Origin of the sequence: Bacillus infantis (assembly GCF_020171945.1) — a bacterium.
In the GTDB taxonomy this organism is placed as follows: Bacteria; Bacillota; Bacilli; order Bacillales; family Cytobacillaceae; genus Bacillus_AB; species Bacillus_AB infantis_A.
Genome location: NZ_JAIVAP010000013.1, coordinates 1 through 57,671, shown reverse-complemented (window position 1 = coordinate 57,671; position 57,671 = coordinate 1). Strand labels below are relative to the sequence as shown.

At 45.3% G+C, this 57,671-nt stretch carries 53 protein-coding genes, 1 pseudogene and 2 riboswitches (1 of these 56 running past the window's edge); of the genes and pseudogenes, 12 read left to right on the top strand and 42 right to left on the bottom strand.

The annotated features are described in order from the left end of the window. Positions 1-438, bottom strand: the start of a protein-coding gene (locus LCM00_RS16785; protein ID WP_404802173.1) for a cation:proton antiporter. Its footprint begins 1,305 nt before the window's first position; the window shows 438 of its 1,743 coding nt (coding positions 1-438); the start codon lies at positions 436-438; its stop codon lies off the left edge, out of view. A gap of 192 nt (positions 439-630) precedes the next feature. Continuing rightward, positions 631-2,061 carry a DHA2 family efflux MFS transporter permease subunit gene (locus tag LCM00_RS16780; protein ID WP_224904208.1) on the bottom strand — a complete coding sequence of 477 codons (1,431 nt, stop codon included), beginning with the start codon at positions 2,059-2,061 and terminating at the stop codon, positions 631-633. A 187-nt stretch (positions 2,062-2,248) separates the two neighbouring features. Between LCM00_RS16780 and LCM00_RS16775 the strand changes: the two genes are divergently transcribed. After that, positions 2,249-2,818 (top strand): TetR/AcrR family transcriptional regulator, encoded by a 570-nt coding sequence (locus LCM00_RS16775; RefSeq protein WP_224904206.1) that lies wholly within the window; start codon positions 2,249-2,251, stop codon positions 2,816-2,818. A 111-nt stretch (positions 2,819-2,929) separates the two neighbouring features. Here LCM00_RS16775 and LCM00_RS16770 read toward each other — a convergent pair whose 3' ends face one another. Next, complete coding sequence (locus LCM00_RS16770; protein ID WP_224904204.1) at positions 2,930-3,934, bottom strand: DUF3231 family protein; 1,005 nt, start codon at positions 3,932-3,934, stop codon at positions 2,930-2,932. Between the two features lie 113 nt (positions 3,935-4,047). Next, the gene (locus LCM00_RS16765; RefSeq protein WP_224904202.1) at positions 4,048-4,872 is read right to left on the bottom strand and encodes an STAS domain-containing protein; all 825 of its coding nucleotides are present in this window, start codon (positions 4,870-4,872) and stop codon (positions 4,048-4,050) included. Positions 4,873-5,084: 212 nt separating this feature from the next. Here LCM00_RS16765 and LCM00_RS16760 point away from each other — a divergent pair, with 212 nt between their 5' ends. Next, the gene (locus LCM00_RS16760; protein ID WP_224904200.1) at positions 5,085-5,456 is read left to right on the top strand and encodes a VOC family protein; all 372 of its coding nucleotides are present in this window, start codon (positions 5,085-5,087) and stop codon (positions 5,454-5,456) included. Positions 5,457-5,917: 461 nt separating this feature from the next. Here LCM00_RS16760 and LCM00_RS16755 read toward each other — a convergent pair whose 3' ends face one another. The 7 genes from LCM00_RS16755 to LCM00_RS16725 form a co-directional block, all read right to left on the bottom strand. Beyond that, on the bottom strand, positions 5,918-6,862 hold the full coding sequence (locus LCM00_RS16755) for a DMT family transporter (protein WP_224904197.1): 945 nt from the start codon (positions 6,860-6,862) through the stop codon (positions 5,918-5,920). An 83-nt stretch (positions 6,863-6,945) separates the two neighbouring features. Further along, positions 6,946-7,380: a GNAT family N-acetyltransferase gene (locus LCM00_RS16750; RefSeq protein WP_224904195.1), complete on the bottom strand. Its 435-nt coding sequence runs from the start codon at positions 7,378-7,380 to the stop codon at positions 6,946-6,948. A gap of 15 nt (positions 7,381-7,395) precedes the next feature. After that, positions 7,396-7,878, bottom strand: a complete 483-nt coding sequence (locus LCM00_RS16745) for a GNAT family N-acetyltransferase (protein ID WP_224904193.1) — start codon at positions 7,876-7,878, stop codon at positions 7,396-7,398. 129 nt (positions 7,879-8,007) lie between these two features. After that, entirely contained in the window at positions 8,008-8,367 is a 360-nt protein-coding gene (locus LCM00_RS16740) for a rhodanese-like domain-containing protein (RefSeq protein WP_224904191.1), read from the bottom strand. A 45-nt stretch (positions 8,368-8,412) separates the two neighbouring features. Then, positions 8,413-8,784, bottom strand: coding sequence for a sulfurtransferase (locus tag LCM00_RS16735; RefSeq protein WP_224904189.1), 372 nt, complete (start codon positions 8,782-8,784; stop codon positions 8,413-8,415). A gap of 171 nt (positions 8,785-8,955) precedes the next feature. Then, positions 8,956-10,089, bottom strand: a complete 1,134-nt coding sequence (locus tag LCM00_RS16730; RefSeq protein ID WP_224904186.1) for an MBL fold metallo-hydrolase — start codon at positions 10,087-10,089, stop codon at positions 8,956-8,958. 47 nt (positions 10,090-10,136) lie between these two features. Beyond that, positions 10,137-10,523: a DUF302 domain-containing protein gene (locus tag LCM00_RS16725; RefSeq protein ID WP_224904184.1), complete on the bottom strand. Its 387-nt coding sequence runs from the start codon at positions 10,521-10,523 to the stop codon at positions 10,137-10,139. A gap of 155 nt (positions 10,524-10,678) precedes the next feature. Here LCM00_RS16725 and LCM00_RS16720 point away from each other — a divergent pair, with 155 nt between their 5' ends. Next, entirely contained in the window at positions 10,679-10,846 is a 168-nt protein-coding gene (locus tag LCM00_RS16720) for a cytochrome c biogenesis protein CcdA (RefSeq protein WP_224904182.1), read from the top strand. Between the two features lie 123 nt (positions 10,847-10,969). On the opposite strand, the gene LCM00_RS16715 is transcribed toward LCM00_RS16720, so the two are convergent. From LCM00_RS16715 to LCM00_RS16705, 3 genes are all read right to left on the bottom strand, one after another. Continuing rightward, on the bottom strand, positions 10,970-11,707 hold the full coding sequence (locus tag LCM00_RS16715) for an amino acid ABC transporter ATP-binding protein (RefSeq protein ID WP_224904180.1): 738 nt from the start codon (positions 11,705-11,707) through the stop codon (positions 10,970-10,972). 17 nt (positions 11,708-11,724) lie between these two features. Then, positions 11,725-12,456 (bottom strand): amino acid ABC transporter permease, encoded by a 732-nt coding sequence (locus LCM00_RS16710; RefSeq protein WP_224904178.1) that lies wholly within the window; start codon positions 12,454-12,456, stop codon positions 11,725-11,727. Between the two features lie 62 nt (positions 12,457-12,518). After that, on the bottom strand, positions 12,519-13,358 hold the full coding sequence (locus LCM00_RS16705; RefSeq protein ID WP_224904176.1) for a transporter substrate-binding domain-containing protein: 840 nt from the start codon (positions 13,356-13,358) through the stop codon (positions 12,519-12,521). A gap of 102 nt (positions 13,359-13,460) precedes the next feature. Continuing rightward, positions 13,461-13,644: riboswitch (Lysine riboswitch) on the bottom strand. Between the two features lie 79 nt (positions 13,645-13,723). Between LCM00_RS16705 and LCM00_RS16700 the strand changes: the two genes are divergently transcribed. Both LCM00_RS16700 and LCM00_RS16695 read left to right on the top strand, forming a co-directional pair. After that, positions 13,724-14,041 (top strand): hypothetical protein, encoded by a 318-nt coding sequence (locus tag LCM00_RS16700; protein ID WP_224904174.1) that lies wholly within the window; start codon positions 13,724-13,726, stop codon positions 14,039-14,041. Between the two features lie 33 nt (positions 14,042-14,074). Further along, entirely contained in the window at positions 14,075-14,464 is a 390-nt protein-coding gene (locus LCM00_RS16695) for a DUF1259 domain-containing protein (RefSeq protein ID WP_224904172.1), read from the top strand. 45 nt (positions 14,465-14,509) lie between these two features. On the opposite strand, the gene LCM00_RS16690 is transcribed toward LCM00_RS16695, so the two are convergent. Genes LCM00_RS16690 through proV form a run of 3 tightly spaced genes read right to left on the bottom strand, consistent with a single transcriptional unit; the run spans position 14,510 to position 17,472 of the window. Continuing rightward, positions 14,510-15,400, bottom strand: a complete 891-nt coding sequence (locus tag LCM00_RS16690) for a glycine betaine ABC transporter substrate-binding protein (protein WP_224904170.1) — start codon at positions 15,398-15,400, stop codon at positions 14,510-14,512. Positions 15,401-15,415: 15 nt separating this feature from the next. Further along, positions 15,416-16,249 carry an ABC transporter permease gene (locus tag LCM00_RS16685; RefSeq protein ID WP_224904169.1) on the bottom strand — a complete coding sequence of 278 codons (834 nt, stop codon included), beginning with the start codon at positions 16,247-16,249 and terminating at the stop codon, positions 15,416-15,418. Beyond that, complete coding sequence (proV, locus tag LCM00_RS16680; RefSeq protein ID WP_224904167.1) at positions 16,246-17,472, bottom strand: glycine betaine/L-proline ABC transporter ATP-binding protein ProV; 1,227 nt, start codon at positions 17,470-17,472, stop codon at positions 16,246-16,248. The genes LCM00_RS16685 and proV overlap by 4 nt, the downstream gene beginning before the upstream one ends. 311 nt (positions 17,473-17,783) lie before the next feature. Here proV and LCM00_RS16675 point away from each other — a divergent pair, with 311 nt between their 5' ends. Continuing rightward, positions 17,784-18,329: a GbsR/MarR family transcriptional regulator gene (locus LCM00_RS16675; RefSeq protein WP_224904165.1), complete on the top strand. Its 546-nt coding sequence runs from the start codon at positions 17,784-17,786 to the stop codon at positions 18,327-18,329. Positions 18,330-18,455: 126 nt separating this feature from the next. Here the strand turns inward: LCM00_RS16675 and LCM00_RS16670 are convergent, their stop codons facing one another. Both LCM00_RS16670 and LCM00_RS16665 read right to left on the bottom strand, forming a co-directional pair. Then, positions 18,456-19,091 (bottom strand): NAD(P)H-dependent oxidoreductase, encoded by a 636-nt coding sequence (locus LCM00_RS16670; RefSeq protein ID WP_224904163.1) that lies wholly within the window; start codon positions 19,089-19,091, stop codon positions 18,456-18,458. Positions 19,092-19,261: 170 nt separating this feature from the next. Next, the gene (locus LCM00_RS16665) at positions 19,262-20,653 is read right to left on the bottom strand and encodes a tetratricopeptide repeat protein (protein ID WP_224904161.1); all 1,392 of its coding nucleotides are present in this window, start codon (positions 20,651-20,653) and stop codon (positions 19,262-19,264) included. A 267-nt stretch (positions 20,654-20,920) separates the two neighbouring features. Here LCM00_RS16665 and LCM00_RS16660 point away from each other — a divergent pair, with 267 nt between their 5' ends. The 4 genes from LCM00_RS16660 to LCM00_RS16645 are packed head-to-tail and all read left to right on the top strand — an operon-like array spanning position 20,921 to position 24,870. Then, positions 20,921-21,988 (top strand): iron-siderophore ABC transporter substrate-binding protein, encoded by a 1,068-nt coding sequence (locus LCM00_RS16660; RefSeq protein ID WP_224904159.1) that lies wholly within the window; start codon positions 20,921-20,923, stop codon positions 21,986-21,988. A 1-nt stretch (position 21,989) separates the two neighbouring features. Further along, complete coding sequence (locus LCM00_RS16655; RefSeq protein WP_224904157.1) at positions 21,990-23,024, top strand: FecCD family ABC transporter permease; 1,035 nt, start codon at positions 21,990-21,992, stop codon at positions 23,022-23,024. Next, positions 23,021-24,052, top strand: coding sequence for a FecCD family ABC transporter permease (locus LCM00_RS16650; protein WP_224904155.1), 1,032 nt, complete (start codon positions 23,021-23,023; stop codon positions 24,050-24,052). Before LCM00_RS16655 ends, LCM00_RS16650 begins: the two co-directional genes overlap by 4 nt. Beyond that, the gene (locus LCM00_RS16645) at positions 24,052-24,870 is read left to right on the top strand and encodes an ABC transporter ATP-binding protein (protein WP_224904153.1); all 819 of its coding nucleotides are present in this window, start codon (positions 24,052-24,054) and stop codon (positions 24,868-24,870) included. Before LCM00_RS16650 ends, LCM00_RS16645 begins: the two co-directional genes overlap by 1 nt. A gap of 232 nt (positions 24,871-25,102) precedes the next feature. Here LCM00_RS16645 and LCM00_RS16640 read toward each other — a convergent pair whose 3' ends face one another. From LCM00_RS16640 to LCM00_RS16625, 4 genes are all read right to left on the bottom strand, one after another. Further along, on the bottom strand, positions 25,103-26,497 hold the full coding sequence (locus LCM00_RS16640; RefSeq protein ID WP_224904377.1) for a sugar porter family MFS transporter: 1,395 nt from the start codon (positions 26,495-26,497) through the stop codon (positions 25,103-25,105). 248 nt (positions 26,498-26,745) lie between these two features. Beyond that, complete coding sequence (araA, locus tag LCM00_RS16635) at positions 26,746-28,170, bottom strand: L-arabinose isomerase (RefSeq protein WP_224904375.1); 1,425 nt, start codon at positions 28,168-28,170, stop codon at positions 26,746-26,748. A 39-nt stretch (positions 28,171-28,209) separates the two neighbouring features. Continuing rightward, complete coding sequence (locus LCM00_RS16630) at positions 28,210-28,905, bottom strand: L-ribulose-5-phosphate 4-epimerase (protein WP_224904151.1); 696 nt, start codon at positions 28,903-28,905, stop codon at positions 28,210-28,212. A 12-nt stretch (positions 28,906-28,917) separates the two neighbouring features. After that, on the bottom strand, positions 28,918-30,519 hold the full coding sequence (locus tag LCM00_RS16625; protein WP_224904149.1) for a xylulokinase: 1,602 nt from the start codon (positions 30,517-30,519) through the stop codon (positions 28,918-28,920). Between the two features lie 317 nt (positions 30,520-30,836). Between LCM00_RS16625 and LCM00_RS16620 the strand changes: the two genes are divergently transcribed. Continuing rightward, positions 30,837-31,919, top strand: coding sequence for a GntR family transcriptional regulator (locus LCM00_RS16620; protein ID WP_224904147.1), 1,083 nt, complete (start codon positions 30,837-30,839; stop codon positions 31,917-31,919). A 142-nt stretch (positions 31,920-32,061) separates the two neighbouring features. On the opposite strand, the gene LCM00_RS16615 is transcribed toward LCM00_RS16620, so the two are convergent. From LCM00_RS16615 to LCM00_RS16560, 12 genes are all read right to left on the bottom strand, one after another. Next, complete coding sequence (locus tag LCM00_RS16615) at positions 32,062-32,964, bottom strand: HD-GYP domain-containing protein (RefSeq protein WP_224904145.1); 903 nt, start codon at positions 32,962-32,964, stop codon at positions 32,062-32,064. A 116-nt stretch (positions 32,965-33,080) separates the two neighbouring features. Next, the gene (locus LCM00_RS16610) at positions 33,081-33,734 is read right to left on the bottom strand and encodes a hypothetical protein (RefSeq protein WP_224904143.1); all 654 of its coding nucleotides are present in this window, start codon (positions 33,732-33,734) and stop codon (positions 33,081-33,083) included. A gap of 97 nt (positions 33,735-33,831) precedes the next feature. Next, positions 33,832-33,921: riboswitch (cyclic di-GMP riboswitch) on the bottom strand. A gap of 289 nt (positions 33,922-34,210) precedes the next feature. Next, positions 34,211-35,878 carry a glycerol-3-phosphate dehydrogenase/oxidase gene (locus LCM00_RS16605; RefSeq protein WP_224904141.1) on the bottom strand — a complete coding sequence of 556 codons (1,668 nt, stop codon included), beginning with the start codon at positions 35,876-35,878 and terminating at the stop codon, positions 34,211-34,213. 270 nt (positions 35,879-36,148) lie between these two features. Then, positions 36,149-37,639 carry a glycerol kinase GlpK gene (glpK, locus tag LCM00_RS16600; RefSeq protein ID WP_224904139.1) on the bottom strand — a complete coding sequence of 497 codons (1,491 nt, stop codon included), beginning with the start codon at positions 37,637-37,639 and terminating at the stop codon, positions 36,149-36,151. A 78-nt stretch (positions 37,640-37,717) separates the two neighbouring features. Continuing rightward, positions 37,718-39,736 carry an alpha/beta fold hydrolase gene (locus tag LCM00_RS16595; protein ID WP_224904137.1) on the bottom strand — a complete coding sequence of 673 codons (2,019 nt, stop codon included), beginning with the start codon at positions 39,734-39,736 and terminating at the stop codon, positions 37,718-37,720. A 239-nt stretch (positions 39,737-39,975) separates the two neighbouring features. Beyond that, positions 39,976-40,509: a glycerol-3-phosphate responsive antiterminator gene (locus LCM00_RS16590; RefSeq protein WP_224904135.1), complete on the bottom strand. Its 534-nt coding sequence runs from the start codon at positions 40,507-40,509 to the stop codon at positions 39,976-39,978. Between the two features lie 75 nt (positions 40,510-40,584). Then, the gene (locus tag LCM00_RS16585; RefSeq protein WP_224904133.1) at positions 40,585-41,292 is read right to left on the bottom strand and encodes a DNA alkylation repair protein; all 708 of its coding nucleotides are present in this window, start codon (positions 41,290-41,292) and stop codon (positions 40,585-40,587) included. Between the two features lie 207 nt (positions 41,293-41,499). Then, positions 41,500-41,775, bottom strand: a complete 276-nt coding sequence (locus tag LCM00_RS16580; protein WP_224904131.1) for a hypothetical protein — start codon at positions 41,773-41,775, stop codon at positions 41,500-41,502. A gap of 435 nt (positions 41,776-42,210) precedes the next feature. Continuing rightward, positions 42,211-42,576: a DUF2294 domain-containing protein gene (locus LCM00_RS16575; protein WP_224904129.1), complete on the bottom strand. Its 366-nt coding sequence runs from the start codon at positions 42,574-42,576 to the stop codon at positions 42,211-42,213. Between the two features lie 84 nt (positions 42,577-42,660). Then, positions 42,661-43,140: a DUF1641 domain-containing protein gene (locus tag LCM00_RS16570; RefSeq protein ID WP_224904127.1), complete on the bottom strand. Its 480-nt coding sequence runs from the start codon at positions 43,138-43,140 to the stop codon at positions 42,661-42,663. Then, positions 43,140-46,112 carry a formate dehydrogenase subunit alpha gene (gene fdhF / locus LCM00_RS16565; protein WP_404802170.1) on the bottom strand — a complete coding sequence of 991 codons (2,973 nt, stop codon included), beginning with the start codon at positions 46,110-46,112 and terminating at the stop codon, positions 43,140-43,142. Before fdhF ends, LCM00_RS16570 begins: the two co-directional genes overlap by 1 nt. A 194-nt stretch (positions 46,113-46,306) precedes the next feature. Continuing rightward, positions 46,307-47,119 carry a formate/nitrite transporter family protein gene (locus tag LCM00_RS16560; protein WP_224904125.1) on the bottom strand — a complete coding sequence of 271 codons (813 nt, stop codon included), beginning with the start codon at positions 47,117-47,119 and terminating at the stop codon, positions 46,307-46,309. Between the two features lie 987 nt (positions 47,120-48,106). On the opposite strand from LCM00_RS16560, the gene LCM00_RS16555 reads away from it, so the two are divergent. Continuing rightward, on the top strand, positions 48,107-49,549 hold the full coding sequence (locus LCM00_RS16555) for a DEAD/DEAH box helicase (RefSeq protein WP_263623400.1): 1,443 nt from the start codon (positions 48,107-48,109) through the stop codon (positions 49,547-49,549). 35 nt (positions 49,550-49,584) lie between these two features. Here the strand turns inward: LCM00_RS16555 and LCM00_RS16550 are convergent, their stop codons facing one another. The 7 genes and pseudogenes from LCM00_RS16550 to LCM00_RS16520 form a co-directional block, all read right to left on the bottom strand. Beyond that, the gene (locus tag LCM00_RS16550) at positions 49,585-50,832 is read right to left on the bottom strand and encodes a TerD family protein (protein WP_224904123.1); all 1,248 of its coding nucleotides are present in this window, start codon (positions 50,830-50,832) and stop codon (positions 49,585-49,587) included. 66 nt (positions 50,833-50,898) lie between these two features. Beyond that, a complete protein-coding gene (locus LCM00_RS16545) occupies positions 50,899-51,177 on the bottom strand; it encodes a hypothetical protein (RefSeq protein WP_224904121.1) in 279 nt (92 codons plus the stop codon). A 354-nt stretch (positions 51,178-51,531) separates the two neighbouring features. Then, positions 51,532-52,782: a DUF2254 domain-containing protein gene (locus LCM00_RS16540; RefSeq protein WP_224904120.1), complete on the bottom strand. Its 1,251-nt coding sequence runs from the start codon at positions 52,780-52,782 to the stop codon at positions 51,532-51,534. 184 nt (positions 52,783-52,966) lie between these two features. Then, positions 52,967-54,199, bottom strand: a complete 1,233-nt coding sequence (locus LCM00_RS16535) for an L-lactate MFS transporter (protein ID WP_224904119.1) — start codon at positions 54,197-54,199, stop codon at positions 52,967-52,969. A gap of 128 nt (positions 54,200-54,327) precedes the next feature. Then, a complete protein-coding gene (locus tag LCM00_RS16530; protein ID WP_224904118.1) occupies positions 54,328-55,056 on the bottom strand; it encodes a LytR/AlgR family response regulator transcription factor in 729 nt (242 codons plus the stop codon). Continuing rightward, positions 55,053-56,720: a sensor histidine kinase gene (locus LCM00_RS16525; protein ID WP_224904117.1), complete on the bottom strand. Its 1,668-nt coding sequence runs from the start codon at positions 56,718-56,720 to the stop codon at positions 55,053-55,055. The genes LCM00_RS16530 and LCM00_RS16525 overlap by 4 nt, the downstream gene beginning before the upstream one ends. Before the next feature lie 520 nt (positions 56,721-57,240). Further along, positions 57,241-57,555: pseudogene (locus tag LCM00_RS16520) on the bottom strand (PQQ-dependent sugar dehydrogenase); the annotation flags it as partial. Positions 57,556-57,671: the final 116 nt, after the last annotated feature.

Here is a 57,671-nt window from a genome sequence, read left to right as displayed (position 1 = left end):
ACCAATCGGGTCGACGATGATGCCTTCCCACTTCAGCACTGAAGAAACCCGTGCTGATAATTTTGCCTGCCTGAGCAGCGGAATGATGACCGTAGGCCCGGTCACCACAAACAGACCCCCGATGATAAAGGAAATTTCAAGATCAAGCCCCGCAATATAATGTGCCGCCACAGAGCCCCCGACCCATGCTAAAAGGGCGCCAAGGGTCACAATGCGGAAAACAGATTTGGAAATCCCCTTCAGCTCCCGGATATCCAGGCTGTTGCTGCCTTCAAATAGAATCAATGCAACAGCTAGAGAGATGATCGGACTGTAAAGCTCCCCAAGCCCTTCCTGCGGATTGATCAGACCCAGTACAGGGCCGATCAAAAGCCCGGCAACCGTCATAATCACAATGGATGGCCACTGAATCCGCCAAGCAAGCCATTGTGAAAACATACCGAGTACGATGACGACCACGATGCTGGTCAATGTAATTTCTGGCTGAATGTCAATCACCTTCCTGATTGGAATCTTTTTCAACTATATATATCGGAAAGTTTACCAGACAAATGGACGGAATAAAAATAGATGAGCCTGCCTTATATATTTTTTTAAAAAGAGGGACAGAAAACCTGTCCCTCCGTTTCTCTATTTTGCCTCAGCACCGCTCTTTTCCTTTCTTACAAACAGCGACACAATGAAGGTAATGATCCCTAAAGCAAACATGAACATATACGCATCATTTGTCCCGAGGATAGAAGACTCCAGTGCCACTTGAGAAGGCCGCAGCTGATGGTTGGCTTCCAGCAATCCGGTTGCATGGGCAGAAGTCCTGCTTGTAAATATTGTGATGATCAAGGCCGTCCCGATGGATCCTGCCAGCTGACGAACAGTATTTGTCACGGCCGACCCGTGGGCATTCAAATGGCTCGGCAGGGAATTCAATCCTGCCGTATTCAGCGGCATTGTCAGAAAGCTGATCCCGATGCGCAGGAAAATGGTCCGGATCATTAAATAATTATAGGTGGTCGTTTCTGTCAGATGGGTTACCGCCCAAATGGAAGGAATCATGAACAGCAGCCCAACCATTATAATCGGCTTAATGCCGAACTTATCCAGCAGCTTTCCAGAGACAGGCGACATCAAAGCATTTACCAGGGCACCGGGAAGCAAAAGCAAAGCTGTATCGAGAACAGTAAAGCCCCTGCTTGCCTGCAGATAAATCGGCAGCAGGATCATATCTGCGTACATCACAAACATGATCATTACGCTGATGATAGTCGTCGTCGTGAACAGGGGTATCTTGAATACACTCAAATTCAGGAGGGGATCCTTGGAACGAATCTGGCGCAGGCAGAACAGAACCAGAAAAATCAAACCAATTGCCATGAAGATCAGCACCTCAGCGCTTCCCCAGCCTTTATCCCCTGCATTGCTCAATCCAAACAGCAGCCCGCCGAAGCCGATTGTCGACCATAGGACACTGGTGTAATCAAGCCTGGCTTTCGTTGTTTCCGATACATTCACAAGGAACTTTAAAGACAGCAGGATGACGATCGCCACAAGCGGCAGCATGCCGATGAAAATCCAGCGCCAGGAATAATGTTCAATAACAAAGCCAGCAATCGTCGGACCAATGGCCGGCGCAAAAATCATCGCCAGTCCGATAAAGCCCATTGCCGCCCCGCGCCCTTCCTTCGGGTAAACGACCAACACAACCGTCATCAGGAGCGGCATGATAATTCCGGCCCCCGCCGCCTGAATCAGGCGCCCGATTAAAAGGAATTCAAATCCCGGTGCAGCCGCACTGACAAGCGTCCCTGCAAAAAGCAGAAGCATCGAGCTGAGAAACAGCTGCCGGGTGGTGTACCTCTTCATCAAAAAGGCCGTCACCGGAACCAGAATCCCGTTCACCAGCATAAAGCCCGTGATCAGCCATTGAACCGTTGTCGGACCAATATCAAACTCGGTCATCAGATCAGGCAGAGCCACATTTAAGATCGTCTGGTTCAAGATGGATAAAAAAGACCCCAAAAGCATGACAGGTATAAGAATCTTTCGATTGATAGACTCATTCATTTTTAAAAACCCTTTCCCCTATAATTAATTGACACTATGTTAATTAATTGATACGTTGTCAATAAAGTAGATGCTAACATGCGGAAAGGGAAAAAGCCATTTACACTTTCCAGTAAAATGTAAACTAATCGACATTTTTTGTTAGTATGTCAAAAAAGTTTGGGATTATAGTCAAAGGAGTGGGAAAATGTCTAGCCAGGAAAAGATTGATCCACGCATTATCCGGACAAAAAAGATGTTCAAGGAAGCGCTCGTGTCCCTGCTCCAGGCAAATGGGGACCAAAGCAAATTAACTGTCCAGAAGCTGGCAGACCGTGCCGAATTGAACCGGGCAACCTTTTATCTTCACTACCAGGATATCGAGGATCTAAAGGAACAGATGGTAACGGAAGTGCTTGAAGAACTGACAGAGACGATCCGCCCTCTATTCGAAGAAAACGTGGATAAAACAACGCCCATCATTGTCTCATTTTTGGAGCATTTCTATGAGCATGCCGGCCTCTTCAATGTGATGCTCGAAAGCAAGGACTTCCGCAGCAGGCTGTTCGACATCATCGTAAGCATCATATCGGCCCGGCGGGAGACCAGAAAAGGAAAAGGGCGCAGCCCGCAGGTCCCCATTGAGATCATTGCCTCCTCTACCTTTGGCATCATCTCATGGTGGATCCAGAAAGGGATGCCTTATACGCCGGGATACTTGGCGGAGCAGATTGATATGGTGTTCAGGAGCGGAGGACATCGGACTTCAGCGGAATAAGAGGTGACACGCTGCCAGGCACAGTTTTTTTCGGCAAATAGTCCGCTTTTGTTTTGGAGCGACTATTTTTAAAAATAAAATGCCCTGGCCTTTATGGAGGGCATTTTCAGGTTATTTCCGCTTGGCAATTTCTGTTCGATTCGGTGCAAGAGGAGGCTGTTCAAGCCACTTATTTTTCACCATGACATCAAACCAGTTTTTCGTAACCATCAGGTTCTGCAGAATGGTTGCCTCATATGTAGTGACCAGGTCTGTTCTCATTGCGGCTGCCAGGCCTGCTCCAAGGTAGTTTTGGGCTGCCTGAAATAAGAATCCCATATGATACATGATCAATTTATCGGAAAATGGTGCTTCGGTTGATATGGTAACTTCTGTTTCCCAGGATTTCGGAACCGGCAGATTATCAGCCTGCATAATTTTCGAAAGAGATATAATTTGGCCATTGGCAGTCTTCTCAGATTCGGCCAGGAACTTTTTCACCTCTTCTGACTGAACTATTTGGCTGAATGCAATCGAAAGAGTTTTGGCCATAATGCTCTTTTTGATGTTTAAAGAAATACTGATAATTTCCGGTGCTGAAAGTGTTCTGCCTTTGCCGAAAAAACCGTCCTTAAAATCTTTGTTTGTAACAAACTTAGGCTGGTCGTCCGGATAAAACAAAGGGTCTCTTTGGAAAAGCCCTTTCTCGAGCAGTAAATCAATGGTTTGATGATACATTTTTTTCGCATCTTCACCGCATGCATCGTAAAATAACCTCAAATCTTTCCTGATCGAAACGCCTAATGATGTGCTATGCCCCAGCAGCCCGTGAGTAGTCATGATGTTTAAATAATTCAGGCAGAATGTATCTGTAAACAGCCTCTGCTTTCCCGGGTACAGGTCGGTTTCGCTGAATCCAATCGGAACCGGAAACCCCTCATTCTCAATAAACGCCTTAATTTGCGCTTTTTGCCGTTCGAATATCATTATTGCTTCATTAAAGATGCTTTTGATTTCTTCATCCTCAATAATGGAGTACATATATCTATTTACCATATCAACCGCTGTTCCGTTTATGTACTCTCCCCATAAGGACCCGATTTCAGAAGATGTCAGTTTGAAATTTTCCTTATCCATATCCAATCACCTCCCAAATATTATGTCCATTTGTTAGAAATCCATCATATTTTAGAGGTGAATTTTTGATGCAAAAATAAAGCAAGACCGATCCAGCGGCCTTGCTTGTCAGATTATTTCAGATATGCCTTCAACGTCTCTTGAAGCGTGCCCTTTGTTTCAGCATCCTTCTCAAAGCGGATGCCGGCACGGACCATCTTTTTGACAAGATCTGGCCTCAGCCCGGTGAGGATAGCCTTGGAACCCATCATGCCCACTCCAGCCAGAACCTTTTCAAAGTCATCCATAACATCCTTCTCCATCATGGCAATGCCTGACAGGTCGATAACAAGTGTCTGGATCCTTGTGGCTGCAATTTCATTTAAGACTTTCTCTTCAATTATTTCAACTCTATAGGCATCCATTGAGCCAATCAGAGGAAGGACGGAAACCGTTTCACTGACCGGTATGATAGGAACAGATAGATGTTCAACCATTTCCCTCTGTTTAAGAAGCATTGTATCTTTATATTTTGAGTAGCTTAAGAAGAAATTATTAAGAAACTGGTCAATCTGGTCATTCACCGCTTTTTCCAGTTCAAAAAAATCTGCGGATGGGATCTTTTCCTCTCTTTCCTCATTTAGGCTGCCGATTATCTGCCATGTCGTTCTTCTTATGGCCTGAACCCATTCCAGCTTCAAAGAAAGAGTTAAAGAATGCCCTGCCCAGGCAACCCCTTCTTCCTGAGCAAATGCGATGAGATCACTTTCATTGTCGTCAACAATAAAGTAAATTAATTTTCTCGCATTTTTTAAAAGGTCAATATTACCCTTGTTTAAAATCTCATTGATTTTCCCCGAAACATTCACTGCTTCAGACAGCAGCTTGTTCTCGAATTCTTCCCCATGGTTATTAATAAATTGTACTAACTCATCCTTCAAGATTCGTTTGATACTCATTACTACATCCCCCTACTATGTCTTATGAATAAAAAACATTTATTTATACCCGGTTATTATATCAGTTAAACTCTATTTTTTTTATTTTTTGAGCCAGGGGGACAGGTCCCTTGGCCCAGCCCGGGAATGAGTTATTTTAAAGAATGAAGAAGGACATTCTCTTCATAAACAGAACCTAGTATGTGACAGTTATTTTAACTAGGAGGGTTCATATGAAACTTGGGGCATTTTCTGTTAGTTTAAACGTGAAAGACATCAGCATCTCTAAAGCTTTTTATGAAAAATTAGGATTCCAGGCTCTTGGGGGCGATATTGCTCAGAATTGGATCATCATGAAAAATGAAAACTGTGTAATCGGGTTATTTCAAGGCATGTTCGAGAAAAATATTCTGACCTTCAATCCAGGCTGGAATCAGAATGCAGAAAACACTGATTCATTTACAGACGTACGTGAACTCCAAAAGCAGCTCAAAGAAAATGGAATCCACATCCTGTCTGAAGCAGATGAAGCTGGCGAAGGCCCGGCGCACATAACCATTGAAGACCCTGATGGGAACCCTATCCTGATTGATCAGCATAGATAATCGTGCCAAAGAGAGAGAGCCAGGGGGACAGACCCCTTGGCCCAACTTGGAGTTAAATCAACCTGTTCCACACGAAAAGGCCGGCGAATTATCTCATGAAACTGGCCGAATCAGGGCAAGTAGCCGAGTTGGTAGAATCTAGCTTCAATTAATTGAATTATGGCTTGAAATAATCGAAAAATGGCTTCAATTAATTAAAATATCGGCCGGATTGATTAAAAATCCCGGCCAATTGATTCAGTTGAGGCCAATATGGAAACTTCTTCTCATGACCTTTCTAATCCTTACCGCAAATATGGGCCGGGAGACCTCTCCCCCCGGCCTATATTTGCGACTTCCCCGGGATATTTGCGGATTTTTTGATATATTTGCGAGTTTTTCAATTTATTTGCGACTTTCCAATTTTATTTGCGGGTTTTAAAATATATTTGCGACTCTACCTTTTTAAGGTCAATAAACCCCTAGCTTACTCTCAGCGGCTCCTCTTCTCCACCTGGATGCCCCGCCCCGGAAGCAGGCTCCTTTTTCAAAGCAATAAATAAGATCATCCCAATGATACAGGCAGTACCCGCCCACTGAAAAACACCAAAAGGCTCCTTCATCCAAAATACGGTTGTCAGAACAGCAGCAAGCGGCTCGACGCTGCCCAGGAGGCTGGTTTCCTTTGGCAGAAGGCTTTGCAGGCTTTCTATATAAAACCAAAATGCAATCATCGTCCCAAACAGGACCACAAAAGCTAAATAAACATAAGCTTCTCCAGTTAAGCGCTGGAAGTCCATTTGCCACGGCGGCTGGACACAACTCAGCGCAAGCCCGCCGATCACCATCGCCCACCCGACAATGACCAGTGAATCGTATTCCTTAAGCAATGGGACGGCATATAGCGTATAAAATGCCAAAGCTGCCCCGGACAGGACTCCCCATACGATCGCTGGCATTGGCACAGATAATTGCGAGATGGAGCCATTCGTCAGCAGGAAGAAGCTTCCGAACAAAGCCAATGTGATGGTCAGCAAGTCTCCCCGCGTCAGCACCGTTTGTTTACAGAGGACCAGATATAAGATGATCATCACAGGAGCCAAATACTGCAGCAGTGTTGCCACCGCAGCATTTCCATGCTCAATCGAAGCCATATAGGTATACTGGACAGCAAGCATTCCGAGCAGCCCAAAAATAATCAAACGAATAGCTGAGCTTTTCGTTTTCCACACCCCAAGAATCTGGGCACGGTCCTTTGCAAAGTACTGGACGGCCAAAAGCAAAACCCCTGCAATGAGCAGCCGGACGGTCACCAGCCAATCCACATCAACCTGATACTCCTGAAAAAGCTTCTTGGCCGCTGTACCGCCAATCCCCCAGAACATAGCGCCCGTAATAACAAGAATGATTCCCTTACGCCTGTCCAAAATTAATTCTCCACCTTTCAAATGCCATGGGGACAGGTCCTCTGGCCCAAATGGGCCAAGGGACCTGTCCCCATGGCTCCCCTCTAATAACCCAGCTTATAAACAATCTCCCCATCAATCACCCGGCCATCGGCCTCAAATCCAAGCTTTTCATACAATTCCTTCGCCCGGTCATTCTCCGGCTCAAAGCTCAAGTAGATAACCCGGTGATCCTTATCTTCCTTGATCTGTTCGATCAGCTTCTCCATCGCAGCTTTCCCATAGCCTTTGGACTGATATTTGGCATCAATCATCAGGCGGTAGATCCAATATTCCTTATCGTCGAAATCCATGCAGTACATGGTGAAGCCAACCAGCTCTTCCTCATGGTAGATTACCAGGCACTGACACTCTGGATAGGCCTTTGCCTGGGCAAGCGAGAACAGATTCGTCGCCACAAATGACTTTTGCTCTTCTCCTACCTTTAAATCAATTACATCAAAAAAATTATGTCTGTCTACTTCTCTTAAAGAAATCATAGGATCCCCCTGCATCTATGTATTTTGCTTCGTACCACTGACAAATTTCTGGATGACCCGCTTATGCTCATCCTCCCGCTCCGTAAATTCCCCGCCTGTATATTCATTTATCACACATCTCCAAAACCTTTGTGCAGGCTTGTTTTTCTCAATCTGGAAAATTTCCCACTTGCCTTTATGCAGCCCAAAGATATCCTTCGCCACCCGCTTCCCAAGGCCTTCCCGGCGGTATTTTTTCATAATAAAAAACTCGTTGATAGAAAGAGATTCGCTGTCTTCTGCCACCAGCACAAAACCGGCATAGCGCCCATCCAGCTTAATTATATAGGGGTAATGGCCCGCTTCCGTCCAATAGCCGCTCAGCGGATACTCGCTGAATCTCCCATTCTCTTCGACATGTGCATCGATAAATTCGGAAAAGTCATAAATATAAAACTGCAATAAATTCCGGAGCGCTTCCTCATGCTCCGCTCCTGCTTTGATGATTTCGTATTCCATCCCTTTGCACCCCTCTGACCTGCATCTTCTGTATATTCACCGCTCCATAATCGAAATCCTGCTAAACAAAAAAAGACAGCCGGGTGGTGTACACCTGGTTGTCTTCAGAGGACTCATCTGCGCATATATTCAGCTCCAGGCGCTCATGCCGCCTTTTACATTCGCAATATGTTTAAAGCCTGCCTTTTTCAGCAGTTTTCCTGCTTTATTGCTTCTCATCCCGCTCTGGCAGATGACGACCACTTCTTTATCTTTGTCCAGCATGTTTGATTTGCCATGAAGCTCATGCAGAGGGATGTTTTTAAATTCCTTGATATGATTGGTTTGAAATTCCCTGTTGGTGCGGACGTCAATAAATTGTTTCTTTTTATCCTTTAATTCGCCCTTTAGTTCAGCGGTTGTAAGCTGCCTGATTCCCTTTGCCGGCAGCATCCGCTGCATCAGTAAGAATACCAATAGCCCGATCAGCAGATAGTTTAAATATTCCATCAGGCTTCCTCCTCAGTTTTATTTTACCTCTAGGGGTATAAAAATTTATCTTAATCCCGGCTCCAGATCTCCTCTTCTTCCCATATGCTGTTCTACCATCTCATAGCTCACAACCTGAAATCCTTTCTTTCTCAAAAACCGGATGCCCAGGTTCAGTTCCAGCCGGTCAGAAGCGATCACATGGATTTTGCCAGGACTGATTTCATTATAAAAACGCCTTAAATAGGCATAAGGTATATCTACAGAATCACAGTTCATATTTATAGCTTTGTTATTATAATCCCTGATATCGACTACGGTCAGGTCAGGGTCATGGATGCCGGCTTCAGTGCAAGGGACATGGGGAACAGGGACATAGCGCTTATAAAGGCTTGCAGCCAAACCAACGATTATTACCATCAAGATTGAAATAAGCATACCCACCACCCTATATTTATGTTATAGGCCAATAATATACCCCTATAGGTATTATGTCAAGTATAGTAACCCAATTCTCGGATAAAATAAAAGAATTTTTTCCAACAAAAAAAGGGCCGCTACAGCCCTTTCCGATTAGATAATCACCAATCCATAAACTTGTAAATCGCCTTACCTTACAGCGCACCGGTTCGGCCCTGTTTCCATTTCGCTCTGCTCGTCCGCTTCCGGATCTATTTTCCCCATATTGGTTTTCCTGATTTTCTCATAAGAGTTTGGCTGCGGAGGAAGATTCTCTGTCACAGCTTTCCGGAAGCTTTCTTTGCTTTCAATGTTGAGGCCATGATTTTGACTATATAAAGTCCCTAACTTCGCTGATACGCTGCCGTCTTCATTCATTTCTTCAATCGACATATAGTGGGCCGGCAGCACAACTACATCATCATTGATTTCTTTGTAGCGGGAATACAGGGTCTCCCTCAAATCTTCGGCCCATCCCCCTGCCTTTCCGGCCAGATCCGGGCGGCCGATCGAATCGATGAACAGAATATCACCTGTCAGCAGAAAGTCTCCATCGACAAGCAGGGATGTGCTGCCGATCGTGTGGCCGGGTGAATACAGCGCCATAATTGAGACATTGCCAATTGAGATATCATCCCCATCCTGCAGTTTCTTATAGGAAAACTCCACCTCTTCTGCATCCTGCGGCGGAAGATAATAGTCTGCACCCGCCACTTCGGCAAGCTTTCTTCCCCCAGAAATATGGTCCGCATGAAGGTGAGTATCAATCAGGACCTTTAGTTTGACACTGCCTTCATGTTCCTGGATGAAATCCTGATACTGTCCAATCATCCGGTTGGCATCTACAATCGCCCCTTCTCCATTCGAGACAATCAGATAAGACAGACAGCCTTTCCCGATCCGGACAAATTGATAAATCGAACCTCCGCTTTTCAAATCAGCGATCTTGATCGGCTCTAAATGCTCACTCCATGCTTTCATGCCGCCCTCAATGGAATAAACATCCGTAAATCCTGCTTTCCCCAATTCCTCTGCTTCCTTTTTAGAGGAATTTCCTTTTGCACAAACAACATAAATTTCCTTATTTTTTGGAAGCTTGTCCAGAATAGGTTCGATCCCCTCTTCTGTCACCTTCTTATAGGGGGCATTCAGTACTTCTACATTCTTCCCCTCGATCTTCCAGTCGTCGAAAGCATCTGTGCTCCTGGCATCCACGATGAAAAGTTCTTCTCCACTGATCACTTTTTCAGCGAGTCTTTTAACTGAAATCGTTTTTACAGACATACGCAGATTCTCCTTTTTATAAAAATTCCTTTAAGCTTTACTCGTTTTTATACGCTTCTATCCAAACAGTCGATCAGGCGCTGCTCAATATCTTCCGCCATTTCCTGCAGCGGCACTTGGTCCAGTATGCTGATGAGGGCTGTCGGCCGGGGCAGGCCGATTTTCGTTTGGCCCTCTTCTTTATACACAACAATTTTGCAGGGCAGGAAGTATCCTGCAAGTTTAGTTTCTTTCAGTACCCGCTCTGCTTCCTTCGGATTGCATACCTCAAGGACGATGAACTCTTCATCCAGATGGCATCCTTTTTCCTCGAGCTTTTCCTTGATATCAAATGTCCATAGAACCCCAAATTTCTCCTCTTTTAAATTGTCCTCCAATGCAGTGACCGCATCCTGTATGGATTTCCGGGTCGTGACTGTGTAATGAAAATTCATCGGGCTTCATTCCTTTCTTTTAATAAAACTGTATATTGGCTTGTGTTTGCCTATGCTAGAATACTAGTAGGGGTATAAAACTATGCCCTTATTCTGCCCGGCAGTAAACTATTTTTTTTCAGGACACAAGGACCGTAAGAAAGGAGTGAAAGAGTATGGCTGATATTGGTATATGGTTCGCTTTGACTGCGGGGATATTATCGTTTTTTTCTCCCTGTGTGTTTCTGCTTCTGCCCGCTTATGTCACACATTTGACCGGCGGGACAATTGAGAATGCGAAAATGCAGGTCGAGCGCAGCAAGCTTTTCGTCCGATCTTTATGATTTATTATTGGCTTCAGCCTGATATTTATTACATTGAGGGCGTCTGCCAGCCTGCTGAAAAAAAGCCAGGGGGACAGGTCCCTTGGCCCATTTTGGGCCATGGGACCTGTCCCCCCGGCTCTTTTACACTTTCAATGTCCGCTTCAAAAATTCCCTTGTCCGCTCCTGCTCAGGGTTGTTGAAGATCTGTTCCGGGCTGCCTTCTTCTGCGATGACGCCTTTGTCCATGAAGACGACGCGGTCGGATACTTCTTTCGCGAATTCCATTTCATGGGTGACGATCAGCATCGTTTGGCCGGATGCGGCCAGTTCCTTCATGACTTTCAGGACTTCTCCCACCATCTCCGGGTCAAGGGCCGATGTCGGCTCATCGAACAGCATCACATCAGGCTCCATGGACAGCGCCCTCGCAATGGCGACGCGCTGCTTCTGCCCGCCTGAAAGCTGCTTCGGCTTGGCATTGATATATTGATCCATGCCCACCACCTTCAAATATTCCATGGCGACTTTCTCCGCCTCTTCCTTAGAGCGCTTCAGCACCTTGACCTGCCCAACCACACAATTGTTCAGGACATTATGATTATTGAAGAGGTTGAACTGCTGGAAAACCATCCCTAAGTTCTGGCGGTAAGCAAAAATATCATGCTTGTCGTCAAGGATATTCTCGCCATTATAGATGATCTGGCCGCCGCTCGGTTTTTCCAAAAGATTGATGCAGCGAAGGAGGGTCGATTTTCCGGAACCAGAGGAGCCGATGATTGTAACCACCTCTCCTTTCTCTACTGAAAAATCGATGTCCTTCAATACTAGATTCGTGCCGAAGGATTTGCTTAAGTGCTGAACTTCAATGACTTTTCCCATGCTCTCTCCCCCTTCCTTTACAAATTATTTTCACCCTTGCCCAGCAAATCGAAATTTTCAGGGCCGTCTAATTTCCGTTCAAAATAACGCAGAATTCTTGTAACGATGAATGTCATGACAAAATAAATCACGCATGCCACAAAGAATGACTCAAAGTATCTAAAATTATTCCCAGCTACCGATTTGGTCATAAAATATAATTCCGATACTGATATAACATTAAGGACAGATGTGTCCTTGATATTAATGACAAAATGGTTGCCTGTTGCCGGCAGTATATTGCGTATGACCTGCGGGAGCACTACATTCCACATCGTCTGATAATGATTCATCCCAATCGCCTGGGCTGCTTCGAACTGCCCTTTATCAATGGAGACGATTCCCCCGCGGACGATTTCTGCCATATAGGCCCCAGTATTGATTGATACAACAATGATGGCCGCTGCCAGGACATTGATATCAACGCCAAACGCCAAAGCAGAACCATAATAAATGACCATGGCCTGGACGATCATCGGTGTTCCGCGGAAAAATTCGATATATACCGAAAGGATGAAATTGATCACCTTCAGCATGATTTTTTTAGGTCCGCGCTCTGGTGCAGGGATGGTCCGGACCACTCCTGCCAATAAGCCGATGCCGGCGCCGATGATAGTTCCGATCAAGGAAATGAGCAGTGTGATCCCAGCTCCCCGAAGGAACATCGGCCAGTTTTCCGAAATGATTCTAACGATCCAATCGAAGCTCATCTTTCTCCCCCTCTGTTCATCATAAAACCGACTGTAAGCGTACAGCCGGTTCTATGTCTGTCTTATTGTGCTGCTGGCTGGTTCTGGATGGCTTCATCCATGATATTGGTGCGATCTTCTTCTGAAATGCCTTTTAAGATTTCGTTGATTTTTTCTGTCAGTTCACTGCCCTTTTCAAGTCCCACAGCGATTGCTGTATCATCTTCGGAAGTTTTGAATCCTTCCTCAAAATCAACCATCGCAAAATTGTCATTGGCAGCAGAAGCACTGACTGCTTCAGGACGCTCTGACACGTATCCATCAATGATTCCGGATTCCAATGCAACCCTCATCGCAGGGAAATTGTCCATCGCTGTTTCTTTCGACACACCGTCAATCTGATCGATCACGGAATAGTGGAATGTATTCAATTGAGCTGTAACCTTAGCACCATTAAAGTCCTTGAGGCTAGTGGCGTTCTCATATTTTCCGCCTTTTTTCACAACCATAACCAGCTGGGAGTTATAGTAATTGTCTGAGAAGTCAATCGTCTCTTTGCGTTCTGCCGTTGGCGACATACCCGCAATGATGGCATCGATCTTGCCTGACGTCAGCGCCGGCACAAGACCGTCCCATTCTGTCTTCACGATTTCTAATTCCTTGCCAAGCCCGTCAGCGATTTTCTTGGCAATTTCAACATCATAGCCGCCCGCATATTCTGCAGAGCCTTTAATTTTCACACCGCCATTGGAATCATCTTTCTGCGTCCAGTTGAACGGAGCATAGCCTGCCTCCAGGCCGACCTTGAACGTATCACTTTCTGAAGAACCTGAATCTGAACCTGAACTGGTGCTTGATCCGCAGCCGGCCAGCAAAAGGACTGCCGAAAGCATACTAGCTAAAAACAATGAAGCTTTTTTCATGTTTTCTCCCCCTATATTTGTATGATGAGAACAAAATAAAAACGACCTAAGATTAACTTAGGTCGTTATATACATATGCCCATAAGTCCTCTTTTTTTCCCTAAATGAGATAGCACAACTCAATAAGCCGGGAAGCCCATTGAGACAGTCCTGCAGCTCTTAACTGCAGACCCAGCAGGCAATACTGAGATATATGTGCCCGCTTCGGCGATATTTCCTTCTCCCTAGCATCATCGCTTCTCAAGCTCCGCTAAAGACTGTTAAACACCGCGCCTCTACCTCACTAGCAAAGTGAGGTCTTATTTAATTTTCTCTAATAGTCTACAACTATATAAATAATCTGTCAATCCTTCGTCCTGGGCATTATGTCAGGTATGATTTTCCTGGAGGTACCAATTCAAGCACGTATTATTATCGCAGATGATGGCTTCCAATTAGGTGGATCGGATGATGTGCAAAGCGTAATCCATCTGGTGACGGTGATGTCGAGAATACCTAAAGGAGTTGCTGCCTCTAAAGGCATAGAACTTTCTGTCAAAGGGATTGGTTTGGACGAGCCCGGACTCCCCTACAGAAATATCGATATAAAAAGAAACACATCCAGGGGATGCCTCTTAGTCTTTACCTCTAATATTCTGGTTAGAATGTACAATACAAGCGCAGATTTTTTTACAGAGGCATAGACTAAATCATCTGAGAATGAAGGGGAATTTATTATGCCTAATATCGATGCACTCTGCCAGCAATTTGGCCACATCCTTAATCAAAAACCGAAACTCAAAAACGGGGTTTGCACTGTAACCATTGACCGCAATCTCAATGTGGCCATCCAAGGCCGTCCCAGCCGCAGTGAACTTCATGCTGGACTATCCTTTGAATCACTGGATTATGAGGGCAATGCACTTAATCTGGGTGAAATCGTCCTGCTCGAAGAGGAGATTCCTGCATTTATAGACAGCTTAACCAGAAACGGCCTCATCATCAGTGCTCTCCATAATCATTGGCTGTTCACAGAACCTGCCATTATGTACATTCACTTTCAATCTGTTGAACCTCCGCTGCATTTCGCACGTAAAGCTGCTGAAGCCCTCAAGCTTCTAAAGTGATCAGCCATAAAAAGGAGCCGGAGACATCCCCCGGCCCTTTCATTATTAGTCCAAGTCTTCAATTGAATCGGCTTCTACATAAGAAGGAACAACAAGTCCTGTTTTTGCGCCTTCAAGGTTTTCACCAAGGCGTTCCATATCGTCGCCATACTGATCCAGATAATCTTTATGTGTCAGCGGCAGCCAGCCGGATACAGTCGCATCTGCGTCACCGTTGGCAACGGCCGTGAACATTGGGCCTGCATCCAACTGAACCATTTCCACATTGTAGCCGATGCTTTCCAGCACTTTCGCTACAACATTAGTGCTTGCAATCTCAGAATCCCAGGCTACATAAGAAAGTGAAATGTCTTCCCCGCTTACTTCATCTGCACCGTTTGTCCACTCGGCTACTTTATCACTATTGTCTTTCACCCATGTTTCAGCAGCTTCGGCAGGATCTGTCCCTTCCTGGATTGCAACCATAACTTCACCGATGTCGTCATTTGTCCAGAAAAATTGGTCAAGCACCTTGTAGGCACTTGGCTGGTCTTCTTCCAGGCCTTTGCGTGTGAAGGTTTCGATTTTCTCTGCTTCACCGTAGATCCCTTTAGGGTCTTCCAGATATTTAAGATCATATTTGGCGAACATCCAGTGAGGCGTCCAGCCAGTTACGATGATAGGCTCTTCATCTTTGATGGCATTGTCCAGCTCAGCAGCCATGGCAGCCGAAGAGGATTCAACCAGTGTATAGTCTTTCAAATTATCATACTCTTCCAATGCTTTATTGGTTGCCGACATGATTCCGGCACCAGGCTCGATGCCAGTGATTTTGTAATCCACTCCATCACCGATCGTGCTGCCTTCCTTTGAATCTTCAGAATCATTTCCGCAGGCAGCCAATCCGACAGACAATGCAAGGATTGAAGCCAACCCGGCCATACGCAATTTTTTCATTGTATTTCTTCCCCCTTAGTTTTTAGTGATTCTTATATTTTGAGAAATCCGGTCAAGCACGATCGCCAGGATGACGATGGCAAGACCAGCTTCAAAACCTGTACCGACTTTCAGTTGAGTCACGGCACGATACACATCTGCACCCAGTCCTGGCGCACCTACGAGAGATGCGATAACAACCATGGATAGAGCAAGCATGATGCTTTGGTTGATTCCGGCCATGATAGTGTTCATTGCCAACGGCAGCTGAACCTTAAATAATTTCTGGCTTGGCGTTGAGCCAAACGCGTCAGATGCTTCTACAAGATCCTCCGGCACCTGGCGGATCCCGAGATTGGTCAATCGGATTGTCGGCGGCATCGAGAAGATGACGGAAGCAATGATACCCGGTACAACCCCGATCCCGAAGAAAATGATGGCCGGGATCAGATAAACAAATGCCGGCATTGTCTGCATAAAGTCAAGGACCGGCGTAAGGATGCTTTGCGCACGATCGCTTTGTGAAATCCAGATTCCAATCGGTATTCCGATGATGATCGATATAATGACCGATGCCAGGACAAGGGCAAGCGTATCGATCGTCCCATCCCAATAGCCGAGATTATCAATCAGCAACAAGCCTATAGCGGTAAATAATGCTACTGTCCAGCGGCTTACCCACCAGGCCAAGCCTGCAAAAATCATAATCAGCAGCAGCGCCGGAATTGATTCCAATACCATGACAAAGAACTCAACAACTGCTCCGATTCCATCTGTCAGGATGTCAAAGAAAGGGCCCAGAATGTCTTTGATCCAGCTGACTGCACTATCCACCCAGCTGGCTAACGGAAGCTTCGGCAAAAATGTCATATGCTTTCCACCTCATTTCCTTGAACTTCTGCATTCAGATCAGACTCCAGCCCTGCAAGTGCACCAAGGACAGCGCCCCTTACAATGACTCCCTTGAGCCGTCCTTCCTCGTTAATGACAGGCAGCGGCAGTACAGCCGTAGCCACCTGCTCGAACAAGTCTACGAGAAGGGTCTCCGGTTTGATGGAATCAAGATCAGTAATGAGGATTTCTTCAAGGGGCTGCTGATTCTTGACGGCAGCTGACGCAGCTTCAATCGTGACGGCGCCCAGGAGCTTTTGCTTGCTGTCGACAACGAACAGATGGGATATCCCTTCATTCTTCATGACCTTTACAGCCACACGCGGGCCGCGGTCAATGCGCACCATTTCAGGGCGTTTCATGACATGCTCTGCCGTGAGGACCTTCGAGAGGTCAACATCTTCAACAAAACGCTCCACATATGCATTGGCAGGGTTTGTCATGATTTCCTCAGGCGTCCCGATCTGGACGATGTTCCCATCCTTCATCAGGGCAATTCGGTCGCCGATGCGGAGGGCTTCATCAAGATCATGGGTGATGAAGACAATCGTTTTTTCCATCTTTTCCTGCAGTTCAAGCAATTCGTTCTGCATATCTTTGCGGATCAATGGATCGAGCGCACTGAATGCTTCATCCATCAGCAGGATATCAGGATCATTCGCAAGGGCGCGCGCCAGGCCGACACGCTGCTGCATACCGCCGCTCAGTTCGCTCGGATAGCTGTTTTCATATCCTTTAAGGCCGACGAGCTCTAATGACTCTATTGCCTTCTGTCTGCACACAGATTTTTCTGCTCCTTGAATTTCAAGACCGTATTCAGTATTTTCGAGAACAGTTCGGTGAGGGAATAATGCGAAGCGTTGAAATACCATGCTCAGTTTCTTCCGTCTTACTTCCCGCAGCTCTTGGGGGTTGAGCTTAACGATGTTCTTTCCATCAATATGTACTTCTCCATCGGTCGGATCGATCAGCCGATTCAGCATCCTGACCAATGTGGATTTTCCGCTCCCGGATAATCCCATGATGACGAATATTTCCCCGGCATACACATCAAAGCTAGCTTTATTGACTCCGACGGTCATTCCGGTCTTTTCGAGTATCTCCCGCTTTGATTTCCCCTCATTCAGGAGCCTGACTCCCTGGCGGGGCGATTTACCAAAGACTTTCGTTACGTTTTGGACGCTTATTTTCTTTTCAGCCATAAATCCACCTCTAAACTTTGTTTATACATGACGATTTCTGTCGAATCGAACTGTTTTTCCAGCGTACTTAAAAAGTATAAGGGACTTTAGTTGGATGTAACAAACCTGTTAATCCATCATATCCCATCAATAAAGTTCGTACAGTTTAAACTGTACGTTCTAAATTATCTTATTCTTAGATTTCTTCTAATATGCTCCCTTTCTCGCTGCTTGCATTTGCTTTACTTTAGTGAATGCAAACTTTAAAATGAATCAAGATGAGAGGATTGGCATAATTCTCTTCTCATTTGTGACTAGAATGGTGGTGTAGCATGCATAACGAAGAATTGGTCGCACAGGCACGGGAAAGAGTTATAGAATCCGTGGCGAGAAACATGCATTTATACGGGGTTACCCCCTCTATCGGGCGCATCTATGGAACCCTTTATTTCGGAAAAAAACCTATGACATTAGATGAACTGAAGGAAGAGCTTGAAATGAGCAAAACCAGTATGTCTACTGGTGTCAGGACCCTGCTGGAATTGAATATGGTTGAAAAGGTCTGGCGAAAAGGAGAACGTAAGGATCTGTACCAGGTCAAAGGGGATTGGTACCAGGATTTCATCGATCGCTTTTGTACTCAATGGAGAAAAGGGACACAGATGAACCTGGCTGCCTCTCTTGCATCGCTCAAGGACCTGGAACAAGTCCTATCACATACAGAAGATGAAGAAACTGTAAATAAAGCCGAGAACGATCTCCAAAAGATCAATTATGCCATTGAATACTATACCTGGCTCGACAAAGTCATCGATCTTTTCGAATCAAGAGAAATTTTTGAACTGACAAAGTCCAGGGATGAGAAAGAGAATGAATAACTAAAAAAAGTTGCCAGACTCCTTTTGATAGGGGGCCTGGCAACTTTCATATACAATTCTTTTAAAAATGCTGCATGTAAAACAGCCTCAAGGAGACATGCCTCTGCCCAAATGGCAACTGCGGAGTCAGAAACCTAATTCTTCGAGGCGTTTCTTCCAATCATCAAAATGCTGCAATTTTGTTTCCTCATCTGCACCTGCAGGGAATAAAAAAGGTTCCAGCACGGTCATTCCACAATAGAACAGCTTCTCATGCTGAATATTAAAGAGGCGTTCTTCTATCCTGCCTTTTATTCCGGTCTCTCCATAATCCGAAAGGTCCTCCGCCCCATGGGTCAAGGATATAATGGCTTTTTTCCCTTTTAGATTGCCTTCTTCATAACGGCCCGGTCCGTAAGCAAAGCTATACGAAAATACGCGGTCAAACCAGCCTTTTAAAATTGCAGGGGCGTCAGTCCACCACATCGGATATTGAAAAATAATTAAGTCTGCCCAGCTTACCAGTTTTTGTTCTTCCACAATATCAGCTGAAAAGGTGCTGTTTCTATAGGCATGATATTGTTCTGAGATATAATTGAAGCGGTTTGGATTTTTCAGGACCTGAAAATCATCTCTGTCTGCAATTGCTTTAAATTTCTTTTTATACAAATCTGATATTTTTACCTCATGGCCATTCCTCTCCAGCGTTTCCACTGTTATGTCTTTAATGGCCCCATTCAGCGACTGACCGTCCGGATGGGCGAAAACGATGAGAACTTTCATATTTAAAGCCCCTTTAAATGATATAGTAGCTTCCCGCTTGTATATATTCTATATCTTAGACTCCGTTCCTTCTTATGAAAAACTTAAGTTTGCCTGTCACCCTTGCTTCTGTTACAAGTGGAGACCTGACTCCAGCTGCGTGCGCGGGGACAGGTACCAGCAGAAAGCTATCAAGCCCTTTTCTGGACCTGGATACACAGCTGCCGATAGGCGTCTGATTCGCAGTCCATCCCCTTTTCATGGTAGGTTTTCGCCAGCCATTGCAGAGGTCTCGGGTCAGCCGGCCTCAACTCCATTTCCCAGATGAAGCATTCAACCGCTTTATCCAGCTGGCTCAGTTCAAAATACAGCTCCCCAAGCAGCTGCATATCGTCGGGATTTTCATAAAGCTTTTGCATCATATCAATTTTTTCAACTATCGCCAGCCTCTCATGACTGTCTTTTAATGGCTTCAGCCAGTTTTGGATATAAGGCAGCTCGTGATTAGTCAGCAGCGAGATGACAAACTTTTTAAGGAGTTTGTCAGCTTTTTCAGGGAATCTGTTTATGTATTGCCTGATAAGGGGATAAAGCATTTCTGGCTGCAGAGGCTGATTGTCCGGCTCCCACTCTTCCAGCAATTCTCCGATGGCATATATCTGCGATTCATCCAGTTGAAAAGCGTGGCTTTGCATCAGCTTGAATACTTTGTCAACAGCATGATTTTGTATATACTTTTCTAATACATCCTTTTCTAATGGAAGGAAGTCGGGCAATTGAAAAGATAAGGATTCTTGAATTTGGAGGGAATCTATTTCTGTATGCAGAGCAAGCAATTTTAAGAGATGTGCATAGCAGTCAGGTGAAGGAGACGCTATGAGTTTGTGTATGGATAAGGCGATGAGGTCCATCCAGCGGGATTCTTTTTCCAGCGTGCCAATAAGCTGCCGGAAGCATTCTTCGTCCTCCCTCTGGAAATAGAGTGTTTTTTCTGCAAAAATGGGGTCTTTGGCAAACAGCTCTTCAGGCTTTTCACTGTACTGCCAGGCATATTTGCTGAAGATCATGTCATTGCTGTGGGTAACAGCCAGACTCGTTTTTGGGGCAAAGTCCATGAGCAGGCGGATAATCTGATAGCCTGAAAAATAGTCTCCATTACGGCGGTATTCAAAATAGACGGATTTAATTTCATTGAACAGATCCCTTTTGGGTATCAGTGATTCGAAAAAGGTAAGGATAGATGCCTTTTCCAGCGGGGTATATTGCCTTTCCAGCTTTTTTAGCAGCTGATTAAAGCTGATGCATTGGCAAGGGTGATTAGCAGAAAGCAGTGTTCCGATAAACGGGTGGGGACTTTCGAAGACCATGCCTTTTTTAAAGGCGTGCTCAATGTAAGAATGGCGGCGGAGTTTGGCGGTTTTCAGCGCTGTTAGGAAATGATATTTATAAAAGATGAGATAATATGCTTCATTTTTTTCACTGAACGCTTCTATTACCTGGCCCTGCAGGTAGAATGCAACCCGCTCTGCTTTTAAACTGATCTGTTTTTTATGATCATAAAGCAAGAATCGATCCTGGCTCATATCAAATCCCCCTTTTTTTGCTATAAACAATACTTAATCTGTATAAATTAACTCTATATCTGCATTTTAGCATATATAAAGCTCCACCCCCTAACTCCGGGTCCTGTTATATAAGATCCCCCTACTCCATCCCTGTATTAATTTAATTCACTGTAGGTGGATCCTATTGAATTCTAAATATTCTATTGACATCATCACTCTTACCATATACATTAATGATAGTGATAATTATTATCAATTACGTTCAGAGAAGGAAGGATAATCAAGATGAATGCCAAACGAAGATTTTCTATTTTCACAACATTCCTGATCGCTTTGCTGACATTTGCATTGGCGGGCTGTTCAGATGATCAATCAAATGGAAACTCAGAATCTGCCGGGAATTCCAATAAAGATAATGCTGAATCTGAAGAAGCTTCTGCTGAGTATCCAATCGTAATCAAACATGCCTTTGGCGAAACTACTATAGAAGAAAAACCTGAACGCGTTGCTACGATTGCATGGTCGAACCATGACGTCGCTCTTGCTCTTGGTGTTGTGCCTGTAGGCTTCTCAGCCGCAAACTATGGTGTTCAGGATGACAGCGGAATGCTGCCTTGGACTGCAGATGCACTGAAAGAACTGGACGCAGAAACTCCGGTTATTTTCCAGGATACTGACGGGCTTGATTTCGAAGCCATTGCTGATGTCAGCCCTGATGTCATTCTTGCAGCATACTCAGGCATCACCCAGGAAGAATATGATACACTAAGCGAAATTGCTCCAGTTGTTGCCTATCAGACAAGCCCTTGGGTAGCCTCATGGCGCGAGCAAGTAACCTACAATTCAATGGGCTTGGGCATGGAAGAAGAAGGCAAGCAGCTGATTGCCGATACAGAAAAACTGATTGCAGACAAAGTGAGCGAACACCCGGAAGTCAAAGGGAAGAAGGCTGCATTCGTAAGCTTTGATGCATCTGATTTGTCCAAGTTCTATATCTACTCTCCAGCAGATCCGCGCGGTGCATTCCTTTCTGAGCTGGAGATGGAATATCCTGAAAGTCTCACAAGCCAAATGACTGATCCAAACAGCTTCTATATAGAAGTAAGTGCTGAAAATGCGGATATGCTGAACGATGCTGAAATTATCGTATCTTATGGAAATGATGAAACACTTGCAGCTCTGCAGGCTGATCCTATCCTTGGGAAAATCCCTGCAGTAGAAAGAGGCTCTGTCGTCATCATCGGAGATAACACGCCGCTTGCAGCAGCAGGAACTCCGAGCCCGCTCTCAATTGAATATTCCATTGACGAGTATCTGACATTACTTTCAGAAGCTGCGGGCAAAGTCGAGTAAAATGAATCATACTTCCGTTTCAGAAAATAAGCAGCTGCATCTGCCGAAACATTTCATAAAGGTGCTGATCCTTTCCATTGTTCTGCTCGGTATATGCGTACTGGCTTCACTTGCTTTCGGATCCCGCATTGTGGGATGGAATGATCTGATGGACGGCTTGTTTCATCCGGAAGCAGAGAGCCATGGAGCAAACGTGGTGCGCCAAAGAATCGCCAGAACTGTATTCAGCTTGATGTGCGGAGCGGCATTGGGAGTTTCCGGTTCCCTCATGCAGTCAGTCACCCGCAATCCTATTGCAGATCCAAGCATATTGGGAGTCAACACAGGGGCAGCATTATTCGTTGTCTGCGGAATTTCCTTTTTGGATATAGGCAGTGCGGGCCAATATATCTGGCTCGCATTGGCTGGTGCATTCATAACTGCCATTTTTGTATTCGGAATTGGTTCAATGGGGAGTGGCGGCGCCACGCCCCTTAAACTCGTTTTAGCGGGTGCTGCCACAAGTGCTGCGTTATCATCTCTTGTAATGGCAGTTATGATCCCCCGCTCCAACGTGATGGATCAGTTCAGATTCTGGCAAGTGGGCAGTGTCGGGGCAGGAAATTGGGACTCTGTCTCCATTTTCATCCCCTTTCTTATCATTGGACTGCTCATTGCCGTCTTCACAGCTCCCGCATTGAATGCATTGGCATTAGGCGATGAAGCAGCCAAAGGGCTGGGAGTGCGGACAGGGACCCTCAGGCTTTCCGCTGCCTTTGGCGGCGTGCTGTTATGCGGTGCCGCGACGGCATTGGCAGGCCCAATCGGCTTTATTGGCCTATTGGCCACACATCTAATCCGGCTCGTCATCGGCCCGGATCTTCGGTTCGTCATCCCGATGTCTGCTCTTTCAGGCGCAGCCATTTTAACCATAGCAGATGTGTGCGGCCGGGTACTCGGAAGTCCCGGAGAGCTTGAAGTCGGCGTAGTTACAGCCTTTATCGGGGCTCCTATATTGATCTTAATAACTATGAAAGCGAAAATGCGTGCTTTATGATGAATGAATCCATGAATCTTATTATGATGGGCAGACTAAAGAGACGACGCCGGTTTGTCCTTGTCACTTCGCTTCTTGCCATTATCGCCTTATCCCTCTGCGGGACCATGCTTATGCTGGGGAACACGATTTATCCTGTTTCAGATGTCATCAGCGTACTGATGGGCGAAAAAGTAAAAGGCGCTTCATTTGCAGTGGGCACCATACGGTTCCCAAGAATGCTTGCAGGTGTTTTGGCCGGGTTTGCTTTTGGCGCTGCCGGACATGTATTTCAAACGATGCTCCGCAATCCCCTGGCAAACCCGAATGTAATCGGCATAACTGCCGGATCAAGCGCCGCTGCAGTCTTTTGCATCACTGTCCTTCATGCGAGCGATACCTTTGTTTCTATCGCATCCATTATCGGCGGGCTTACTGCAGTGGCTGTTATTTTTCTATTATCAAAAGGTTCTTCTTTCTCAATCGGCAGATTAATCCTGATAGGAATCGGCATCCAGGCCATGCTTGATGCTGCCGTATCCTACTTACTGCTGATTGGCCAGCAGAATGACCTCCCTGCTGCCATGAGATGGCTGACCGGCAGCCTGAATGGAGCGAAGACAGAGGATCTTTATCCGCTCATGATTACAGTCCTGATCTTTGCACCCATCCTCATTATGCTCGGGAAAAGGCTGGATATGCTGGAGCTTGGGGAACAGGCAGCCACCTCACTCGGGGTGGATACCAATAAGACACGATTGATGCTCATCATCAGTTCAGTGCTTATCATTGCATTAGCCACCGCGGCCACAGGACCGATTGCATTCATCGCGTTCCTTTCCGGACCCATCGCCAAAAGATTGGTTGGTGCTGGTTTCTCAAGCATTATCCCGGCAGGCCTTGTCGGCATCATTTTAGTACTGGCAGGAGATCTTATTGGACAATTCGCTTTCGCTGCCAGATATCCTGTAGGTGTTATTACAGGCATTATCGGCGCTCCATATTTGATCTACTTGCTGATCCGAATGAATCGAAAGGGTGATTTATAATGAAACCGACACATGATTTTCGGGCTGAAGGAGTCACCGCCGGATATGATCAGAAAACCATCCTGCATGATATAAGCATCAGCATTCCAAGCAGCCAAATAAGCATCATCATCGGTGCCAACGGCTGCGGCAAATCTACCCTGCTCAAAACAATGGCGAGGCTGATCAAACCAAATTCCGGACAGGTCACCCTGGGGGGAAAGCCCATTCATAAAATTCCGCCAAAACAGCTGGCCCGTGTCCTTGGTCTTCTTCCTCAAACCCCGGTCGTACCTGAGGGGATAACGGTTGCAGACCTGGTTGGACGCGGCAGATTCCCGCACCAGTCTTTTCTGAAGGGCTGGACTAAGAAGGATTATGAAGCTGTTGCTGAAGCAATGGAGCTGATGAAAATCACTGAATTTGCCGACCGGCATATCGATGAACTTTCAGGCGGCCAAAGACAGCGTGTCTGGATTGCCATGGCGCTTGCACAGCAGACTGACATACTGTTCCTTGATGAGCCGACAACCTATTTGGATATCACCTACCAGGTCGAGATCCTCGATCTTTTGACAGACCTTAACCGGAAGCACGGAACGACAATCGTCATGGTCCTTCATGATATCAACCTGTCTGCCCGTTATGCGGACCATATTTTTGCTCTCGATAAAGGAAAGCTTGTGGCAGAGGGAGCGCCATCAGAGGTTATTACAAGCAAATTGATTGAAGATATTTTTGGCCTTCACTGTACGGTTGTAGAAGACCCTGTTGCAGGATGCCCCTCTGTAGTGCCTATAGGGCGCCATCATGTAAAAAGGGAATTCTCTCTGGCCTAGACTCCTGTCCAAGCAGAAAGAGACTGCCGGCACACTCCCATGCAGGGCTTGTCCGCAGTCTCTTTTTGCTGTGCACTCACAAGTCAAAGTGTCTGGCTCACGGACTAAGGATCTATTCTCATATTCATCCATAAAGCATTCCCAGGCAGAAGCCAAATGAAAGAGGCAAGCCCAATGCGGCTTGCCTCTTTCCATTGTGAATGGGTCCAGGCCCACTCTATCACACTTTCATTTATGCACTTTTTTTAGCATTCAGTTTATTTTCCCCGATTTTCTCGATTTCTTCCAGGCTGCGGCCGCGGGTTTCAGGGACACTTGTCCGGATAAATACTACCCCGAGGATACAAATGATGCCGAAGATGGCAAACACGGCTTCCTGGGCCATATTAGCGGTCATGATCGGGAATAAAAGCCCAACCAGGAAAGAACCGATCCAGTTAAACGATGAAGCCAGTCCGGAAGCACGTCCGCGGATGGCAAGCGGGAAGATTTCCCCGACGATGACCCAGGTTAAAGGGGCCCATGTGAATGAATATAACGCTACATAGATACTTAAGAAAACAACCATCATCATCGGATCTGCATTAGGAAGCAGGACATTTAAAACAGCCGGCAATATAAATGAGAGCCCCATGATAGTTCCGCCTACTGTCAGTAAGGTGCGGCGGTTGAATTTGTCGGCAATCAGCAGGAACACCAATGAACCCAGTACAAGGATGACCCCTTGGATGATCGGCCACATCAATGCGGAGCTGGCTGCGTGCCCTGTAGCATTTTCCACAATTAAAGGTATGTAATAAAAAATGGCATTAGCACCCTGGAATTGCTGGAAAGCAGCAACACCCACACCGGCAATTAATAAATACCGGTATTTATTGCTGAAAAGTGTACCCCATGATGCTTTTTGGCTGGCCTTTCTTTCTTCTTGGGCCGCATCCTGGATATGCTTTATTTCAGTATCAATTTCCTGTTTGTTAACCCGGATATAGCTCAGCACCCTGCGGGCTTCATCCAGCTTATTATTCTTGATTAAAAAACGCGGTGATTCTGGAAGCCTTAACATTCCGAAAAATAGGATGACAGCCGGGATTGCAGCCAAACCAAGCATTAAACGCCAGGCCATTGTTTCCGGCAGATCCTTCAGCAGGAAATCCACAATATACGAAAGCAGCATTCCAGATACAATCATCGTCTGATTGATTCCTGACAATCGTCCGCGCAGGCGTGCCGGTGCCATTTCTGACATGTAGGCCGGGACCAGTGCGGAAGCAGCACCAACTGCCAAGCCCAATAATACCCTGGCAACAATCAAAAAGAGAATCCCATCATGCGGGGCGATCCCTGATAAGATGGAGCCAGCCACAAAAATCACAGCCGATATCAGGATCATTTTGCGCCGTCCTAAGCGGTCGGAAAGCTGTCCGGCCAGCGCACCCCCAAAAATAGCTCCTAACATGACAGAAGAAGTAATCCAGCCTATAGCGCCAGCTTCATTCTGAAGGTTCCAATCACTTTGCAGAAAAGGCAGTGCTCCTGTCATGACACCGATATCATAACCAAAGAGAATGCCGGCAAATGCCCCGAAAAAATAAATGAAGCCGCTTGAGATTTTCTTTTCATTCCCCATTTCCAGTTCCTCCTCAAGGTTGTCTCTCACTGTTGAAAATACGAATGGCAACTAGACCAAGTGCAAGGCACAGAAAAACTTTCCCATGCATAATGCAACGTCCTTTATAAATTTAAATGCTTGTCCGAAAATATGGGTGCGCTTACATTAAAGGCCAGAGTTTCATGCCTGATCGGCAATTGGGCCTCATGTTCTTATATGCTCATTTTAACTCCCGGGAAGCATGGCTCCCCAGGAAAATAAAGATATTACTTGATCACAACATAGTCTAAATCAACAAGTTTGGCATAAGAGATAATTTGGTCAGCTGTTAGATTCAAAGAAACAACCGTATGGTGGCCTCCGCCGTTTTCAAGCCATGCTTTGACCCCACCCTGGAAGTTTGGCTTCACTTCCCAAAGTACACGGGCAACAGGAAGATTCGGTGCAGGAACTGTCGGTTCAAATGCAGCAATTTCGTTGATCAATAGTTTAAAGTGAGTGCCGAAGTCCGCCATTGAAACAACCACACCGTCCCCGGCTTTTCCGTCAAACACCAGACGTGCAGGATCTTCACGGTCACCGATGCCAAGTGGTGATACGACAATCTTCGGCTTGCTGCTGGCGAGGGAAGGATCTACTTCAAGCATATGAGATTGAAGGATCGATTCCCGGCCGGCTGCCAGCTCGTATGTGTAATCTTCCATAAAACCTGTGGATTGGTTGCGGCTCATTACTTTCAGCAGGCGGTCAAGTGCAGCCGTCTTCCAGTCCCCTTCACCCGCAAAGCCATATCCCTGCGCCATCAAACGCTGAACGGCAAGGCCGGGGAGCTGTTTCATCCCATGTAAATCTTCGAAGTTGGAGGTAAAGGCAGTGTAGCCGCCCTCATCAAGGAAGCGCTTAATCGCAATTTCATAGCTTGCTTGCACTTTTACGCTTTTCTCCCAATCTTCCTTACTATAGCTGCCATAATCAAACTCGTATAGGTCCTTATATTCTTCCATTAAAGCCTGAACCTCTTCGTCCTTAACATCATCTATATATTGGACCAAGTCTCCGATGCCAAAATAATCAACAGTCCATCCAAACTGGATTTGGGCTTCAACCTTGTCCCCTTCGGTTACAGCAACATTGCGCATATTATCGCCAAAGCGGGCAACCTTGATATGGAAGCTATCGTTATAAGCAGCCGCCACATCCATCCAGTCGGCAATCTGCTGCTGCACCTCAGGGCGCCCCCAGTAGCCTGTGACAATTTTGTTTTGTTTCTTCAGCCGGGCATTGATAAATCCATATTCACGGTCACCGTGTGCAGATTGATTCAGGTTCATGAAATCCATATCAATTGTATCCCAAGGTATGCTTTCATTGAATTGCGTTGCTAGATGAAGCAATGGCTTCTGCAATAATTTCGTGCCGCGGATCCACATCTTCGCAGGGGAGAAAGTATGCATCCAGGTGATGACACCGGCTACTTCGTCGCGGTAATTTACTTCTTTCATGATGCTTGTGATTTTATCTGCGCTGACAGCCAAATCCTGCAATACAAGCGGATATGGGAGGACACCGCTTTCATTCAATGCATCGGCCATTTTCTGTGCGTTAGCCCTGACTTCTGCCAGCGCTTCTTCTCCATATAGATGCTGTGAACCTACGACAAACCAAAATTCTTTTTTCCCTGTTGTTAGCATAATCATCCTCTTTTCTTCTTTTGATGGATTGATAGAACTCTATTTTTGTCCATAATAAGCATTCTTGCCGTGCTTCCGGAGGTAATGCTTATCTAATATTCTCTGCGGCAATGCCTCAGCAAAGTGATTTAGTTCCCGGGTAAATAAATTCATTTTAGCCACTTCGTCGAGCACTACACTATTCAAAACGGCTGCTTTTGCATCCTTGCCCCAGGTAAATGGGCCGTGCCCATGAAGCAGGACGCCCGGGACAGCTAAAATATCCAAACCGCGTTCTTCGAATGTTTCAATGATCACCTTGCCTGTTTCTGCTTCATAGCCCCGGTCGATCTCCTCTTGCGTCAAATGGCGGGCACATGGCACGGAACCATAGAATGTATCGGCATGAGTGGTTCCCATCGCCGGCACATCAAGGCCGGCCTGGGCCCAGATTGTCGCCCAGGTGGAATGGGTGTGCACAATGCCGCCAATCTCCCCGTAATGCTTATAAAGCACTGCATGTGTGGCTGTATCGGATGAAGGCCTTAAATCTCCTTCAACCACATTGCCGTCCAGATCAACCACCACCATATCGCCCGGAGTCATCGTTTCATAATCAACGCCACTGGGCTTGATTACAAATAAGCCGGCTTCCCGGTCAATAGCGCTTGCATTTCCCCATGTATACTTCACTAATCCATATTTAGGCAAATCCAGATTTGCCTGATAAACTTCTTCTTTCAGTTGTTCTAACATCACCATCACTCCTTAAACAATCAGATGATCAACAGCGGCCTGTTCAATCATCAGTCCTTTTTTATATCGTTCGAGAAACTCTTCAAACCCTTTTACATCTAATTGGTCAGGATAGATTTCATGTCTCTCAACCTCTTCAAAGACTCTATTATCAAGAAACTCTTCTAGGCTTTCTTCCCCGCCCCTATTCATCATATAAGAAGCAAGGATTGCCATCCCCCATGCGCCGCCTTCTCCGGCTGTGGCTGTGACTGATACTGGCGTGTTCATGGCAGCTGCTGCCATTTTTTGCCCGACAAGAGGTGTCTTGAACAGACCGCCATGAGCCAGAATACTATCGATTGCGATATGTTCTTTTTGGGTCAGGATATCCATCCCCATTTTCAGCGCGCAAAAAGCGGAAAACAGATGCGTCCTCATGAAGTTTGCCAGATTGAAAGTGCTTTCCGGAGAGCGGACAAATAATGGCCTTCCTTGTTCCAGGCCTGTGATATTTTCACCTGAATAATAGCCATAGCTCAGCAGGCCGCCGCCATCCGCATCTGCCTCTAATGCTTTGTTCAGCATCACTTCAAACAGCTTATCTTTATCTGCTTTGTGCCCCATAGCCTCGGAGAATTCACTGAACAGCCCCATCCAGGCATTAAGATCACTGGAGCAATTATTCGCATGCACCATTCCTACAGGGCTGCCGCTTGGGGTTGTGACCAGATCGATTTCCGGATATACCTTTGAAAGTTCTTTTTCTAATACAATCATGGCAAACACGGAAGTTCCTACTGAAACATTCCCGGTGCGTTTCCTCACACTATTGGTGGCGACCATCCCTGTTCCGGCATCGCCTTCCGGGGGACAAACCGGAATGCCCGGCTGCAGATTTTGTGACCGGTCTAGAATTTTCGCTCCAATTTCAGTTAGCTGGCCGGCCTGTTCGCCTGCACCCAATACCTTAGGAAGAATGTCCTTCAGTTTCCAAAGCCCCTTGTCCGCTATTAAATCGTCAAACTGCTTTACCATGGTTTCATTGTAATCCTGCCTGGATTCATCTATAGGGAAGATGCCCGAGGCATCCCCGATGCCGATTGCCTTTTCACCAGTAAGCAGCCAGTGGATGTATCCAGCCAGAGTGGTCATATAATCGATGCGGTTCAAATGTTTCTCGTCATTCAATATGGCCTGATAAAGATGGGCGATACTCCATCGTTCAGGGATATTGAACTGAAAAATATCGGTCAATTCTTTTGCTGCAGCACCGGTAGTCGAGTTGCGCCAGGTCCGGAATGGGACGAGCAGCTCCCCTGTTTTATCAAAAGCCATATATCCGTGCATCATAGCCGAAAATCCAATTGAACCGATTTTGCGGATGGTGATTCCGTAATTCCGTTCAACATCCAGCTTCATTTCACTGTAAGCTGCTTGCAGGCCAGTGATGATATCGACTAAGTTGTACGTCCAATAACCATCCTCCAGACAGTTTTCCCATTCATAACTCCCAGAAGCAATGGTTTCAAAGCTGCTATCAATCAGCACTGCTTTAAGACGGGTGGATCCTAATTCTATTCCAAGTGAAGTTGTCCCCTCAGCAATCGCTTGTACGATCTTTGTATGATTCATGTTCAAATTCCCCTTCCCAGGCAGCAGTATATATATATAAGGAAGTGCTTTTATTTTCCATGCCGCACTTCTTTGACAGCGATTTCAAAAATGAAAATCAGCAAGGAAGCGCTTTATTGCATCTACAAACCCAGTATAATTTTTTGTACGTACATTTGTCAATTATAAAGATAATTAATACATACAAATTATTCGGAGTCTTGATAACAGAAATACAGTACTTATTTTCATTCCTGCAAAAGCATGCTAAGATATGTCCATATATAACTCTTGGGCAGTGAATTTGTAGGTGATCAGCCAGGAAAGAAGTGAAATTAATGAAACCAAAATATCAGATAATCCTTGATGATATTAAAAATAAAATTCTCTCCGGAGAGTATCTTGTAGGAGAACAGATTCCTACAGAATCAGCTCTCCAGGAAAAATACACCGTCAGCAGGCATACGATACGAAAGGCCATATTGGAGCTGTCAAATGAGGGGTACCTGCGGAGTGAAAAAGGCTCCGGCACCTATGTCAGCAGCCAATTCCAGTCAAAATCAAACCGCAATCATAATAAAACAATCGGCGTCATTACTACTTATATTTCTGATTATATTTTTCCCTCCATCATCCGCGGCATTGAGAAAAGATTGAAGGAGGATAATTATTCACTTTTGCTGGCCAGTACCAATAATGATGTCGAGCAAGAGAAAAAAGCGTTGGAAATGATGCTTTCATACGGGGTGGATGGCCTCATCATTGAACCTACAAAAAGTAATCAATATAACCCCAATATTGCCTACTATCTGCTGTTCAAGGAACAAGACGTCCCTTTTATCATGATCAATGCTTATTACGAAGAATTAGAAGTCCCCTTCCTTTCCCTAAATGATGTAGAATCCAGCTATCTTGCGGCAAAAGAATTGATATCAAAGGGCCATACACAAATCGGGATCATATCAAAAATGGATGATCTGCAGGGGAAATATCGGATGAAGGGGTATATAAAGGCGCTTCAAGAAGCAAAGATACGATTCCGGCCGGAGCATGTGCTTACGTTCACAACAGAGACAAAGCTGGATTTATACTCAAATTTAAAAACCTTCCTGGATGAAAATAGAGATATTTTATCAGCAGTTGTATGCTATAACGATGAAGTAGGATTAGAAGTGGCAAATGTGTGCAGACAACTTTCCATTTCCATTCCAGATGAGCTGTCCATCATCGGCCAGGATAATTCCTATATCGCACAAAATGCAAATATTAAACTGACAACCTTGACACATCCCCAAGAACAGATGGGGCGGGATGCGGCGGATTGGGTCATCAAAAAATTGCAGGGAAAAAAGGATCTGCCGAACGAAACCTATTATCAGCCTGTGCTGATTGAAGGGGAAACAGTCGAAGAATTGAAGTAAGCCATTATGAACCATAAACATAGAGACTGCCCTCCGGCACTAACGCATATGGAGCGTCAGGCTCATCTTTTAAAATAAAACAAAAATGGTGCCTGGTCCCGAATGCTTAAAACTTTAGCAAACGTGGGACCAGGCACCTATTTTACAATCTCTCTTCTTCTTTTAAAATTTCTTCAAAAGCATTTACTACCTTACTATCATAGTGTGTACTTGCAAGCCTTTTTAGTTCATCCATAGCAAATCGAACACTGAAAGCCTTACGGTAGGCACGGTCTTCCGTCATGGCATCGAAAGTGTCACTGACAGCTATTATCCGTGATTCCAAGCGGATTTCATCACCCTTTAGTCCCCGCGGGTATCCCGTTCCATCCAGCCTCTCATGATGCTGCTCAATAATAGCGACAATATCCTGATAATATAGATCCTTAACCATTTCCGACCCTTCCAAAGGATGGCGTTTAATAACAGCAAATTCCTCATCTGTTAACTTATCAGGCTTATTTAATATCTCGCCGGGTGTATGGATTTTTCCTATATCATGCAGGATCGAAGCAATATATAAGTTCTCCAGCTTTCCCTTAGGAAGAGATAGTTTCCTTGCAATTTTCACTGCATATTCTGAAACCCGTTCACTATGCTTATGTGTATATTTATCCTTTTTTTCAACTTCGTCTACAACTGCTTTCAGACTTTGGACACTCTCACTCAGCTGATAAAAGGTCGGCTCTGTAATCACCCAAATGTAAATAACTTCGGATAAAGTCGTAAAATGAATGGGCTCCTTAAGGTCCGTGGAAGTAAAATAATCATGAGGTCCCATGTATACCTTTTCTCCATTTAATTCGCAGAACATCTCACCTTGGAGTATATAGACAAATTCCATTACATTGGGATTATCTCCGGGGTAAACATAAAACAGATTATCTTTTGAAATCCTTTGGATTATCACTTCAGAGCCGTCTCCACGGGCAAGCAGACTAATATCAAAATGTTCGAAAGAGACCCGTTCTAAGTTCTCACCCTTCCTCCCAATAGTAAAGGACATCTAAATCACCTCTCCATAATCTTACAAAGAAAGCGAGTCCTTTCTAGGAAGGGCTCGCTTCTAACCTAATTTTATAATATTTACACTATTACATCAATTTAATATTTAAGTTTTTTCTAGAATTTTACGACCCTGATTGGATCGATCCAGACCCACTGATCGGCAAAGCGTACAAGCTTCCAGCTGCACTCCGCTGTAACGCCTTTATCAGCAGCCTTCTTGATTGCTTCTGCTGACATTTTAAGCGTTTCGTCATAGATATCCGTAATAACTTTTTGGAGGTCCTTCGTATACTTTTCTGTCTTTTCTTGAGACTTTTCGGATTTCTCGTTCAACTTATCAGTCAGCTTATTAAACTTATCTTCTAGCTTTTTATGATCTTTGTCTTCTGTTTCCACTAGCTGCTTTGTTACTGCTTCTATTTCAGCATTAATATCTGCTATTTTGCTGCTGAGTTTTGCTTGGGCAGCTTCAAGCTTGGCATCGATATCAGCCTTTTTTTTACGTAATGCCTCTTGCTTCTTTACATCATTCTGGGCTTTTTCAAGATCTGCCTCCACTTTACTCTGCTCTTCCTGCAATTTGACAATCTCTTCTCCTTCTTCAATCTTGCGGATCTCCAGAAGGTAATCAGCCTGTAATTGATCCGCCTTTTCAACGGCTTTCTCGATTTTATTGTCGATTTCCCGGTTCGTCTTTTCTATCAATTCTAAAGCTTTCTGCACATCATCCTCTTTAGCAAACACAGAAGATCCTAATCCAAAAAACAAAGCAAATGAACAGAAGATTTAGATAATTTTTTTCATAATAGCAATTCCTCTCCCTTTTCCCTGAATGATCAGCTTCCTATTGTTCTAGCTTTCAAAAATTAGCAGCTGGCTGGCATAGCAAGTTTCTCTGCCTTAGCCCCTTTAGCTTTGCGTCCTTATTTTTTCAAATAGGTTGCCCCCCAGTCCATAGTATTATCTCTTATTATTATACAAGGACTATATACCCACTTCCATGACTAATTATGTTATATTTTGTATCATTTTGTAAAAATTACTAATAAATTTGTTTAACTGTCGAAATCTTTTGTTCCTTTCTATCAGCCACTCTGTCAAATCAGAAGGCCGTGGAGAGACTTGAGAGTGATTTCGCCATAAAACCTTAAATTGATTAAGGCGCCATACTTTACGGATAACTAAATTAAAAGGTCTGACCCAGCTTTAATAAAGCAGTGTCAGACCTATAACATAGGCTCTTTTTAAAACTCTTCCTCCGCAATCGGATGCGAAGCCTCATAAATCAGCTGATCCAACTCTTCTGTATATGCTGCTGTCTGCTCCTGTGACCAGCTGAACTCCTTATTCATAAACCGGATGACGGAATCCTTATGCTCACAGACCCATCCTATATCAAAGAAAAGGGCGCCTGTCCTTCTGATGAAAAAGTCGACTGGCTTGTAGGCCATCTCATACTCAATGCTGTATCTTAAGCCCGCGTAGACGACCGGATCAAGATTTTCTGCCAGAGCCTTTTCTTTGCTGTTTTTATAGATATCAAAGACGATGTCCACATTGGAGCCATAGCGCTGGACAAGCTTCTTCGCTGCTTCTGCGGTCAAGCCCAGCTCTTTTCCTTCTTCCGTTTTGTTTTTCATGAACGTTTTGAAGCCTTCAGAACCGCCTACATCCCCGCCGGATATAGGCAGATGCATGGTTGCTGTTTTAGGATAATCTGTTCCTTCTTCCTCACCCAGCTGCTTTGCCACTAAATCTACGATGCTTTCCGCCATTTTCCGATAACCTGTCAGTTTGCCGCCGGCGATTGAAATGAATCCGGAGTGCGACACAAAGATTTCGTCCTTGCGCGAGATTTCAGAAGGTGATTTCCCGTCTTCATGGATCAGCGGCCTTAATCCGGACCAGCTTGATTCCACATCTTCAGCCGTGATCTTCACATCAGGGAACATGAAGTCAATCGCACCAAGGACATAATCCCGGTCTGCCACTGTCATTCTTGGATGGGCAATATTCCCCTTGTAGACCGTATCTGTCGTACCTACGTAAGTCTTGCCTTCACGCGGGATGGCAAAGACCATGCGGCCATCAGGCGTGTCAAAGTACACGGCCTGCTTCAGCGGGAATCTTTTGCCGTCGAATACGAGGTGAATCCCCTTCGTCAGCTGCAGCGATTTGCCTTTTTTGCTATGATCGATTTCACGCAGTGTGTCGACCCATGGGCCTGCTGCATTGACAATTTTCTTCGCCCTTATTTCCTGCACCGTTCCATCGGTCAGGTCTTCCGCTTTTACGCCTGCAATCTGACTGTTTTCATAGACAAGATCAGTGACTTTCATATAATTGAGTGCGAGTGCCCCTTTTTCAACCGCCTTTTTCATAACTTCAAGGGTCAGGCGGGCATCATCCGTTTTATATTCAACATAATAGCCGGCGCCGTTCATCCCCTCGCGCTTTAAGAGCGGTTCGCGCTTCAGGGCTTCTTCCGGCTTCATCATTTTTCTTCTTTCGTCCTTTTTGACACCGGCAAGGAAGTCATATACCCTCAGGCCGATATTCGTTGTGAAAGGTCCGAATGTGCCTCCCTTATAGAACGGAAGCAGCATCCATTCCGGTGTGGTGACATGCGGCCCGTTTTCATACACGATGGCCCGCTCTTTGCCGACTTCTGCGACAACCCCGATTTCAAATTGCTTCAAATAGCGCAGTCCGCCATGGACAAGCTTTGTGCTTCTGCTGGATGTACCGGCAGCAAAGTCCTGCATCTCAACGACAGCCACCTTCATCCCTCTCAGGGCAGCATCCAGCGCGATTCCTGCGCCTGTGATCCCGCCGCCGATGACAAGAAGGTCCAAAGGCCCCTTCTGGATTTTTTCCTTTATATCATGTCTTAATAAGTTAGTGAATTTCATCAAATCAGTCCCTTCAGGATCATCATATTCATGTAACAGCCTGGCTCCAGCTTATAAGGAGCTGTCTTGTTTTTTTAAAGCTCTATAAGTCCCATACCCGAAAAACAAAAAAAGAGACCACAAATCAGCCCTGCTTTTCGTTGCCGAAAAATAGAGCGATGTGGTCTCTCGAGTTCTCCATCCAAATATATTAACTTGTTTTTAGTATACCATGATAAATCAGCAATTTAAAGCATTCCGCTTGCTTAATGGAATATGCCGGATATGTCTTTATTTATACTCACGGGTGGCCGCCACAGCTTTTTTCCAGCCTTTATAAAGTCCTTCGCGCTTTTCTTCGGCCATTTCTGCCTTGAATGTGCGGTCCTTTTTCCAGTGCGCTGTGATCTCCTCTTTTTTGGTCCAATAGCCTACAGCCAGGCCGGCAAGGAAGGCAGCACCCAGTGCAGTCGTTTCATTGACAACCGGGCGGTCTACAGGGGCGCCGAGGATGTCGCTCTGGAATTGCATCAGGAAGTTATTTTTGACCACTCCGCCGTCTACCCTCAGGGATTTCACCGCTGTACCGGAGTCTGCAGCCATGCTGTCGAGCACATCTCTTGTCTGGTAGGCGAGCGATTCAAGGGTCGCCCGGATAAAATGCTCTTTTGTCGTCCCCCTGGTCAGGCCGAAGACTGCCCCGCGGGCATCACTGTCCCAATACGGCGTGCCCAGTCCAACAAAGGCAGGGACCACATAGACGCCTTCTGTGGAATCGACCCTGAGTGCATACTGCTCACTGGCTGAAGCACTGTCAATCATCCTCATGCCATCGCGCAGCCATTGGATGGCAGAACCGGCTACAAAGATGCTGCCTTCGAGCGCATATTCAACCTTTCCATCCACACCCCATGCGAGCGTCGTTAGCAGCCCATGGCTCGATTTGACAGGTTCTTCACCGGTATTCATCAGCATAAAGCAGCCGGTTCCGTAAGTGTTCTTCGCCATTCCTTTTTCAAAGCAGGCCTGGCCGAACAGAGCTGCCTGCTGATCGCCGGCGATGCCTGCAATCGGGACATTATGTCCGAAGAAATGATAGTCCACTGTATGGGCATACACTTCAGAAGATGGGCGGACTTCAGGAAGCATGCTTTTTGGTACAGTCAGGATGTCAAGAAGCTCTTCATCCCACTTCAAATCATAAATATTGTACATCAACGTCCGGGAGGCATTGGAATAATCGGTCACATGGACCTTCCCTCCGGAAAGCTTATACACCAGCCAGGTATCAATGGTGCCAAACAGCAGATCGCCGCTTTCTGCCTTCTCTCTTGCACCTTCCACATGATCAAGAATCCACTTTACTTTCGTGCCTGAAAAATAAGGGTCCAGCAGAAGGCCTGTTTTACGATTGAACAGATCATTATATCCCTGTTCCCGCAGGTCGCGGCAAATAGGCTCTGTCTGGCGGGACTGCCAGACGATGGCATGGTAAACGGGCTTACCCGTATGCTTATCCCAGACAACCGCGGTTTCACGCTGATTCGTGATGCCGATGCCCGCTATTTCCTCCGGTCCCGCATCAGCCTTCCGCAGGACAGATGCGATACAGGCAAGGATCGAGGTCCAGATTTCGCTGGCATCATGCTCAACCCACCCCGGCTTAGGAAAAAACTGCTCAAATTCCTGCTGGGCCGTTTCTACGATTTCGCCGCTTTTATCAAATAGTATGGCACGGGAACTGGTTGTGCCCTGATCAAGTGCCAAGATGTATTTTCCCATAGATATTCCTCCTCCCGTTAGATAGAAAAGAGCTGGGGACCATACAGGCCCCTTGCTCTCTATATATTTTGCAGACTATTAAAAGATCGTGTAAAGCGCTGTATTTGCCAGAGTGATCAGTGTCATCAGCAAAGTATTGATGAATGCGCCCACATAGACATTTCCTGTTTTCCTATAGAAGTAGCGGTTAAACAGTGCCGCTACGAGAAGGGCTGGCACCAGGCCAATTACGATAATGGAAGAAAGCGATTCTCCCGGATAGCCGGCAGTTCCAGTCGTAAACAACAGGCCATAATGATAGCCGAGGTATAGAACCAGACCGCCGATGAAATGGAAGACAGAAATGAGATACCCTTTCCATCCATTATACTTCACAGTCGCTGTATTCATGTTGACGGACAGGCCGACAACAAAGTAGTAGATCAGGAATAATGGTGCATATTTCAGCAGTGCTGCCAGATGCTGGCCTTCAAATGTTTTTACAGCGAATGTCCAGATGCGGAAGTCTACCTGGAAGAGGGCATCCATCAGATAAAGAACCCCGTAGCCGATCGCAACAGCTGCAATGGCAGTGACAAGCGAAGCAATAATTGACTTGACGCTTGCCTTCACGCCATAATTCTTAATTGTTGCACCTTCAGGCTTTTTCGCAACATAATGGTAGCCGACCATCATCATCAGCGTGATGATTGCAACATTGATCGCCCAATACAGGACTGGATTCACAGTCGGTGCGCCAAAAAGCTCTGTTGTGGCAAGCATTTTATCCTGCAGTCTCAGATATATATATTGAACCACACTTAGAACGAGCATGATAGCAGAAACTGTCTTGATGCTGCGCTCTGATTTTTTCACAAAAGAAGAGATCAGGACAATGGCAGACAGGGCAATGAAGATCATACTGATCTGTCTTAGTAATCTCATTCCGTAGACATCTCCTCCATATAGTGCGGAGAAGAACAAGGCAGGGAAAAGCCCGCCGACAACAATCAGGATCAAGCCTGCCAGCTTCGCGCCGTTTGTCTTCGGAGCAGGAAGCGGCTCCGGTCTTCCTGTATAAATGCTGTTAAGGAACGGCAGCTTCGATAATAGGGAAACAACTGGTACAAACAGCAGGAAGAATCCGATCAGCGCGACAAAGGAGAACCACTCTTTAAACATCCATGTCTGCCCATCCTCATCCACTGTTAATGCTTCACTATAATCGGCAAAAGCCATATCATAAAAATCGATTGCATATCCTGTAGACGTTTTGGAGAAGTGATTCCAAGGGTGTGTCTCATTTGGCTGATAAATGATTCTTTCTCCGCCATTTACCTCATAGACTTTCCCAGCTTCAGGCTTTTCCGGGTTACCCAGGAAGCTTTGGCCTTCTTCGGTGCCAACATAGTTTTTCTTCACAACAGGCGTACCTGCAGCTGCTGCTTCTGCATCAAAGAAGAATTCATCATACTGGCCGGCGATTTTTCCGGATGGCCTTGGCCCGTAAGAGTTGTTGATATCTTCAATGGTATAGCCGAGAGACTTCAGCCACTGATAGTCAGATCCCATTGTCAGGGAGCTGTAGATTTTCCTGATGCCGCTTTGCTGGAAATCTGCTTCATCAAGCATGACGGCATGGGTAGATGAGAAGCCGCCCATACTGTGGCCGGAAACCGCAATGATGCCATTGCCGTTTTGATCTTTCAGGACATAATCCTGGTCATACATATACTGGACAGCATCATAGATTGCATGCGGCCAGAAGGAGAAGAACGGAACCGGCTTTTCCATTGTTCCTGTTGAGTGGCCATGGTCATACTGATCCAAGGCGAGCACCACATATCCTCTCTTTGACATTTCGATGGCCTGTGCATCCTGCATTTCTGCAGAGTTCAGGTAGCCGTGCGTGGCCACGATGGTGGGCCTTGCTTCCTGATCAGCGCCATCAGGCTTATACAGCAGCCCTGAAAGCTCTCCTCTAGGTGTATCAAAATAAATGCGTGAGACATCCACATCCCCGCTTGAACTATTAAACCGGGAAGCACCAAAGCTTCCAGCAAGAATTAACAGCAAAGAAATCACTAATAAGACGACCGGCTTCTTTACTCTATTCATCTCATATCCCCCTTTTAACCTATTGATATTCAAGATATATTGCCTAAATAACCAGATCTGAAAGACAAAAAAGACACATTAAATACCCCTGAATCCTGAATTCAAGGCATTTAATGTGTCTCCTCATCTCGTCACGGATTATTAACTTATCCCTAGTGTAAATTCTAATGAAAACGTTGTCAACATAATTCGACAATTTCCTGAACAGTGGTCCATTTTAAAATAAGAAAAAGGCCCTGTCACCATAAATCCCGATTGGAGGTGGTGACGGCAGAAGCACCATTGTTCAAGGCGCTTTGAATATCCTCTTCGGTACGGATGAGTCCCCCTGCAATCAGCGGAATATCTGTTTTCTCATGGATTTCTTCCATGATGCCCGGGATGATGCCGGGCAGGACCTCAATATAATCCGGCTTGACCTTGCGGCTGATCCTGACATTATGCTCCAGCACATGGCTATCCAGGGCAAACAGTCTTTGAATCGCAACCACATGATGCTTTTTTGCCAAAGAAATTACATTAACCCTGGTAGAGACGATGCCATCCACCTTCACATTATTGATCAGATATTCAATCCCATACTCGTCCACCTTCAGTCCTTGAACGAGATCCGCATGCACAAACACCTTCTTCCCGCTCTGCTTCGCATACCTGACCACACTTTCAATCTGCGACAGGCGTGTCTCCAGAAGAATAATATGCTCATGCTCTCTCTTCAATACATGCTCAAAATCCTTCATATTCCGGATAGCCGGGATTATGCCAGTAAACAAATGATCACATCCAGTTTGTGTTAGTAGAAGTCTGTTAGGTACATTCTGCGGGTTTGGGCAGGATTTAGCAATAGCCTAACACCTGACATATCTCCGCTTAAAACCAAGCCGGCCTCTATCCACTTCTTTCTGCAGATTTTCGTATGGATTCAGCAGGCTGGGCTTTTTCTTTTCCCGCTTCATTTCTACCGCACCAACTTCCAGGGCGGTCCCGAGCGCCTTTTCATGCTGCGGCAAATAGGAAAGCCCGACAGTATATATAAAGTTGCTCATAGAAGATTTCGTTCTTTCCGGCGCGTTATGAATCGACTTTTTCACAAAATCAAGCATACCGGAGATCTTCTCTTCCTCAAATTCATGGTCCTTCCGGTTCCCGAGCAGCCAGCAGTAGCAGCTCCAGCCTGCCGACATCTTCAGCTCATTGCCGCTGGCAATCCATTTATCCGCAACTTCCTGAGCAATATCAGACTCTGATAAAGTGACGGCAACCACATAGTCTGAAAGCATATAAAAATATGCACCCTCAATCCAGCGCTCATAATCGGCTTCTGTCATCCCATTCGGATCTGCTATGATGCCGGCAAAATACATGGCATCATAGTTTCCTGTCGCATAGAGTTCTTCGGCCAACTTCTGATCGATCTTTATTTTCTTCGCCATCGGCTTCATGGCACCAGTCGCGACGCCAAAGAGAGGCTCATGGGCGCCGTTGGACAGGTATATTTTCTTCGTCCGTTCCTTGCCGAGGGCTTCAAGCTCCTGCATGACTGATTTGAATTCCATCTTTTGCACTTCCTTCCTTGATTCCATCATTTATAGCTCTATTTTATCATTACTGCACAGCTGATAATCCGGATAAAATAAAATACGAGGCAAAACCTCTCCCATATCGGCAGGCTTGCCTCGTTCCTTTTTATTAACCTATGAACTTGTTAATCAGGCGCCAGCCTGCGTAAACGGTCTTCATTCCTGTTTCAGCGGCAATGCCCTTTAAACGATTATCATCAGCAGTCCAAAACCGATAATCCAGATCATTGGCACTGAATTAAAGATGATGGCAAGCACCTTATTGCGCCCGCGAAGCACCCAGCCCAGAATGGAACACACAATAACAGCAACAGGATACAGCCCGATGCCTATAACAAACGCACTGTTGCCAAGGGCTATCCCATTGTCAAAACTCATAAATGACAGACCCCAGATAGGGAACCAGGGAATAAGGCAAATAACATAAATGAGCTGGCTGACGATCAGAAATATCTTCATAATGATCTCCCTTGTACTGGCTTTAATGATGCAGTAAGTATAATTCATTCATATCTGTGTAAATCCATTGCCTATATACCTTATATTCATTTGGAGGCTTTATTAGCACCCAGCCTCCACTCCATTTTACCGATTTAATGGAAAAATGCCTATCAAAAAAGAGAACTGCGGCCAGTTATCTTTTGCACTGATGTCATTCAGAAACTGCTGCTTTTCTTTTAATTTCCTGATCTGCCTTCAAAGGTTTCCTACTAAATTGGGCCAAAATAAAAAGAGGCTTTACCAGCGTCTGCTCAACGATTGGAAAGCCTCTAAGCATTGTATCTTCTTTTTATTGTCATCAAAAAACCTCTGTATAAATTCAATATTTCTCCCTTGTATCTAAGTGAAAACTCAATCACCTATTCGAGCTGGGAAGCCACTAATGCAGCTTTCTCACTTCATCTGCTTCCCCTCAATCGGCCGGTCAAACACAAATACAGTCATGGCGATATCTTCTTTGATATTGATATCGGAAAACAGCCTGATTACTCTGGCGTCCATCAGGTTTTCAAATTTTAATTGGACTTCCGGCTTTTTATAAATTTCTTTTACAAATCTAGTTCTCGTTTCATGAACCATATCTTCCCCTTGTGCCGAAGTGATCATGAACTTCTCCACATTGGTCAGATTTCCTCTCATTTCACTGACAGCCCAGGAACCAATGAACTTGGTGGTAATTTCTTTAGGTCCATTTCCAACGTATTCTTTTCGGATTTCACGGACAAGCATACTGAATTGATGTTCCAGATTCTTTGCCATCTCTGCCCCTCCTATTGATACACATTAGTTTGTTATAAAAAAGGAAACCCATTCATTATAAAATGAATGGGCCAGGATTCAGGCTTATTCTTTTAAGCCTTCCCCCATACCTTTTAATAGATTGAATCCAAATCCGAGCACACGATTGATGTCAGGATCTTTTAAGGCCTTCATTAAGTCAAAAACCCCGATTTTGCTATCCTCTTTTAATCCCTGCTCAGCCTTTTTCATTCCTGCCATCAGGCTTTTTGATAGCTTGGCAGTTGTCTCTGGATTGAGCTGGGTAAGAATGCCCCCTGCTGCCATCGCGTTATTGATCATGTTTGTGACAGGCTCGCGTGTGAGCTGGCCGATTGCAGCATGTGCAGCCTTCTCTTTTGCTTTCAGAAGGCTTCCGGCAGCATCCAGTATCCCGCTGTCATGCAATTCCTGCAGGAGAGCCAATGTCTCAAGCAGTGAATCTTTATTTTCAACAATCCCGGAGAGAAGATTCTCCAGGGATTGCTGCTTCAATTGTTCTTCTGTCAGTTCTGTCTTTTGAATGACGCTTATCGGTTTTGCCATCAGGCATTCCTCCTGTCATAGGTACCAGGACTGATATGTTCGTTGACACTCGCAATCGGAACATAATCTCCGCGTTCCCACTTGCGGTAGATTTCAAGACCCATCTGCGGTGTACGTTCCGCATTGCGCGGATTGTACTTCGGAAGAGGATTCTCTCCGTTCAGCTGCAGAATCTCCATCCGCACCTTCACTTGCTTGTAGGCAGGTGTATGTGTCACAACGTCAACCGCACCGCCAGTCAGAAGGTTGACCGCACTTTCATGGCTTGAGGAGTGCATTGGCACATAGACCGTTTTTCCAACAACGCGATCAGTTATTAGGACCGGCAGTTTGATCGCACCGTATGGCGAGATCAGGCGGACAAGTGAACCATCCTCAACGCCGCGTTCTTTTGCAAGCTCCGGAGATACCTCCACGAACACTTTAGGGAATTTATAGTTCAGTCCCTCTGATTTATGAGTCATGTTTCCTTCATGGAAATGTTCAAGCAATCGTCCATTATCCAGTGATAGATCAAATTCATCCGGGAATACCATTGGCGGTACATAATCGAACAATCCGAAGCGTGCCTTCTTATCAGGGAAGTTAAAGCCGTCCTGGAAAAGAAGCGGTGTGTTCGAACCGTCCTGAGATCCCCAGTGGAAGCTGTTCCAGCCTTCAAGAACTTCATAGCTGCACTGGCTGAAGAATGGAGTCAGGCTCGCCATTTCGTCAAAAATCTCGCTTGGGTGAGAGTAGTTCCAGTCATAGCCCATCTTTTTAGCCAGCTGAGTAAGGATCCACCAGTCCGGTTTACTGTCGCCCATAGGCTCTAATGCCTTGTATAGACGCTGAACGCGGCGTTCAGTATTTGTAAATGTTCCATCTTTTTCAAGAGAAGGAGCACCCGGCAGAATCACATCAGCGAATTGGGCTGTAGTAGTCAGGAAGATTTCCTGCACCACAAGGAAGTCCAGCTTCGCAAGCATTGCCTGTGTATGGTTAGAGTCAGCATCAACCCATGCCATATCTTCACCGGCAACAAACATTGCCTTCAGATTGCCTTTGTCCACTTCACCGAGCATTTCAATATTATCAAGGCCTGGGTTTTCAGGCAGTTCTACACCCCAGGCTTTCTCGAATTTTTCACGAATTTCTTTATTTGTCACAGATTGATAGCCAGGGAAGATATTAGGCATCGTTCCCATATCGGCAGCACCCTGAACATTATTGTGTCCGCGCAGCGGATAAGCGCCGGCATTCGGACGCATCATGTTTCCAGTTGCAAGAAGCAGGTTCGCAATGGCAACTGAAGTGTGGGAGCCGGCGATATTCTGTGTAACACCCATTCCCCAGCAGATGACTGTTCCATCTGCATCACGGATCATTTCAGCCATTTCTTTTAAAGTTGCAACAGAAATGCCTGTAATGCTTTCAGCTTCTTCAAGCGTATAAGACTCGATCATGCTCAAGAACTCATCGTACTGATTCACATGTTCTGTGATGAATTTCGCATCATGCCAGCCCTGGTCAATCATATACTTTGTGACAGCGGAAAGCCATACAAAGTCTGTACCTTGCTTTGGACGGACAAACAAGTCGGCGCGGTCACCCATTTCATGCCTGCGCACATCCACGGTGATCAGTTTCTGGCCGTGAAGCTTCTGTGCACGCTTGATGCGTGTCGCAAGGACTGGATGTCCTTCTGCCGGAGCACAGCCTACTAAGATGACTAGGCCTGCACCTGCAATATCCTGGATCGTTCCAGAGTCGCCGCCGATGCCTCCTGTTTGCTGCAGTCCCCATGAAGCAGGAGATTGGCAGTAGCGTGAGCAGTTGTCGACATTATGTGTGCCGAACACCTGGCGGGCCATCTTCTGGATCAGGTAGTTTTCTTCATTCGTGATCTTAGATGAAGAAATGAAACCTAATGCATCGCTTCCGTAAGTATCTTTGATTTCTCCTAGGTTTTTGGCCACAACAGAAAGAGCTTCATCCCAGCTCGCTTCAACAAAGACATCGCCTTTACGGATCAATGGTGTAGTGATTCGTTCCTGGGAATTGACAAAATCCCAGCCGAATTTACCTTTCACGCAGGTAGAAACACTGTTGACCGGCGCATTCTCAGATGGTTCAATTTTAAGGATTTCACGGTCTTTTGTCCAAACTTCAAATGAACAGCCGACACCGCAGAAAGTACAAACGGTTTTTGTTTTCTCGATTTTCGTTTCGCGCATGGCAGCTTCTACTTCTGAAACGGCCATGATTGTTTGATAATCCGGCTCAACGGCTTTAACAAGGTCAATCATTGGTGTAAGCAGGTCATCAGACATGCTTGTCATGAAGCCGGCGTTTCCTAGCATTGATTTTTCCATCAATGCATTACAAGGACAGACAGATACACATTGGCCGCAGGATACACAAGAGGATTCGTTGATGCTTTTTCCTCCGTCCCATAATACGCGCGGCTGCCCTGTTTCCCAATCAATGGTCAGTGTTTCATTTACCTGAAGATCCTGGCAGGTTTCTACACAGCGCCCGCACAGAATACATTGGTCAGGATCATAGCGGTAAAACGGGTGAGACATATCGACTTCATAGCCCTTAGAGCGATGCGGACGGGTCTGGTGTTCAATCCCCATCATTTCTGCTGTGTTATGTACACGGCAGTTGCCATTGTTATTGTCACATACAGTACAGTACAGCAAATGGTTTTCCAGAATGCGGTCCATTGCTTCCTCTTGGGCGCCTTTGGCAATTTCAGACGAGGTGGCAATATCCATTCCGTCTTCCACAACTGTAGAACACGCACGCATCAGATTGCCATTCACTTCGCACATACAGGTATCACAGCTCTGTACCGGTCCAAGAACTTCGGAATAGCAAATATGCGGATGTTCGATTTCCTGCTGCATCAAATAATCTAAAATACGAGTTCCTTCTTCAACCTGGTGTGCTGTTCCGTTGATCAGAACATTCACTTTTTCCCCCACGGTAAAGCCTCCTTAATAAGAAAAGCACAAGCGCGTTGCTCCTTTGAGGAACGCAGACTAAGAACGCCACGTCCTGTGGCAATGTCTGCATGACCTCGAGGAGGCAGACGCTGCTGCTAGACAGTAATCAAAATTTGAAAATTATACTTTCTTACTTTTAAAAACAAATCTATCCAAAAAAACAAGAGTAATTGTCAGCTGGCTTTCTTAATACTTGATTTTGCTCTCATAGATGATTGAAGGGAATCTTTATGAACCAGCCAATAAGCCAGGCCTACAAAGACTCCTCCGCCAATGGCGTTTCCAATGGCAACAGGAACAAAGTTTGCTGCATAATCAGCCCATGTAAAACTCCCTGCAAAGATGGCTGCAGGAATGATAAACATATTGGCTACAACGTGCTGGAAGCCGATGGCAACAAACGCCATGATCGGGAACCAGATCGCAAGAATCTTACCGCCGATATCATCTGCTCCAAACGCAAGCCAAATCCCTAAGCAAACGAGCCAGTTACAGCCAACAGCGGAAATTAAAGTCGGCCAGAATGACTGGTCTATTTTCGCTCCGGCAACTGCAACAGTTTTAGTCAGGAATGCACCTGTTTCCGTCATTCCAACTACATGTCCAAAGAAATAGGCAACAAAGATTGCCCCGATAAAATTACTCACTAAAACCAGCAGCCAATTTTTGCCCAGCTGCTTGAACGTTGCGCGCTTTGCCAGCACAGCCAGCGGCAGTGCCATCATATTGCCTGTCAGTAATTCTCCTCCGGCAATAATGATCAGCATCAACCCGACCGGGAACACGGCTCCGCCAATAAGCGAGCTTAAAGTGCCCCATTCATGCGGCAGGTCGGCAACAACCCGGATATATAATAAGAAACCCAATGAAATAAAAGCTCCACCTAAAAATCCTAAAATGAGTGTGTGAGCCGGCCGCATGGTAGCCTTCTTCACCCCAGCTTCAACCGCCATTTCAGCGATCTGCTGTGAACTATGAAATGCCATATTTCTTCCCCCAATTATTATCTTTATGGTCCACAATACATAAGACAGTAAGGCTGCCTCTTAGGACCATCTCTCTAGAACCAGCCTGCCGTTTAAAAGGTCATATGAACGAGAACACAAAAAAGCCCACTATAAAAAGGCCCCATGCTTTTGCATGTACCATTTTTACAGTGGGCTGAAAGCTTAGCATTATGTAATACCAGCAAACCTTCCCGCTTCATACGAAATGAAAGAACAGGATGTACAGTCAATGTTAATTAACTAACATCAATGAACGTTTCATCCTCTATAACTTTTTAATTTTATCATAGATTCTTCGATTTGCGAATAGTTCTTGAACTTTTTTACAGTGGATACTGTCTATAAAGTATCTTTAAGTAAACGAATACTCTTTTGGTTCCTCTATTCGTAATGGGGGCTGATGGTTTCCGCTCCAGACACTTCGCTTTCCGCGGGGCGGAGTTGAGCCTCCTCGCGCTTGCGCGCTGTGGGGTCTCAACATTTCCGCTGCAATCCCGCAGGAGTCTGCGTGTCTTCCGCTCCAACCATCAGCGGTTTTAAAATGTGATTTTCTGTTAACCTTAAAGGAGTAATCCAAGAAGTTAATAATGCATAAGATCCTAATTTTATAGTCTTTAACCAATGATGCTGATCTGCACTGCAGGCACTGCACTTTCCGCTGGGCGGGGCTAAGCCTCCTCATGCTTGCGAGATGCGCGCTCTCAGCTATGCCGCTGCAATCCCGCAGGAGTCTTCGTGCCATCCGTTTTTTGGGCTTGCTGGAACAGTAGCAATAATGGTCAAGGCAGCTATTGTACTACCTTTTTCTACAGTGGATACAGGTGAAAAGGCCAGGGGGCTGGACTGGACTCTTATATCTTGTCCAGCAATTTTCAAGTATAATGAACCATATCTGATCATGCATACAATATTTCTTAAAGAGAATTCTATCCATATGACGAAAAAACAAAAAAACGGGGTTAAATAATGAGTAAAAGTTTTGCGGATTATCATTTAAGCGAAGAAATACAAAGGGCACTGGGTGTGTTAAAATACGAAACTCCAACAGAGGTACAAAGCAAGGTCATTCCCTTGGCAATGGAAAAGCAGGATCTTGTCGTAAAAGCTCAGACAGGAAGCGGGAAGACCGCCTCCTTCGGCATTCCTGTCTGCGATATGGTTGAATGGGAGGAAAAAAGCCCGCAGGCCTTAATCCTTACCCCAACAAGGGAGCTCGCGGTTCAGGTCCGTGAAGATATTACGAATATCGGCCGGTTCAAACGCATCAAAGCAGCTGCCGTCTACGGAAAAGAACCTTTTACAAAGCAAAAGGAAGAATTAAAGCAAAAAACGCATGTGGTCGTTGGGACACCTGGAAGGGTTATGGACCATATCGACCGGGAAACGCTTGTCTTGGACCAGATCAAATATCTGATCATCGATGAAGCGGATGAAATGCTTAATAGAGGATTTATCGATGAAGTGGAAGCCATCATTAAAGAGCTGCCTTCAGACCGGGTGACCATGGTCTTCTCTGCTACCCTGCCTAAAGATGTTGAGGCCCTTTGCCATAAATATATGAAAGACCCTGTTCATGTCGAGATCGAATCAACCGGGGTAACCGCCGAGACGATCGAACATTTCCTGATGGAAGTGAAACAGGAAGATAAGCTTTCACTGCTTAAAGACATCACCGTTACAGAAAATCCCGACAGCTGCCTCATATTCTGCCGGACCAAAGAATATGTGGACACGGTGTACACTGAACTGGATGAGGCAGGATATTCCTGTGAAAGGCTCCATGGCGGACTGGAGCAGGAAGACCGGTTCTCTGTTATGGAAGGCTTCAAAATGGGGAACTTCCGCTATCTGATTGCCACCGATGTAGCTGCCAGAGGGATTGATATTGATAATGTAAGTCTTGTCATCAACTATGATGTCCCGATGGAAAAAGAAAGCTATGTGCACAGGACCGGAAGAACCGGCCGTGCCGGAAACAAAGGGAAGGCCATTACATTTGCCACACCTTTTGAAGAAAAATTTCTTAGAGCGATTGAAAGATACATCGGCTTTGAAGTCCCAATTATAGAAGCGCCAAGCCAGCAGGATGTAACTGCAGGCAAAGCGGCATTTGAAGAAAAAATCAGCGGCAGAAGAGTGGTCAGAAACAATAAAACAGCCCGAATCAACCAGGATATCATGAAGCTCCACTTTACCGGCGGCAAAAAGAAGAAAATCCGCGCCGTTGATTTTGTCGGAACCATCGCCAAAATTCCAGGAGTCACAGCAGATGATATCGGCATCATCACCATCCATGATCAAATGTCATATGTTGATATTTTGAATGGGAAAGGCTCATTGGTTTTGCAGGCTATGGAGAATGCGACGGTTAAGGGGAAGAAATTGAAGGTCAGTAAGGCGATCAAATAAGAGCCAAGGGGACAGACCCCTTGGCTCTTTTTCCCCTACTTGTAGTCATTAATCGGCCCCTGATCCATTAAAACTTCCACCATATTCGAAGCTCCCATTACTAGTTTGGGTCTAAACTCCGAGTTGGGTGCACTATAAAGCTCTAAAGGGCTTATAATCACTCCATCGTCGGTATTATGGAGTATTCCGGGCACACAGGTATAGATCGTGTCATTATTATTCGCATTCTTGGAGGAAATGGTAACAGAAGTTCCGCTATGATTATCAATACTCATGGATACCTTGTATCTGTAGAATGACCCTGTCCCATTTGACTGAGCAGAATATACCACAGGAACCACTGCCAGAATATCATTCGTCAGCCTCAATTTAATGACTTCTTTCTTTGTGGATCCGCTGAATCTCCCAACATCCCCCATGTGTTCTACTGCTCCATTGCCATATCGCCTGAGGGGCGGTGTTCCCTGGGCCCCAAACATGGCCACATCTATCTGCCTGCCATTCTTTGTATAAACTAAAGCATATATATCATAGTCTGTTCCTGTCTTCCAGGAGACTGTAGCCGTAATTTCAGGTGTTTTCTCAATTAGTACCGGCTTTTGGCCTTTATCGAGATTTATTTTCCCCTTTGCTTTTTCAAGGCTTATCGGCGGCAGAGTATTCAGGCTGCTTTTCTGTTCAGGGACTGATTGTGTTTTAGCAGGTTCTTTTATAACTTGTTTATCAATTGCTTTAGGTTCAGAAGGCTGTTCCTGCTCCTCTGGATCAACCTCAACACCGTAAAGCTTACATAAGCCTTCAAGACCTGAATCGAAGCCCCGCCACACTGATTTTGCCTTTGTCTGGCCGTTTCTTACATACAATTCCAGTACAACTATTCCATTTTCATTTTTAAAAACAGATGGGACAAACTGAATTACATCAGCACCGGCACTGATCTCTGCCTTTAAGTTCCTTACATTTGAAAAACCAGTATGATTATCCTCGGTAAGCGTGATCGCTATTTTAGTAATGCCTGCAGGGACTTTACTCATATCAAATTCAATTTTATGTACCTTTGTATGTCCCACATTCATTGGCGGGATAAGGGAAGCCGCTCCGGAAATACTTTTTGGCTGATTATAAAAGATAATCCCGCTGTCTCCCTGTACCCTGTCTGAATCAGAAAGCAGGAAAGCGGTTAAGGAAATATCTATCATATTGGACGTTTCGTAGCTGACAGTCACAGTCCCTTTTGGAGAACTCAAAACTGTATTTGCTCCCATTTGAAGCAATGAATTCATATAAATCAACCCTTCTCATATGCATTGTTTTTTGCAAGAGTAATCTTAACATTAGATGATTATTTTTTACTTTCTCAGCTCTAAAAGAATAGGTGCTATATTCAGCAGAATAGAAACAATCGTCAAAAACCATAATCCCTTTTCCATGGCAGGTACCACATCCATTAAAGCCGGCCAATCCTCACTCCTTACCCAATTGGATACAGAACTGTATTGTGCACAGAGTGTCAGAGCGGTTAATGAAATTCCCATAGCCATCGGAAGTTTATAATCTTTTCCGGTCACATACATATATAGATTTATAAAAGTTGCTGTTATGGCGGCAACTCCTAGTATGAACCACATAATTATACCTCCATCATATTTTAAGAAGAGCATTTATCGTTATCTTATTTTGTAAACTGGCTTATTTGTTGATTAGCTCTCCATCTATTCTAGCAAATAATTACTTTTATCTTAAACCGATTTCTTTTATTTCAGAAAACTCATTTCGCACTAACAAGGAGATTAGCGTTGGCACAAGAGTTATGGAGTACTGTTAATTTTTCACCTATTATAGTGCAATTTACTTCTAATAAACGCCTTTATCATTGCTGCAACAAAAACAGGGACATCAATCCATATGCGAATTGTGTCCCCATAAACTATGTTTTAGCCGACAAACCCTGCCTTTCAAGCCAGGTTCTTTAGTGTCCAGCATCATTCTTCAATCAGATTGACTTTATACAATTCATCCCTCTCGGTTTTGGTGAGTGCAGCTGCTTCTACTTGTTCTTTCAGATAATCTGCGAACTTATCAAGGCTTTTGCGTATTGACGGGCTGCTGCCTGAGCCTATTTCTTCAAGCGCCTTGAAAATCGCCTGCATAACTGAAAAATCATCTTTTCCATAGTGGCTGATCTGCCTGAAGGAAGTATTCAAAAGATCTTCAAATGGACGATGCGGAATAAAAACTCCCATCCTTCCTTCTTCATCAGAAATGGCTTTAACACTCCCATTTAAATGGCTGGCCGCAGACAGGCAAACACTTAAGTAATTGATGCACTGGATGGCTGTATTGGGGTCATTGATTCCCGGAGATACCGCCCTCAAGGCCACCTCAGCAATTTTTTGCAGACCAAATTCCACATCTCTATAGGTGGTCCGCTCTGTCCCTATAATAACAGCATCCTCAAGGCCTTCCGGAATTTCTTCCTGATTGTGGACACAAAGCAGATCATGCTTGTCTGTGACAAAATGGCCAATTGGCTTGAGGACCTCAATGATACTCCCCTGTTCAGAAGCATGCTGCATCAGCTTGTCTTCATTAATATACTGAATATAGCCAAACCGTTTGGCCTTTACAGCCTTTGCTTCAATGACAACCGATGGCCGGACCTGCAGCAGGGATACACGGTCATCCTCCTCAAAAATTTCTTTTTCCTTCTTAACCATATCCAATGCATCATCCGCAAGCCTCTCAATCAGCTTGCCGACCTGAATGGATGTGGCGACATGGTAGATGAAATAGGCGAAGAAAGCGAGGCAAATGAAAGCGATGATGACGCCGATAGTAGCCGATGCTACCGTATTTCCGACAGATTCCCTTATAAACAGCAGCGTAAAAATACAATAAACAAATCCGCCAATGAAGACTCCCAGCACTCTCATCGTCACTGGGTCCTGAATGAAGTTCTCCAGCGTCCTTGGCGAAAATTGAGAAGAATATGTAGTTAATACAACCATCGTGGTAGAAAAAGTAATGGTTGTCATGGTCAATAACGAACCGGCAATGGTCCCAAGAATCGTTTTGCCCAAATCCAGCCCCACAAGAAATATCTCAGGATAAAATGCTTCCAAATAAAAATCAACATATACGACAATGATCGCAAGAATCAATGCCACAATCGTATACACAGCCGGAATGAACCATGTACCTTCCTTTATTTTAAATAAGAACTGTTTAACCAATTCCCTCCCCCTTTCTTTGGTGCTTTTTATTGTTTTTGCCCTAATATTCTTTAGGTGAAACAAAGAAAGAGCCAAGGGGACAGGTCCCTTGGCTCTTTCTTATAAAGGATACCTAACCACAGCACATTAATAATACCAACGTATTGTGAGTCAGGCACACCAATTTTCATCACCAAATATTTGATTATCCCACTCTCGTATGAGGCTCCAGCTTCATTTTTCCTTGTTCCTTACGCTTCTTGCCCTCACCAGGCGGTTTAATGGTCAGTGCGATCACTAATGAGACGATGCATAGTGCTGCAATAACAGTAAAGGTGGCCTGGAATCCTCCAAGTACAGCAGCTACGAGGGAGCCTGCTAAAGCTCCGATTCCAAAGCCCTGATAGATCACGCCATAGTTCTTGCTTTGGTTCTTCAGTCCGAAGAAGTCTGCCACAATGGCTGGGAATACGGTGATGTTTCCGCCAAAGCAGAAGGCGATTGCTGCTACACAGGCGAAGAAAATCGGGAAGTTTAATGGAACAAAGCTTAAGACTGCAACTGCAATGGCAGTGACCAGCAGCGTTCCGCAAATGACTTCCATCCGGCCGATTTTATCTGACAGTGCACCAAGGACGATTCGGCCTGTTGTATTAAAGATGGCGACCAATGCGACTGCGTTTGCCGCTGTAGCTGCATCCAGCCCGGCTAAGCTGACACCAATGTCTTTGACAATCCCGACCAGGTATAGCCCGCTCATACACGCTGTGAAGAAGATTACAAACAGCAGATATGCCTGCTTCGTTTTCAGCATTTCTTTGACTGTATAATCCCTTTGCTTTGATGCTGCTTTCACAGAGCTATCTGCTGTTTCTTTAGCTTCTTTCAGTAAAAATGAGCCGCCAACGACCATGACCAGTACGATTGCTCCCCATAAGAGGAATGCTGTTGAAACGCCGAATGATGAGATAAAGCTGGCGTTCACATATTTAAAGATCAGGCTGCCTGTCCCAAATGCCCCAACGGAAATCCCTGAGATCAAGCCTTTTTTCTCCGGGAACCATTTGATCAGATTGCTTAGTGTTGTGATATAAGCCGTACCATCTGCGAAGCCTACGATCACCCCTGCAACAACATACAGCATCCATAAAGAGGATACCTGTGAGCTGAGGATTAACCCGGCACCAAGCAATATCCCGGCCGCAGCCACTAAACGGCGAAGGCCCCATCTATCCTGCAGCTTCCCTGAGAACAGGGTCGCAAATGCTAATGCAAAGCTTGTAATGGAAAAAGTGATGCTGGTTGCGCTTAATTCCCAGCCGAATTTATCGACTAGAGGCTGATTGAAAAGGCTCCACGTATAAATGGTGCCCAACCCCATCTGGACGATAATGGTGCCAATGATGATAAGAAGTCGATTTACATTTCGTTCGTTCATGTCGAATCTCCTCTTTCTAAGCGGTTTCATAATCTCAAGCAGTTGTATTTATACTTGAATTCTACCGCTGAAAAAGGAAATTAAATCGCTTTCAGAACGAAATGCCTGATATTCGGAATGAGTGGTATTTACAAATGCATAATCTGCCGGAACGCTTTCGACTTGCTTCTGCTGACCGGTATTTCTGCCTTTATCCCCTTCATCTTCAGCACATATGTATTATTGAACCATGGGACAATCTCATGGATTTTGGATAGATTCACACTATAAGAGCGGTGGCATCTAAAGAACAAATCCTGAGGGAGGCTGTCATGGAATTCGGTAATCGACATTGGCATCGTATACTCATCCGATTCTGTGTAAACCAGGGTGATTTTCTCACTTGCTTCTGCATAATAAATATCATTTACATCCGTCACGATGATATTTTCATTTTTCCTCAGATTGATCCGGCGATTTCGGTCCTGCGGAATTTCTTCCTGTGTTTGTCTGCCCTTCTGAAAGGCTGCTTCCAGCTTTGACAGCATAGCCGCAATTCTTTTTTCCTCATAAGGCTTTAAAATATAATCAAAAGCTTCCAGCTCAAATGCCTGGGCCGCATGCTCCTTATAAGCTGTCGTGAAAATGATATATGGCTTCTTCGCAAACTTGCTGATGCTTCCCGCCAGCAGCATCCCATCCAATGAGGGGATATTGATGTCCAGGAAGATGGCATCCACTTCTTGCTCCTGAAGGAACTTCAGCACATCCAGCCCGTCCTCAAAAGCAGCCACAACCTCAATATTGCTATGCGTTTCTATTAAATATTCCAGCTCTTCCTTCGCCGGAATCTCATCCTCTACTATGATCGCTCTCATGATGGCTCCTTACTTATGTCAAAATAAACTTCCGTGCCTGGATTCAGCCTGTGAATTACCAGATCAGTCCCGTAAATCAGCTTCACCCGCTGATGCACATTGAAAAGGCCAATCTGCTTGGAGGAAACCTCCCCTTTGTGCAATCGGTCAATCACTTCCTGGTCAATTCCTTTTCCTGTATCCCGCACACTCACCCTAATTTTATCCTCAAATTCCTTAATGGAAATCGTCACGCTGCCAGGCCCTTTTTGTTTTAAAATGCCATGGACTACGGCATTTTCCACTAAAGGCTGGATCAGCAGACTCGGCAATTTCAATTGGAGATCATCTATATCATAGACAACCTGAAGGCGTTCACCAAACCGTGCTTTTTCTATCTTAATATAATTCTCTACCTGCCCAAGCGCTGTCTGAACATCAATCAGTTCTTCACCGACTTCTAAGTTATATCTCATATAGCCGGACAGACTGATGATCAGCTCCCTTGCTTTCTCAGGGTCACGCCTTGTTGTTGAGGCAATTGCATTAAGAGCATTGAATAAAAAGTGAGGATTGATTTTAGACTGCAATGCCCTTATCTCAGCTTTATTGGCTTCTTCTTTAATCTGCTCCACTCTTGAGACTTCCATCAAGGTAGAGATGATCTGCGCCAATCCAATGGCCATCGTCTGCAGTGTATTTGTGATCGTATAGGCCTTGCGATAGTAAATCTTCAGCGTCCCCGTTATAATGCCCCGCTCCGACAGAGGAATAATCAGCAGGCAATGAATCTGCGGTGTATGATGATCGGCAATATTGTTCCTGATTGTAATCTGCCCATTTCGGATCGTTTCTTTCGTCAGATCACTGATAATTTCCTGTCCAATCTTATATTTCTCTTCTCCATATCCCACATAGGCAAGGACATCCTTTGTGTCTGTAATAGCCACGGCATCTGCCTTGATATCCTCTTGGATGATCCTGCAAATCGTCCGCAGCGATTCCCCGTTTATAGAACGGAAATAGGGAAGCGTCTTATTGGCAATATTCAGGGCCAATTGAGACTGCTGGGCAGCGATCCGCTCTTTCTCTCCTTCCACACTCGCAATCATCAGGATAATCAGGCCGATGCTGACCTGTCCCAAAATCATCGGAATCCCGATCTTCGATACAATTGCCACGCCCAATTCAAAGGAATCAGCCATTGCTAAAATAAGAATCATCGTCAGGATCTCGCAGAACATCCCGGCGACGATCCCATAAATCCACCGCCTGCTTTTCTTCATATAAACGTGGATATACCCAGCAATGAACCCTGCCAGAATACTGGTAATCAAGCATGGCACAGAGGTCACCCTGCCAATATCGATCAAATAGCGGTGCACCCCGGATACAATCCCCGTTACAATGCCGACCCATGGCCCAAACAGAATTCCCCCGGAAACTATCGCAATCGTCCGGATATTAATAATCGATCCTTCCACTTCGATTCCCGAATATGTCCCAAAAAGGGCAAACACACAGAAAATCCCCGTCAGCAGCGACAGCTCTACCGGGGAATGATGATCCCTCTGCAAAATCTCCTTAAACTTCGGCACCCTCGCCATAAAAAACAACGTAATCAGCAAGAGTGCCGCCCGCTCGATTAACCGAATGAGCATTTCTAACTCAGATGAAGCGTACATGATGGTGTGGCCTCCTTGGTGCAAAAGTACTTATAAATAAATTCATGCATAAGATGAGTATTTTGTATTCTTATCATTATTGGCTGGAAAGTTGAGGATAATGCTATTTTAGGGCAAGAAAAAACACAAAGCTATTTTTTGGCTTTGTGGTGTGCCTGACCCCCATCACGTTAATACTTAACCTAGATGGCTTCCTTTTGATTGATGAACCCTGCACAGGAAAAATAAGCGGGGATTTTCCGGCTAAATATAGAATGGAGTTCATTTCGAGGTAAATAAAGGGAGAATTTCCGGTTATGCAAAGCAAATTATCATAATTTCGTATTTTTTGAGTCAATAAGCGGAATTTCTCCGTCTATTTTGGCTTTTTTTTATAAAAATTACTAATTAAGCGGAATTCTTCCGTCTATTAATCAGACAGGCTCTTTAACCTGATCCCCTAACCGATAGGAGCGGATCCTTTGAGTTCCGGAGGCGGGAGTTAGCAGTTTGGGACCAGGCCCTAATTCATTAAATCCATTCATTGAACGACTTCAAAAACAGTGCCCTGGTTAAAATCAGTCACTTTCATTGAGCCATTAACCCCTAAATATAATCTGGTTTGGTTCAGATCCGTTCCCAAACTGACATAATAGGCTGATTGGGATCCAAAATTATAATCAGTTTGAATCACACTAAAATCATTTTGTTTACCATTCGGCTTCACTCTGGTATAAGCTAAAGCACCTCTAACCTGATCTTGGGATCCCTTTCTGGCAAGATCGGTAAACACAACGCTTCCTGTTAAACCAGGGATGCTATTTCCCATATATGGCTGAACTCCTGTAAGTGCTGTAATCGTCAACCCAAAAGTTGACCATGTCGCTCATATAAAAGTTGACCACCCTCTTGTTATTTCGAGTACGTCTCTTTGAGACGATAGCTTTCTCCATTCATAGGGATGATATGGGC

Bases quoted from the DNA above. Each gene is read 5' to 3' on its own strand.
- LCM00_RS16780 (WP_224904208.1), bottom strand. From the start codon at position 2,061: ATGAATGAGTCTATCAATCGAAAGATTCTTATACCTGTCATGCTTTTG.
- LCM00_RS16775 (WP_224904206.1), top strand. From the start codon at position 2,249: ATGTCTAGCCAGGAAAAGATTGATCCACGCATTATCCGGACAAAAAAG.
- LCM00_RS16770 (WP_224904204.1), bottom strand. From the start codon at position 3,934: ATGGATAAGGAAAATTTCAAACTGACATCTTCTGAAATCGGGTCCTTA.
- LCM00_RS16765 (WP_224904202.1), bottom strand. From the start codon at position 4,872: ATGAGTATCAAACGAATCTTGAAGGATGAGTTAGTACAATTTATTAAT.
- LCM00_RS16760 (WP_224904200.1), top strand. From the start codon at position 5,085: ATGAAACTTGGGGCATTTTCTGTTAGTTTAAACGTGAAAGACATCAGC.
- LCM00_RS16750 (WP_224904195.1), bottom strand. From the start codon at position 7,380: ATGATTTCTTTAAGAGAAGTAGACAGACATAATTTTTTTGATGTAATT.
- LCM00_RS16745 (WP_224904193.1), bottom strand. From the start codon at position 7,878: ATGGAATACGAAATCATCAAAGCAGGAGCGGAGCATGAGGAAGCGCTC.
- LCM00_RS16740 (WP_224904191.1), bottom strand. From the start codon at position 8,367: ATGGAATATTTAAACTATCTGCTGATCGGGCTATTGGTATTCTTACTG.
- LCM00_RS16735 (WP_224904189.1), bottom strand. From the start codon at position 8,784: ATGCTTATTTCAATCTTGATGGTAATAATCGTTGGTTTGGCTGCAAGC.
- LCM00_RS16730 (WP_224904186.1), bottom strand. From the start codon at position 10,089: ATGTCTGTAAAAACGATTTCAGTTAAAAGACTCGCTGAAAAAGTGATC.
- LCM00_RS16725 (WP_224904184.1), bottom strand. From the start codon at position 10,523: ATGAATTTTCATTACACAGTCACGACCCGGAAATCCATACAGGATGCG.
- LCM00_RS16720 (WP_224904182.1), top strand. From the start codon at position 10,679: ATGGCTGATATTGGTATATGGTTCGCTTTGACTGCGGGGATATTATCG.
- LCM00_RS16715 (WP_224904180.1), bottom strand. From the start codon at position 11,707: ATGGGAAAAGTCATTGAAGTTCAGCACTTAAGCAAATCCTTCGGCACG.
- LCM00_RS16710 (WP_224904178.1), bottom strand. From the start codon at position 12,456: ATGAGCTTCGATTGGATCGTTAGAATCATTTCGGAAAACTGGCCGATG.
- LCM00_RS16705 (WP_224904176.1), bottom strand. From the start codon at position 13,358: ATGAAAAAAGCTTCATTGTTTTTAGCTAGTATGCTTTCGGCAGTCCTT.
- LCM00_RS16700 (WP_224904174.1), top strand. From the start codon at position 13,724: ATGTCAGGTATGATTTTCCTGGAGGTACCAATTCAAGCACGTATTATT.
- LCM00_RS16695 (WP_224904172.1), top strand. From the start codon at position 14,075: ATGCCTAATATCGATGCACTCTGCCAGCAATTTGGCCACATCCTTAAT.
- LCM00_RS16690 (WP_224904170.1), bottom strand. From the start codon at position 15,400: ATGAAAAAATTGCGTATGGCCGGGTTGGCTTCAATCCTTGCATTGTCT.
- LCM00_RS16685 (WP_224904169.1), bottom strand. From the start codon at position 16,249: ATGACATTTTTGCCGAAGCTTCCGTTAGCCAGCTGGGTGGATAGTGCA.
- proV (WP_224904167.1), bottom strand. From the start codon at position 17,472: ATGGCTGAAAAGAAAATAAGCGTCCAAAACGTAACGAAAGTCTTTGGT.
- LCM00_RS16675 (WP_224904165.1), top strand. From the start codon at position 17,784: ATGCATAACGAAGAATTGGTCGCACAGGCACGGGAAAGAGTTATAGAA.
- LCM00_RS16670 (WP_224904163.1), bottom strand. From the start codon at position 19,091: ATGAAAGTTCTCATCGTTTTCGCCCATCCGGACGGTCAGTCGCTGAAT.
- LCM00_RS16665 (WP_224904161.1), bottom strand. From the start codon at position 20,653: ATGAGCCAGGATCGATTCTTGCTTTATGATCATAAAAAACAGATCAGT.
- LCM00_RS16660 (WP_224904159.1), top strand. From the start codon at position 20,921: ATGAATGCCAAACGAAGATTTTCTATTTTCACAACATTCCTGATCGCT.
- LCM00_RS16655 (WP_224904157.1), top strand. From the start codon at position 21,990: ATGAATCATACTTCCGTTTCAGAAAATAAGCAGCTGCATCTGCCGAAA.
- LCM00_RS16650 (WP_224904155.1), top strand. From the start codon at position 23,021: ATGATGAATGAATCCATGAATCTTATTATGATGGGCAGACTAAAGAGA.
- LCM00_RS16645 (WP_224904153.1), top strand. From the start codon at position 24,052: ATGAAACCGACACATGATTTTCGGGCTGAAGGAGTCACCGCCGGATAT.
- LCM00_RS16640 (WP_224904377.1), bottom strand. From the start codon at position 26,497: ATGGGGAATGAAAAGAAAATCTCAAGCGGCTTCATTTATTTTTTCGGG.
- araA (WP_224904375.1), bottom strand. From the start codon at position 28,170: ATGCTAACAACAGGGAAAAAAGAATTTTGGTTTGTCGTAGGTTCACAG.
- LCM00_RS16630 (WP_224904151.1), bottom strand. From the start codon at position 28,905: ATGTTAGAACAACTGAAAGAAGAAGTTTATCAGGCAAATCTGGATTTG.
- LCM00_RS16625 (WP_224904149.1), bottom strand. From the start codon at position 30,519: ATGAATCATACAAAGATCGTACAAGCGATTGCTGAGGGGACAACTTCA.
- LCM00_RS16620 (WP_224904147.1), top strand. From the start codon at position 30,837: ATGAAACCAAAATATCAGATAATCCTTGATGATATTAAAAATAAAATT.
- LCM00_RS16615 (WP_224904145.1), bottom strand. From the start codon at position 32,964: ATGTCCTTTACTATTGGGAGGAAGGGTGAGAACTTAGAACGGGTCTCT.
- LCM00_RS16605 (WP_224904141.1), bottom strand. From the start codon at position 35,878: ATGAAATTCACTAACTTATTAAGACATGATATAAAGGAAAAAATCCAG.
- glpK (WP_224904139.1), bottom strand. From the start codon at position 37,639: ATGGGAAAATACATCTTGGCACTTGATCAGGGCACAACCAGTTCCCGT.
- LCM00_RS16595 (WP_224904137.1), bottom strand. From the start codon at position 39,736: ATGAATAGAGTAAAGAAGCCGGTCGTCTTATTAGTGATTTCTTTGCTG.
- LCM00_RS16585 (WP_224904133.1), bottom strand. From the start codon at position 41,292: ATGGAATTCAAATCAGTCATGCAGGAGCTTGAAGCCCTCGGCAAGGAA.
- LCM00_RS16580 (WP_224904131.1), bottom strand. From the start codon at position 41,775: ATGAAGATATTTCTGATCGTCAGCCAGCTCATTTATGTTATTTGCCTT.
- LCM00_RS16575 (WP_224904129.1), bottom strand. From the start codon at position 42,576: ATGGCAAAGAATCTGGAACATCAATTCAGTATGCTTGTCCGTGAAATC.
- LCM00_RS16570 (WP_224904127.1), bottom strand. From the start codon at position 43,140: ATGGCAAAACCGATAAGCGTCATTCAAAAGACAGAACTGACAGAAGAA.
- LCM00_RS16560 (WP_224904125.1), bottom strand. From the start codon at position 47,119: ATGGCATTTCATAGTTCACAGCAGATCGCTGAAATGGCGGTTGAAGCT.
- LCM00_RS16555 (WP_263623400.1), top strand. From the start codon at position 48,107: ATGAGTAAAAGTTTTGCGGATTATCATTTAAGCGAAGAAATACAAAGG.
- LCM00_RS16550 (WP_224904123.1), bottom strand. From the start codon at position 50,832: ATGAATTCATTGCTTCAAATGGGAGCAAATACAGTTTTGAGTTCTCCA.
- LCM00_RS16545 (WP_224904121.1), bottom strand. From the start codon at position 51,177: ATGTGGTTCATACTAGGAGTTGCCGCCATAACAGCAACTTTTATAAAT.
- LCM00_RS16535 (WP_224904119.1), bottom strand. From the start codon at position 54,199: ATGAACGAACGAAATGTAAATCGACTTCTTATCATCATTGGCACCATT.
- LCM00_RS16530 (WP_224904118.1), bottom strand. From the start codon at position 55,056: ATGAGAGCGATCATAGTAGAGGATGAGATTCCGGCGAAGGAAGAGCTG.
- LCM00_RS16525 (WP_224904117.1), bottom strand. From the start codon at position 56,720: ATGTACGCTTCATCTGAGTTAGAAATGCTCATTCGGTTAATCGAGCGG.